We start from the raw sequence: 45,250 nt of genomic DNA, 5'->3' as shown, positions 1-45,250 counted from the left end.
GGCCTGCCGGAACGCGTCGAGCAAGGTCGCTTACACCACGAGGCGGGACACGACCGGTTCGTGCGTTCAGGCCGGGATGTGCTCGACACCGACGCGCTTGCGGAACACCCAGTAGGTCCAGCTCTGGTAGAGCAGCACCACCGGCGTCATGATCGCCGCCACCCAGGTCATGACCTTCAGCGTGTACGCCGACGAGGATGCGTTGCTCACCGTCAGACTCCATGCCGGGTCCAGGCTGGACGGCATGACGTCCGGGTAGAGCGCGAGGAAGAGCATCGCGACGGCCCCGGCGACGGTGACGCCGGAGAGAGCGAACGCCCAGCCCTCGCGGGCCCGTTGGTTCGCGGCGAGCGCGCCGAGCAGCGCGCAGACCGTGAGGACGAGCGCGACGAAGCTGCGGACGTTGCCGCCGCTGGTCTGGGTCCACAGCAGGAAGACCAGCGCGAGCCCGGCGGTGGCGAGACCTGCCCGGCCGGCCAGTGCGCGAGCGCGGTCACGGATGTCGCCGCGCGTCTTGAGCGCCGCGAACACCGCGCCGTGGAAGGTGAACAGGGCGAGGGTGACGAGGCCGCCGAGGAGGGCGTACGGGTTGAGCAGGTCGAGGACCGTGCCGGCGTACTCGCCCTCGGCGTCGATCTTCACGCCGTGGACGATGTTCGCGAAGGCCACGCCCCACAGGAACGCGGGCAGCAGGGAGGTCCAGAACAGCGCGTGCTCCCAGTTGCGCTTCCACCGGGCGTCGTCGCGCTTGCCGCGGTACTCGAAGGCGACGACACGGACGATCAGACAGGCCAGAATGGCCAGCAGCGGCAGGTAGAAGCCGCTGAACAGGGTGGCGTACCAGACCGGGAACGCGGCGAAGGTGGCGCCGCCCGCGGTGAGCAGCCACACCTCGTTGCCGTCCCAGACCGGGCCGACTGTGTTGATGAGCACCCGGCGCTCGGCCTCGCCGCGGGCGAGCAGCTTGGTGAGGATGCCGATCCCGAAGTCGAAACCCTCCAGGAAGAAGTAGCCGATCCACAGGACGGCGATCAGGGTGAACCAGACGTCGTGCAACTCCATGGCCGTGTCTCTCTCCGTGTCTCCGGCAGGTTTCGGAAGGTCCCGGTGGGGCTCAGTAGGCGAAGGTCATCGGGCGGCCGGTGTCCTCGTCGGCGGACGGGCCGCGCAGGGAGGGAACCTCCGGCGGCGGCAGTTCGTCGGCCGGGCCCGCCTTGGCGTACTTGACGAGCAGCCGCACCTCGACGACGGCCAGTACGGCGTACAGGACGGTGAAGACGCCCAGCGAGGTGATCTGCTCCCCGACGGAGACACTGGGCGAGACCGCGTCGGCGGTGGTCATCAGCCCGTACACGCTCCACGGCTGGCGGCCCATCTCCGTGAAGATCCAGCCGAAGGAGTTGGCGACGAGCGGAAAGCCCATGGTGAGAACGGCCAGCCGCCAGGCCCAGGTGTTCATGAACGGGCCCAGCTCACGGCTCGGGGTGAGCATCAGCAGCGGGACCTCGTCCTCGCCGCGCCGCCGGTCGGCGGCAAGCGAGCGCCTCTGCCGGGTCAGCCACAGGCCGGCGAGGCCGATCGCGAAGGAGGCCATACCGAAGCCGATCATCCAGCGGAACGACCAGTAGGCGGTGGGGATGCTGGGCTTGTAGTCGTCGGCGAGATCGCCGTACTGCGCCTTCTGCAGCGCCTCGACGGTGCTGATGCCCGGCACTGGCGAGGTGAAGTCGCCCTTGGCCAGATAGGACAGCAGGCCGGGTATCTCGACCTCGACCGTATTGCGGCCCTCGTCGACGTCGCCGTACGCGAAAAGCGAGAAGGGCGCCGATTCCTCCGTCTCCCAGAGGGCTTCGGCGGCTGCCATCTTCATGGGCTGCTGCTCGTACATCACCTTGGCGAGCGCGTCGCCGCTGACCGCCGTGCCGAGACCTGCGATGACGACCGTGACCAGGCCGAGCCGGAGCGATGTGCGCATGGCGGCGATCCGGCCGGGAGTATCCGGCTTCGCCGCCTTCCCGGCGCGGCGCAGCTGGTACGCGGCGATGCCGACGATGAACGCGCCGCCCGTGAGGAAGGCCGCGGTGAGGGTGTGGAAGACGACGACCAGCGTGGTCTGCTGGAACAGCACGGCCGCGATGTCGTTGAGCTCGGCGCGGCCGGTGGCCTCGTTGACCTCGTATCCGACCGGGTGCTGCATCCACGAGTTGGCGGCCAGGATGAAGTACGCCGAGAGGAACGTTCCGACGGCCACCAGCCAGATGCAGGCCAGGTGGATCTTCCGGGGCAGCTTGTCCCAGCCGAAGATCCACAGGCCGATGAAGGTGGACTCGAAGAAGAACGCGAGCAGGGCCTCCATGGCGAGCGGGGCCCCGAAGACGTCACCGACGAACTTCGAGTAGTCGGACCAGTTCATGCCGAACTGGAACTCCTGCACGATGCCGGTGGCCACGCCCATGGCGACGTTGATCAGGAAGAGCTTGCCCCAGAAGCGGGTGGCCTTGAAGTACTTGTCCTTACCCGTGCGCACCCAGGCGGTCTGCAGCCCCGCGACGAGGAAGGCCAGACTGATGGTGAGCGGGACGAACAGGAAGTGGTAGACGGTCGTGATGCCGAACTGCCATCGGGCCACGGTCTCCTGAGCCAGGGCCAGTTCCACGGCGGGCCTCCTCGTGTACGGGGTCGCGCGCACCCCGGTACGGGGGTCGGCAGGGGGAAACGGCCGGCCCGGCCACGGAAGGCGCCGGCCCGTGGACGACACCTTCGCGGTCGGGCGTACCGCCAGGGATGCGCCGTACGGTCCTGACAATGGGGCCGAACGGACCACAGTGCCCGGCCTTCCTCTGGGCCCAATGGCACTGCGGGGGCTCAGGACGCACGGTCGACAGCCACGCCTTCGCCGCTTCTTCCCGGCCCTGTGCTCCCTGCCGCGACCGAGGCCGTTCGGCCCTCCGGCAAGGGGCCGCACGGCACGTCGGCAGGTGCTCACGGCCCCTGCCCCGCGAGTCACGCGACGACGAGCATCGTCAATGGACCCACCGTGGGACCCGGTCGAGCCGGCCGGCGGCCAACTCGCCACCGTCCTCGGCCCCTTCCCGCCGAACACCAGGCACCCGAGCACGGAACAGAAGGGAATGGCATCATGACGCTCCACTACGTGGCCGTCGGAGTTGACGGCTCGCTGGTCGCCGTACGGGCGTTGGACCAGGCAGCGGAAGAGGCGGCGCGGCGTGGTGCCGCGCTCCACGTCGTGTACGCCGTGCCCGACCGCGACGAGGCCGGACCGATCCTGGCGTCGGCCGCTTCCCGGGTCCGAGCGCGTCACCCGAATCTGCCGGTCGTGGCGTCGGCCGTGGAGGGCGGCGCCGTGGACGCGCTGACGCGCGAGAGCGAGGGCGCCGCGCTCACCGTCGTCGGCACCCGCGGACTGGGCGGGCTCACCGGTCTGCTGCTCGGCTCGGTGAGCCGGCGTCTGGCCGCGCACGTGCACAGTCCGCTGCTGGTCGTACGCGGTGATCACCCGTGCGGGGACGGTGGCGAGGTGCTGCTGGGCCTGGCCGACGACACCGACGCGGACGCGGCCGCCTACGCCTTCGAGGAGGCGGAGCGTCGCGGCACCCGTCTGCGCGTCCTGCACTCCTGGACCCACCGGCACGTCACCCCCGAACTGCCCTCGCTCGTGCCCGCGACCAGCCCGGGACAGCGACAACTCGCCCAGCAGGAACGGGAGGAGGAGGCCGTGGCGCGCTTCGTCATGGCCCGGCTGAGGGAGCACCACCCCGAGATCGGAATCGAGACCCGCACGGTCCGCACCGACCCGGCGCAGGCACTCCTGGAGGCCACCCGCGAGGCCGGCATCGTCGTCATCGGTGCCCACCGCCGCACCAGTCGGAGCGGCCCGCAGCCGGGACAGGTCGCGCACACCCTGGTGAACCACTCCCACTGCCCGGTGGTCGTCGTGCCGACCGGGTGAACGGCACCACGCGCTCCGAGGGATGGCCCGGTTGGCCCTGTCGGGCACTCGGTGGAGGGGCGGAGAGTGGGCAGGTGCGGACCGGCACGTACGCCGGCCCACGCCCCGACCCGGAAGGGAACCCCCTATGTCCGTCGACACCCAGCAGGCGCCCGCCCGGCTCACGGACGACGAGCTGAGGACGCTGGACGCCCACTGGCGCGCCGCGAACTACCTGTCCGTGGGCCAGATCTACCTCATGTCCAACCCACTGTTGACCGAGCCGCTGCGCCCTGAGCACATCAAGCCGCGACTGCTCGGCCACTGGGGCACGTCCCCGGGCCTCAACCTGGTCCACACCCATCTCAACCGCGTGGTCAAGGCCCGCGGCCAGGACGCCCTGTGCATCTGGGGACCGGGACACGGCGGGCCCGCCGTGGTGGCCAACTCCTGGCTGGAGGGCTCGTACACGGAGACGTATCCGGACATCACCCGGGACGCCGCCGGTATGGCTCGCCTTTTCAAGCAGTTCTCGTTCCCCGGCGGGATCCCCAGCCACGTGGCGCCCGAGACGCCGGGCTCCATCCACGAAGGCGGCGAGCTGGGCTACTCGCTCTCGCACGCCTACGGGGCTGCCTTGGACAACCCCGGTCTCCTCGTCACCTGCGTGATCGGCGACGGTGAGGCGGAGACCGGGCCACTGGCCGCCTCCTGGCACTCCAACAAGTTCCTCGACCCGGTCCACGACGGGGCCGTACTGCCGATCCTGCACCTCAACGGCTACAAGATCGCCAATCCGGCGGTGCTGGCACGCCTGCCGGAGTCCGAACTCGACGACCTGCTGCGGGGCTACGGTCACCTTCCGATCCACGTCACCGGTGACGATCCGCTGACCGTGCACCGCGCCATGGCCGCCGCCATGGACGACGCCCTGGACCGCATCGCGCTCATCCAGAACAGCGCGCGCGAAGAGGGCGCGACGCAGCGGGCCCACTGGCCGGTGATCGTGCTGCGCACCCCGAAGGGCTGGACCGGACCCGCCGAGGTCGACGGCCTTCCCGTGGAGGGCACCTGGCGTGCCCATCAGGTCCCGCTGTCGGCCGTCCGGGACAACCCCGAGCACCTGCGGCAGCTGGAGACCTGGCTGCGCTCGTACCAGCCCGAGGAACTCTTCGACGAGCACGGCCGCCCCCGCGAACAGGTGCTGGCCTGCGTTCCCGAGGGCGCCCGGCGCCTGGGGTCCACCCCGCACGCCAACGGCGGGCTGCTGTTGCGCGAACTGCCCCTGCCGGAGCTGGACCGGTACGCCGTCGCGGTCGACAAGCCGGGCACGACACTGCACGAGCCCACCCGGGTCCTCGGCGACCTGCTGGAGCACGTCATGCGTGACACCAGCGGCCGCCGTGACTTCCGTCTCGTCGGCCCCGACGAGACCGCCTCCAACCGGCTCCAGGCCGTCTTCGACGCGAGCGGCAAGGCCTGGCAGGCCCAGACCCTCGCCGTCGACGAGCACCTGGACCGGCACGGCCGGGTGATGGAGATCCTCTCCGAACACACCTGCCAGGGCTGGCTGGAGGGCTACCTTCTCACCGGCCGGCACGGGATGTTCTCCTGCTACGAGGCCTTCGTCCACATCGTCGACTCCATGGTCAACCAGCACATCAAGTGGCTGCGCGTCACTCGCCGGCTTCCCTGGCGCGCGCCCATCGCCTCCCTCAACTACCTGCTGACCTCGCACGTCTGGCGCCAGGACCACAACGGCTTCTCCCACCAGGACCCCGGCTTCATCGACCATGTCCTCAGCAAGAGCCCCGAAGTCGTACGGGTCTATCTGCCGCCGGACGCCAACACCCTGCTGTCGGTCGCCGACCACGTGCTGCGCAGCCGCGACTACGTCAACGTCGTGGTCGCCGGCAAGCAGCCCTGCTTCGACTGGCTCACCATGGACCAGGCCCACGCCCACTGCGCCCGGGGCGCCGGGATCTGGGAGTGGGCCGGTACGGAGAGCGGCGAACGGGAGCCGGACGTCGTACTCGCCGCCGCCGGGGACGTCCCCACGCAGGAAGTGCTGGCCGCCGCACAGTTGCTGCGCACCCATCTGCCGGAGCTGGCCGTCCGGGTCGTCAACGTCGTCGACCTGGCCAGGCTGCTGCCCGCCGAGGAGCATCCGCACGGCATGCCCGGCGCCGACTACGACGCGCTGTTCACCCGCGACAAGCCGGTGATCTTCGCCTACCACGGCTACCCGTGGCTGATCCACCGGCTCGCCTACCGCCGTACCGGCCACGGGAACATGCACGTACGCGGCTACAAGGAGATCGGTACCACCACCACGCCGTTCGACATGGTCGTCAGCAACGACCTCGACCGCTACCGCCTGGTGATGGACGTCATCGACCGTGTCCCGGGCCTGGCCGTGCGGGCGGCCCCCGTACGGCAGTTGATGGAAGACACCCGGCTGCGCCACTACGACTGGATCCGTGAACACGGTGTCGATCTCCCCGAGGTCGCCGACTGGACCTGGGACGGCTGAACGCACAGGAGGAGACGGGGCGCGGCGGTGAACCGGATGCCGGTGATCGGGCCGGGGCGGATGCGGACCGAGTGTCCGGGGGTGGGCGACCGCCCAGGCACATGCCGCGGCCCGACTGTCCCAGGAGGTCGTGAGACCCCTCCGTCGTGCCGGGGACTACCGCTCGGGCAGCCAGTGGTGGGCGATCCGGCGCGACGGGTGCTTCTCGGGCGGGTGGGTGTCGTCCATCCGGAAGGTGAGGCTGTTCATCACGCCCACCACACCGTCCACCCGCCAGACCAGCTGGACGACCAGCGGGATGTCGCTGCGGCGTTCCAGACGGCCCTCCAGCGTGGCCGTACCGTCGTGGACGGAGACGATGACGGTGTGGGGCGGCAGGCACATGGCGCGCGTCAGGACCTCGTCGACGATCTCCTGACGGATCTCCTCGTCGGTGCGCAGGAAGACCCGCAGCAGGTCGCGGCGGGTGGCAATGCCGATCAGACGGTCCTCCTCATCCACCACCGGCAGCCGTTCGATGTGGTGGCGCTCCATGACCCGTGCGGCGTCCGCGACGGGCTGCTCCGGATGAACGGTGATCGCAGGGGTCGACATCAGTTGCCCCGCGGTCATGGCACGGGCCCCGGCAACCGCGAAACGCGACTTCCGGCGCAGCGCCGGCAGCCGGAAGCGGCGTGCCCGCTGGTCCTGTCCGGCCCGAGCCGCCTGCCGGCGTATCAGGTCGGTCTCGGAGACCACGCCGAGGACCTTGTCGTCGGCGTCCACCACCGGCACGCCGCTGATCCGGTGCCGGGCCAGCAGTTGCGCCACGTCCTTGAACGGAGTCTCCCGGCGTGCTCCGACGACCTCGGAGGTCATCACCTCGCCGACTCTGGAGGTCTTCATGGAAGTTCCCTTCGCCGCCGGTGCGCGCGGAGCGCAACCGGTGTCCTTCGCGTGCGGCCGCTGGGGGCCGGCGGATCCCCGCAGGGCGTCCTGCTCCTGCGGGTGGGCATCGGGGGCCGGAACTCGCGGGTGGGGGCGGCCGTTCGACCGCTGCTGTCCCGTTGGACCGTCCCGGGTGGCCGGCTCCCCGGATGCCTTTTCAGCCTCCCTCGCACCGGCTGGACGGTGCAGGGGCCAACTGGTCCCGAGTCGTCGGGCCGAACCGCCCTCACCTCGGACGACAGCTGCCACGATTCACTGTTCCGAGGGCGGCGGGGACGCGGAACGTCGCCGGGGCCGAGGTCCGTGACGGTTCGGCCCGGCCGGACCCGGGCGGTGCCCTGCCTACTGGCGACGATCGCCGTCGGCACATGAGGAGGGACAGGAAGCGGTGAACGGCAGCACCGGAGCGAGCCACAGCGGCTGCCCGTAGTGGCGCAGCATCGGGGCGTACGTTCCCGCCGTCACCAGCCACGCGTGGCCGGGGCCGAGGGCGCCGACCCTGCAAGGGCGCCGCGGTCCGGGCACCGCACGGGTTTCTGCCCGGGCGGGTCACTCCGAGCGCGTGTCCTGCTGTCCCGCGCCGCGGCCCGCGGGGCCTCCGGCCTGTTGCCTGCCCCGCCAGGGCGGGCTGACCGGCCGGGCGGCGTCGCCCCCGTGTGCCGCTCGCTCCAGCTGACGGCGCAGCCGGTCCTGCAGCCGGTCGGTGACTTCCTGGCTGGTGGCCTCCTGCGCGTGGACGACCACGACGGTGCGGCCCACGCGGAGGTCGGCCACTGCCGACCACGGGTGCCCGGCGTGATGGGCCGCCGCCTTGGCGATCCGCACCTCGCCGGTGACCGCCGGCAGTCCCGGCCGGCTCATGACAGCGTCGATCTTGGAACGGGTGTATGCGAGGGCTTCCTCACCGACCTCTCCTTCGGCCCGTACCCGGACAACAGCGGCGGTGTCGCGGATTCCAGCGTCCCTGCCGGTCATGCAGACCACTCCTTCTCGTTCTCGTCCTCTGTGGCTCCACCCTTTCGCCGAGGCCGGCCGTGGCCCCAGGGCCGATCGGCCCCGGTCGACGGGCCGTGGGTCCCGTCGTGATCACGGCCGGCCCCCTCGTGGGGCGGGCTCCCACCGACCCGGCTGCCGACGGCGATGCCGGACGGGCTGGCCCTGCCGGCCGGGGCCCGCCCGTTCCCACAGCGTTCGGCACCGACAGAGGGCGAATGACCGGTCGGCTCTGGCCCTTCGGCCCGGAATCACGCAGGATCCTTCACACAGAAGGACCGGCTCCGCGCACCAGGCGGATTCCGGTGCGGGAGACAGACGACGCAGGACAGGAGCCGTCGATGACGGACAGTGAGCAGACCGCGCCCGAGACCCCGATCCGGGTCTTCCTGCTGGACGACCACGAGGTCGTACGGCGGGGGGTGCGCGACCTGCTGGACGACCGGCCCGACATCACCGTGGTCGGCGAGGCAGCCAATGTCGAACAGGCCCTGGCGCGCGTCCCCGCCCTGCGCCCGGACGTCGCCGTCCTCGATGTACGCCTCCCCGACGGCGACGGCATCACCGTGTGCCGGGAACTGCGTTCGAGCATGCCGGACCTGGCCTGCCTGATGCTGACCTCGTTCGACGACGAGGAGGCACTTCTCGACTCGATCATGGCCGGAGCCTCCGGATACGTGCTCAAGCAGATCCAGGGATCGGACCTGGTCTCCGCCGTACGCACGGTCGCCGCGGGCCAGTCCCTGCTCGACCCGAGCGCCACCACGAAACTGCTGACCCGCCTGCGCAACGACCAGCGGAAGGAAGAGGAACCCGACGCGCTGCCCGGCCTGACCGGCAGGGAGCAGGAGATCCTCGCCCTGATCGGCGAGGGACTGACCAACCGTCAGATCGGCCAGCGGCTCTACCTCGCCGAGAAGACCGTCAAGAACCACATCTCCCGACTACTGGCCAAGCTCGGCGTGGAGCGGCGCATCCAGGCCGCCGTCATCGCCACCCAGGCCAAGGACCGGCTCAAGTACAAAGGGGCCTGACGGTCCGTTCGGCCCGGAGGTCCCGCCGGGCCGAACGTCCCTCACCTGGCCCCCGGACGGCCCAAGTCCGAACCGGTCCCCTGCGGGCAGGCTGGCAGCGCACACCGGAAACGGATCGATCGGGAGGACAACGGACATGAGCGTGCGCGTGGGCATCAACGGCTTCGGCCGCATCGGACGCAACTACCTGCGCTGTGTGCTGGAGCGCGCGGAGGCCGGGGCGGGCACGTCCGTCGAGGTGGTGGCCATCAACGACATCACCTCGCCGGAGGCCCTCGCCCACCTGCTGGCGTACGACTCGACGTACGGCCGTCTCGGCCGCGCCGTCGAACATGACGACGACTCGATCACCGTGGACGGGCATCGCATCGCCGTGACCGCCGAGCGCGACCCCGCCGCCCTGGCCTGGGGTGAGCTCGGTGTGGACGTCGTCATCGAGTCCACCGGCCGTTTCCGCAGCCGCGAGGACGCCGGCCGGCACCTGAAGGCCGGGGCGCGCAAGGTGTTGCTGTCCGTGCCGGGCAGGGGAGTCGACGCCACGATCGTCATGGGCGTCAACGAGAGCACGTACGACCCCGACCGGGACCACGTGGTGTCCAACGCCTCCTGCACCACCAACTGCGTGGCGCCGATGGTCAAGGTGCTCGACGAGCGGTTCGGCATCGACAAGGGCCTGATGACCACCATCCACGGCTACACCAACGACCAGGTGGTTCTCGACGGCCCGCACAAGGACCTGCGCCGTGGCCGCACCGCCGCCGTGAACATCATCCCGACCAGCACCGGCGCCGCCCGCGCGGTCGGACTCGTGCTGCCGGAGCTGTCCGGCACCCTGGACGGCATCGCTGTACGTGTGCCGGTCGAGGACGGTTCCCTGACCGACCTGACTCTGGTGCTCGACCGGGAGGTGACCGTCGGCGAAATCAACTCCGTCTTCCGGGAGGCGGCCGACGGGCCTCTGAAGGGCATCCTGCGAGTCTCCGACGCCCCGATCGTCTCCCGCGACGTGGTCGGCGACCCCGCCTCCTGCGTCTTCGACGCTCCGCTCACCCAGGCCCACGGAAACCTGGTGAAGGTGTTCGGCTGGTACGACAACGAGTGGGGCTACACCAACCGCCTGCTCGACCTCACCGAGTACGTCGCCGCCCGGCTTCCGCAGAGCTGACAGAACCGGTTCGATCTTCCGGCCGGGGCGGCAGGCGGGCCGAGCGGCCCCAGTCGCCCGGGTGGGGCCCTGCCGGGCCGAACGTCCCGTGCCGAGGCCGGAACCGCCCTTCCGGCCTCCCCCTCGCGGATGCCACGGTGGCGGTGAAGCCTTGTGGGTGCAGGCCTGCGCAACCCGACGAGAGGCGGTGGGGACGATGGCGCTACCCCTGGTCGCGGGGGTCGACGGATCGGATGCGAGCCTTGTGGCGGTCGACTGGGCGGCGGACGAAGCGGCCCGGCACGGTGTGCCGCTGCGGCTGGTGTACGCCTCCCTGTGGGAACGCTACGAAGACGCCGCCCCGTCCGGCAGTCCCGGACGCCTGTCGGAGCATGAGATGGCGGAGCGCGTCCTCGGCGTCGCGGTGGAGCGCGCCCGGCGGCACAATCCCGATGTGAAGGTCTTCGCGGAGGCTGTTCCCGAGGATGCCGTGTCCGCGCTCCTGCGCGAGGGTCACAACGCCTCCGCCCTGGTGACGGGATCGCGTGGCCGCGGTGGGCTGGCGGGCCTGCTCCTCGGGTCCGTTTCCCTGGTCGTGGCGGGCCGTGCCCGGTGCCCGGTGATCGTGGTGCGCGGCGACAAGGCCGGCCTGGCGGGCAGCCACGAGCGGATTCTGCTGGGCGCCGGGGAGCCCGCGGCCGGCGGTGAGGCGCTGCGGTTCGCTCTGCGCGAGGCCGGGGCGCGCGGGTGCACCCTCGATGTCGTACGCGCATGGCGCTGTCCCGCACACGAGACCGCCGGTCACGAGGAACGTGCGTCGGCGCTGCTCGACACCCTGCTCCACGACGCCATGGCGGACCGTCCCAAGGCCCATGTGCGCCGTGCCGTGGTGGAAGGACCGGCCCGCAGAGTGCTGCTGAACCGGTCGGCCGCCGCGGACCTCGTGATCGTCGGGGCCCGGCGCCGGTCCGGCCCCCTCGGTCTCCAGCTCGGCCGCGTGGGGCACACACTGCTGCATCACGCGCAGTGTCCGGTCGCGATCGTGCCGCAGGAGGTGTGAGGCATGAAGTCCCCTCGCACCCCTGTGACCTCCCGCGACGCGCTCGCCCCGGTTCTGCGCAACGTTCGGGCCGTCGTCTTCGACACCGACGGAGTGATCACCGACTCCGCCCGGGTGCACGCTGCGGCGTGGAAGACGGCGTTCGACGCCTATTTGCGCGCCCACCCGTCCGAGGACGCCGACCGGAGCCGCCCGTTCGACGTACGGGACGACTATGTGCGCCATGTCGACGGAAAATCCCGCCTCGACGGCGCCGCCGCCTTCTTCGCCGCTCGCGGCATCGAGACGTCGCCCGAGACCGTGCATGCCGTCGCGGAGCAGAAGGAGCGCCTGTTCGTGCAGCGGCTGCACGAGCACGGCGTCGACGCGTATCCGGGCACCGTACGGTTGGTGCGTGCCCTGCGCCGGGCGGGGGTTCCCCGGGCCGCGGCCTCCGCCTCCCGCCACGCCGGTGAGCTGTTGAGCCGGGCCGGGGTCCTCGACCTCTTCGACATCCTGGTGGACGGCGGCGAGGCGGCCCGGCTGGGCCTGGCGGGCAAGCCGGAGCCCGATCTGTTCCTGGAGGCGGTCCGCCGACTCGGTGTCCCCGCCGACAGGGCCGTCGTCGTGGAGGACGCCCTGGCGGGTGTGGAGGCGGGGCGGCGAGGCGGGTTCGCGCTGGTGGTCGGCGTGGACCGCCTCGCGGGTGAGGACACCGGGGCGCGACTGCTGCGGCACGGTGCCGACATCGTCGTGCGCGACCTCGGAGAGCTGGTCGCGGAAGGAGCGCCGAAGTGACGGGCTTCAGCTGGGAGTACGAGGGCTACCGGCCCGCCGACGAGCGGCTGCGTGAGTCCCTGTGCACCCTGGGCAACGGCTACTTCGCCACGCGTGGAGCACTGCCGGAGTGTGCCGCCGACGAGGTGCACTACCCCGGCACCTATGTGGCCGGCTGCTACAACCGGCTCACCTCCGACGTGGCGGGCCGTCAGGTCGAGAACGAGGACATGGTCAACGTCCCGAACTGGCTACCCCTGCGCTACCGCCGGAGCGGCGGTCCGTGGCTCACTCCCGACACCGCGACCGTGCTCGACCATCGCGAGATCCTGCATCTGTCCGCAGGGCTGTTGGAGCGCCGGACATGCTACGACTTCGGCGGTGCACAGAAACTGACGATTCGTCAGCAACGGCTCGTGCACATGGCCGACCCTCATCTCGCCGCCCTGCGAACCGAGTTCACCGCCGAGGGTTTCTCCGGCCCGCTCGACGTGGAGGCGGCCCTCGACGGCAGCGTCACCAACTCAGGCGTGGCGCGCTACCGCGATCTGGACGGCGACCACCTGACCCACCTGCACACCGGCACCGCGGACCCCGACACGGTGTGGCTGCGCTGCCGCACCCGGACCTCGGACATCCGCATCGGCATGGCAGCCCGCGTCACCGCCGACGCAGCCGTCACCATCCGCCACGAAATCCCTTACGCCATCCAGGAGATGACCCTCGACCTGGCCCCGGGCCGCACCGTCACCGTGGACAAGACCGTCGCCCTGCACACCTCCCGCGACCCCGCGATCAGTGACCCGCTGTACGCCGCCGTCGACCGGGTGGGTCAGGCGCCCGGCTTCGACGAACTGCTCGAGTCGCACCTGACCGCCTGGGACCAGCTCTGGCGCAGGGCCGACCTCGAAGTTCCCGGGGAATCGGGCCGCGTCCTGCGCCTGCACCTCTTCCACGTACTGCAGACCCTCTCCCCGCACACCGCCGACCTCGACGTCGGCGTGCCTGCCCGGGGCCTGCACGGCGAGGCCTACCGCGGACACGTCTTCTGGGACGAGCTGTTCGTCCTGCCCTACCTCAACCTGCACTTCCCGGAGGTCTCGCGCGGCCTGCTCCGCTACCGCCACCGACGCCTCGAACAGGCCTGTACGGCCGCCCGGTCGGCGGGCCGCAGGGGTGCGATGTACCCGTGGCAGTCCGGCAGCGACGGACGGGAGGAGACCCAGCAGCTTCATCTCAACCCCCGTTCGGGGCGCTGGCTGCCCGACCACTCCCGGCTCCAGCACCACGTCGGCTCGGCGATCGCCTACAACGTGTGGCAGTACTGCGAGGCCAGCGGCGACACCGAGTTCCTGCACACCAAGGGCGCGGAGATGCTGCTGCAGATCGCCCGCTTCTGGGCGGACTCGGCCACCTACGACGAGTCCCTCGGCCGGCACCGTATCAAGGGCGTGGTCGGCCCCGACGAGTACCACGAGGCGTACCCCGGAGCGCCGGAACCAGGCCTCGACGACAACACGTACACCAACGTCACCGCCGCCTGGGTGCTCGCCCGTGCCCTGGAACTGCTGGAGACCCTGCCCGAGCCGCGACGCCGCGAACTCGTCGAACGCGCGGGGCTGGACGGGGGCGAACTCGAACTCTGGGAGGACGTCTCCCGCACCCTTCACGTGCCCTTCCACGACGACGTCATCAGCCAGTTCGAGGGCTACGGCGAGCTCGCCGAACTCGACTGGGACGGCTACCGGCAGCGGTACGGCGACATCCGGCGCCTCGACCGGATCCTGGAGGCGGAGGGCGACAGCGTCAACCGCTTCCAGGCCTCCAAGCAGGCCGACGTCCTGATGCTCGGCTACCTCTTCTCCCCGGCCGAACTGCAGGGCCTGTTCCGTCGGTTGGGCGTACCTCTCGACGAGGACACCTGGCGCCGTACCGTCGACCACTACCTGCACCGCACCAGCCACGGCTCCACCCTCAGCGGTCTGGTCCACGGCTGGGTACTGGCCCGTGCCCGGCGGGCAGAGGCGTGGAAGTTCTGCCAGGAAGCCCTCCAGGGCGACATCGCCGACGTGCAGGGGGGTACCACCGGCGAGGGCATCCACCTGGGTGCCATGGCCGGCACCCTCGACCTCGTCCAGCGCGGCCTCACCGGCCTGGAGACGAGGAGCGGGGCTCTGTGGCTCGACCCGGTGCCGCTGCCGGAGCTGTCCTCGTACGGCTTCGCCGTGCGCTACCAGGGTCACTGGGGCGTGCGGCTGCGGCTGGAGCGCGGGCTGATGGAGATCGCGGTGCCGTCCTCCGACGGCTCGCCGATCGACGTGCGGCTGCCGGACCACGCGGTGCGCCTCCAGCCGGGGGAGACGGGGCGACTGGCGCTCCCGGAGTGACGGTCACGTTCGGTCGCCCGCACCGCGGGCACACGTGCGGGGCGTGGTTCGGTCAACCCGGGCCGCGCGTGGGCCGGATGGCCCCACGCCAAGACCTGGAGGCCCATACCCGCCGGCCCTGCGTGGTGTGACGCTGGCAGTGACAGTCTGCTCGTCGTGGGACACCGGCTCGCCGAGCGCCCGCTGGGCCCGCGAACCGGCCCTGTCACCCACGCCGCCATCCGTCACGTCGGCTGCCCCGTGGCGGTCGTACCCCACGACTGAGCCGTATCCCACGAGTGACCGGAATGCCGCGGTGCGTGGCCCGGTCCACGGCGCGAGGGAGAAGCGGTTCTCTTCCTCGTGGCGAAGCGCGGGCGCAGGACGGTGTGCAGCCCGTGGGACAGACACGCAGGTCGTCGAGTCGTTCCGCCGGCGGACCGCCGAGCGTGCCGGCGAGGGCAGGGGAGAGCAGGTGTTCCGCGGCCCACTCGTGCGGCTGGAGTTGTCCGGTGACCCACCGATGCACCTCGCGCACCACCCGGGTCGGATGGTGCGCCGCTGCAGGCCGTACGGCCCTGTGCGGGTGCCGGAGGGCGGAGCGGCCGTGGGCCTCCCACCGCCCTGGCGACGGGGTGATCGACTTCGCGTTGGACGCGGCCGCCCGACGCATGCCGTTCTGCGGGGCCTCAACGGCTGGAACCTGCCGCCGTACTCCGGCCACGGCATCTTCGCGGCCCCGGAGCCGCACGACGGGACCGCCCGGCAGCAGTCCGCCCCGCGGGCTGGGACTGGACCTGCGACGCCGGGAACCCGGGCTCTTTTCGAGGGCCGATCGGCCCACTTTCCGCCCCCGGACAGCCCATGGGGCTTCGTCCCGTTCCGTTGGACCCTCTGAGTGTCAGGAGACCCGGAGGAGCCCGCGATGACGGACGACGCGTTCAGCAGGCCCACGTTCGATGCCGCGCTCGCGGACAGCATCACGAGCCGGCCGTCGACCGGGCCTGCGCCCCGAAGCATCCCCGCTACCGGGCCCCTCGTCCCGACCGCCCGTGTCGAGAGCCTCTCCACTCCTGCTGCGCCTGTCCGCACGGCGAGCGCAATGCCGCAGCCGGCCGAGGCGTACGCCTGCTGCCCCGCAGGCCCCAGGACCCCTGTCCGTCCACGCAGGTCCCCCGCCGAGGAGAAACAGCCATGAAGCACAACAAGGTCGGCTCCGTGATGACCACCGAGGTCGTCCGCGCCACGTACAGCACTACGTTCAAGGAAGTGGCCCGGCTGCTCGCCGACCACCGGATCAGCGGACTGCCCGTGGTCGACGAGGACGAGAAGGTCATCGGCGTCATCTCCGAGACGGACCTGATGCTCCGGCAGGCGGCGACCCCCGATCCCTACGAGCCGAAGCGCCGCTTCCGCCTGGCCGGCCTGACGCGCAGCGCCCGGAGGCGGGCAGTGAAGGCCGAAGCCCGCACGGCGGGCCGGCTCATGACCGCGCCGCCTGTCACGGTCAATGCCGACGACACCATCGTCGAGGCCGCCCGGACCATGGCCCAGCGCCGCGTCGAACGGCTTCCCGTCCTCGACGAGGAACAGCGGCTCGTCGGTATCGTCAGCCGGCGCGACGTGCTTCAGGTCTTCCTGCGGCCGGACGCCGAGATCCGTGACACGGTCATCAACGAGGTCCTCGTCCGGACGTTGTGGCTGCCACCGCGTGGCACAGATGTCTTCGTCGCGGAGGGTGTGGTCACGCTCTCGGGCCAAATGGAACGCAAGAGCGAGACGGAGATCGCCGTCTCCATGACACGTCAGACCGACGGCGTGGTCGCTGTGGTCGACGAACTCACCTACCGGCTGGACGACACGCAGCTCAAGCCCGCCGAGCAGGCGCTGCACGGTGTCGCGGACGACTGGCTGCGCAGGATCTGACCCGCACAACAGGAGAGGGAGGCGGACCGCCATGCCCAGCAGCGTGTTGGTCGCCCACGGGACGACGAACGGGTCGACCGCCGAGATCGCCGAGGCTGTGGCCAAGGTACTGCGCAAGGACGGGCTGAGTGTCGATGTACTGCCCGCCCGGTCCGTGGCGAGCGTGGCGTCGTACGAGGCCGTAGTGGTCGGAGGCGGCTTGTACGCCGGGCGCTGGCACAAGGACGCCCGCCGCTTCGTCCGCCACCACCGCCTCGCACTGGCCGGACGCCCGCTGTGGATGTTCAGCAGCGGCCCGCTCGACCCCTCGGCCACGGAACGGGACATCCCGCCCGTTCCCGGTGTGAAGCGGGCCATGATCCGGCTCGGCGCCAGGGAGCACATCACCTTCGGCGGCTGCCTCGAAGAGGGCACGAAGGGATGGATCGCAGGGGGGATCCTCCGCAACGGAAAGGGGGGCGACTTCCGGGACTTCCCCCGGATCGAGGAGTGGGCGAGGCACATCGCCGACGAACTGGCGGGGGAGAAGGGCTGATCCCCTCCGGAGGCTGCCGAGGAAAGCCCGGCGAGCCAGGAGGTTTCACGAAGGGTGGATGCATCATGTCCCTGACGTACGAGAGCCCCGGCCGGGCGGCTCTCCACCTGGCCCGCGCCGCTTCCCTGGCGCCCTCGCTGCACAACAGCCAGCCGTGGTTCTTCGCCGAGGAGGGCCACGACCACGGCTTCGAGGTGCACACGAGCGACCGGCAGCGGATGATGCTGACCGACCCGGGCGGCCGAGAGGCGGTCATCGCCTGCGGGGCGGCTCTGTTCAACGTGCGGATCGCGGTCGGCCGGCTCGGGTTCCGGCCCGTGGTCGACCTCCTGCCGGAGCCCGGGAACTCCGCGTTTCTCGCCCATGTGGGTTACGCCGCCCACGTCCCGGCGACCCCCGACGAGGCACTGATGGCCCGCGCGATGCCCCGGCGGCGCACCCACCGCGGGCCCTTCGGACCCGACCCGGTGCCGGACACACTCCTGGACGAACTGCGCGACCACGCCCGGGCCGAGGGTGCCGTGCTCCAGGTCGTCGACGAGCCGGAGAAGCTCCGGCTGGTCACGGACCTGGTGCGCATCGCCGAGAACGCACACCGCGCGGATCCCGACCGCAACGCCGAGCTGACGCGATGCGTGGGTCCGTACGGAATACCCGCCGAGGCCTGCCGTCATCACCCCGACCACACGCTGCTGGCCGGCCGCGACTACCTGGGCGTCGCCCGGCCGTCCGCCCGCCGGCCTCGGAGATGGACCCGGCGGACGGGCACCGTGGCCGTGCTGTCCACGCACTGCGACGGCCGCCAGGACTGGCTGCGGTCGGGTCAGGCGCTCCAGCGTGTCCTGCTGTATGCGGCCGCCCATCACGTGATGGCGGCCTTTCACACCCAGCCCCTCGAACTGCCCGTGCTGCGGGCGGAGCTGCGAACGCATCTGACCGGGGGCCGGTTCCCGCAGGTGATCCTGTGCCTCGGCCGTACCACTCGGACGTGGTCCACCCCGCGGCGCCCGCCCGTCGAGTTGCTGGTCCGCGACGGCGATCCGGCCCGGTGACGACGATGACCGGGACCACACGCGGAAAGCCGGTCGGACGGCTGGGATGGCGGCTGCGCCGCAGCCCGCTCAGGCGCCGCAGCTATCTCGTCGAGGCCTGGCTGCTGGTTGTGACGTGGGCGCTCGCGATACTGGCGGCCGTCGTCTCGGGTGTCATGACCGCCCACGCCGTCGAGCGGAACATGAACGGCCTGCGGGCCCAACGGCAACCCGTGCCCGCCGTGCTCACCGAGGACGTGGCGCGGTCCCCGACCGCGGCTGAGGGCGCCGGCGGCGACCGGGCGTGGGCGACCGTCACGTGGTCAGGTCCGGACGGAACGGCCCGGAGGGGCGTGACCCGGGTCGAGCCCGGCAGCGGGGCCGGGAGCACGACCACGGTATGGCTGGACGACGAGGGCCGTCTGATGCCCGCGCCTCCGAGTGCCGACCAGGCCGAACTCGAGGGCGTCGTCATGGGCTCCGTGGCCGCCGCGGGTGCCGGTGCAGCGGTGGTGCTCGTCGGCTGGGGCGGATGCGCGCGGCTGGACCGGCGACGGCTGGCGCAGTGGGACACGGAGTGGGCCGACGTGGGCCCGCAGTGGGGACGGAGGACCGGCTGACACGGTCGGGACGACACCGGACCCCATCCCCAGGGCCCGACCGGGTCAGAGGTTCGCACTGGTCGGCACTCGGCGCGTCCGGGCCGGAGCAGAAGGCTCGATGAGGAACCAGAGGGCACCCCGGCGCCGGAGCGGGCCACGACCGGCGTGATCGAACGGCTGCCGGGCCGGCCGGCGCTGCCCGACCTGTTCGGCGGGGCCGAGTCCGGCTTTCCCGGGACGCACGCGGTTCCGGGGCTCCACGGCATACACGTCGAGGAACACCTGACGGAGGGGACGTACGTGCTGCGGGCCGGGCCTCCAGCCCTCGACACCGCCAAGGACGCCGAGAGCACCGTGGAGGGGAGTGCGCTGAGGCTGCGATCCGAGCGCGGTGCGGAGACCGAGGGGAAGCACCGCACCGGTTTCCGCCACGGCACCCACGCCCGCTCCGTCCGGCTGCCCGCGGGCGTGAAGGGCGACGGGCGACGGGCGACCGCCGAGTGCAAGGACGGCGTCCTGACCATCACGGTCCCGGTGCCCGAGAGGAGGACGGGCGCCACGTCCATCAAGGTGCGGCACGGCCGAACAGGGCACGTGCCGCGACACGTCCGAGCGTCCGGGGCTCTGGGGAGGACCGGGCGCGCGGACGCCGTCGTGCGCCTGTGCTCAGCAGATACGGGGCAACTGTTCCCCGAGCGGCATGTCCACGATCCGCCGGGCCCCCACCAGCGTCCGCAGGGTCACCCGTCCCTCCGGCCCGCCCGGCAGCACCTCACCGATCCGCACCGCCCGCGCACCCTCGTCCACGGACCGCATCGCGGCCAGCGCGTCCCCTGCCGCGTCGGCGGCGACGAAGGCGACCAGACAGCCCTCGTTGGCGACGACCAGCGGGTCGAGGCCGAGCAGATCGCAGGCAGAGGCGACAGCCTCGGGCACGGGCACGGCGCTCTCCTCGATCTCGACGGCGACGGACGAGTCGTGGGCGATCTCGTTGAGGGTGGCGGCGAGTCCGCCCCGGGTGGGGTCACGCAGTACGTGGACGTCGGCGCCGATCGGCGCCAGGGTGCGCACTAGCCGGTGCAGCGGCCGGCTGTCCGAGGCGATGTCGCTCTCGAAGCCGAGGCCCTCACGCGTGCTGAGCACGGTCGTCCCGTGCAGCCCGACCGGCCCGGAGAGCAGCACCGCGTCACCGGGGCGGGCGAGAGCGGCGGAGGGCCGCAGGGAGCCGTGCCGCTGCCCGACACCGGTGGTGTTGATGAAGAGCTTGTCGGCCGCGCCGCGCCCCACGACCTTGGTGTCCCCGGTGACGACGGGGACTCCGGCAGCCTGCGCGGCCTTGCCCAACGAGCCGAGGACGGCGCGGAGTTCGGCCAGCGGCAACCCCTCCTCCACGATGAGGGAGACGGACAGGGCGAGTGGCCATGCGCCCCGCATGGCGAGGTCGTTGACCGTGCCGTGGACGGCGAGGGAACCGATGTCCCCGCCGGGGAAGAACAGCGGGCTGACCACGAAGCTGTCGGTGCTCATCACCAGTTCCCGGTAGCCGGGCAGCAGTGCCGCGTCCTCCAGCGGGCCCGGGGCGCCGTCGAGGGCGGGCAGGACCAGCTCGTCGAGCAGCTCGGCGGTGAGACGGCCACCGGCGCCATGGCCGAGGAGCACGACCTCTTCCTCGTGCTTCGGGGTGGGGCACTGGATGGTCATGCCGTGCTCCTCGTGGGAGTGCGTCCGGCCGCGTGGAAAGCGGCACAGGTGCCCTCGGACGACACCATGGGCGCGCCGAGGGGATGGCGGGGCGTGCAACGCGTGCCGTACGCGGCGCAGTCGGTGGGCAGCCTGGCCCCGGTGAGAATGGCACCGGCAATGCACTCCGGGTCCTCGACGGGGCACAGCCCGCTGACGTGGAAGCGCCGGACCGCGTCGAACTCCCGGTATTCCTCGGCGAGTTCGAGCCCGCTGTCGGGCAGCGCCCCGATGCCGCGCCAGGCCCGGTCGGTGACCCGGAAGACCTCGCGGACCGCTTCCTGAGCCCCGGTGTTGCCGGACCGCTGCACGGCCCGCACGTACTGGTTCTCCACCTCGTACCGGCCGGACTCCAGCTGCCGCACTACCATGAGGATGCCCTCCAGCAGGTCCAGCGGCTCGAAGCCGGTGACCACGATGGGCACCCGGTAGCGGGCGGCGATCGGCTCGTACTCGCGCCAGCCCATCACCGCGCACACATGGCCGGCCGCGAGAAAGGCCTGCACCTCGCAGTCGGGGTCGTCGAGCAGGGCCGTCATGGCGGGCGGCACGAGGACGTGGCTGACCAGCACCGAGAAGTTCTTGAGCCCGAGACGGGCCGCCTGCAGCACCGCCGTCGCGTTGGCGGGGGCCGTCGTCTCGAACCCGACGGCGAGGAACACCACCTCGCGGTCGGGGTGCCCGGCGGCCAGGCGGACGGCGTCCATCGGCGCGTACACCACGCGGACGTCCGCGCCCCGCGCCCGCAGCGACAACAGGTCGGTGTCCGTGCCGGGCACACGCAGCATGTCACCGAAGCTGGTCAGGATCACTCCGGGGCGGGCGGCGATGGCCATGGCCCGGTCCAGGGTCTCCAGCGGGGTCACGCAGACCGGGCAGCCCGGGCCGTGGATCATCCGCATGCCGGCGGGCAGCAACTCGTCGATGCCCTGGCGGACCAGGGTGTGGGTCTGGCCGCCGCACACCTCCATGATCCGCCAGGGGCGGGTGGCGGTCTCCCGCAGTTCGCCCAGCAGCCGCCGGGCCAGTACGGGATCGCGGTACTCGTCCAGGTACTTCATCGGTGCGTGAGTTCGATCTTGATGTCGACGACCCCCTCCACCGCCCGTACCGCTCGCGCCACGATGGGAACGAGTGTGCGGTCGGGCAAGGGGCCGCCCAGAGTGACCACGCCCTCGGTCACACCGACCGTCAGGACGGTGGTGACCGGGAGGTGGCCCAGGACGCTGTGCCGGATCTCCTCGGCGATCTCCTCGTCGGAGCGGAGGAACACCTTCAGCAGATCGCCGCGGCTGACCACGCCCTGCAGCATGCCCACCCCGTTCACGACCGGCAGCCGCTTGACGTGGCGGCGGGCCATGATGCGAGCGGCCTCGGCGACCGAGGCGTCCGCGTGCACGGTTGCGGCCGGACTGGTCATCAGCTCGCCCGCGGTCAGCGCGGCCGCCTTGGTCCGCTCCGCGAGTTCACCCTCGTCGGTGTCCCGGAACTCCTCCTTGGGCAGCAGATCCGCCTCGGAGACCACACCGACGACCCGGCCCTCACCGGCCAGCACCGGCAGGGCGCTGATCTTCCACTGGTCGAGCAGCCCGACGATCTCCTTGAAGGAGGCCTCGCTGCCGACGGCGACGGCGGTGTGCGTCATCACGTCGCTCACGGTGTACGGAGATTCAGGCATCGCATCCTCCCTGGGTGCGGACGACCGTCAGGTCGAGGAAGTGGGTGGAACAGGAGATGCACGGGTCGTGGTTGCGGATCGCCCGCTCGCACAGTGCCGTCAACTCGTCGTCGTCCGGGTCGTGTTCGGTGATGGCCCGCTGGGCCAGGCGCCGCAGGTCGTCCTCGATGGCGCCCTGGTTCTGCGCGGTGGGCGGCACCAGCAGCGCGCTGGTGACGATGCCGTCGGCGTCGAGTTCGTAGCGGTGGTAGAGCAGCCCGCGCGGTGCCTCGGTCGCGCCGTGTCCGGTGCCCGCGACCGGCGGCACCTCCGCATACGGGTGCGCGGGCGGCTCGTACGCCTCGATGATCCGCAGCGCCTCGCCGACGGCGTACACGGTCTCCACCGCCCGCACCAGGATCGACCGGAACGGATTGCGGCACACGGCGCCCTCCCGCGGGTCACCCAGCCCGGCCGCCACGGCCGCCTGCAGCGCCACCGTCGACAGCCGCGCGCCGCTGACCGCGAACCGCGCGAGGGAGCCGGTGAGATGCAGCCGCCCGTCGAGCCGCGAGTGCAGCGCGGTGGAGTGCGCGACGTGCGTCTCGGTGACGTGCCCGGTGAAGTCCCGCACGGGGAAGGACTCCCGGGTCCCGTCGGTGCGAAGGACGGTCGGTGTCCCGCCCTCGATGGCGTACGTGTCCGGCTCGGCCAGCGCCAGCAGATCGGCCTCGACCCGTGCGTCCGGGAACTCGAAGCCCGCGACCCAGCGCACGGTGTCCCAGGCGTCATCGAGTGCCTGCTTCAACTCCTCTTCCAGGGGCCGCAGTTCGGCGCGCGTCGGCACCCGGTGGAAGCCACCGAGGCGGACGTTCACGGGATGCACGGCCCGCCCGCCGAGCAGCTCCATCAGCGAGTTGCCCGCCTTCTTCAGCCGCAGTCCCCGTTCGACCTCGGCCCGGTGCGTGCGCGCCAGGTCGATCGCGCTCGCGCGGCCCAGGAAGTCGGGGGCGTGCAGCAGGTAGATGTGCAGGGCCTGGCTCTCGATCCACTCGCCGCAGTACAGCAGCCGGCGCAGATCACGGATCACCGGACCGACACTCACCCCGCACGCGTCCTCGATCGCCGCGCAGGCACTCATCTGGTACGCCACCGGGCAGATCCCGCACACCCGGGCCGTGATGTCCGGGGGCTCGGTGTGAGAACGGCCGCGCAGGAACGCCTCGAAGAAGCGCGGCGGCTCGTAGATCTCCAGCCGTGCCTCGGTGACCGTGCCGTCGTGCACACGCAGGCGCAGCGCGCCCTCGCCCTCGACCCGTGACAACGAGCCGACGTGCAGCACACGGGATCCGCGATGTGTCACTTGCGAACCTCCTTGCCGATCTCGTCGAACGCGGGGGCGTTGAAGGTGTGCAGGAACCGTTCCACGGCGTCGTCGTCGAGGCCGTCGCGGCGCAGCAGCGGGATCAGCGCGGGCAGGTTCACCGACCCGGACGGACCGAAGCAGCCGAAGCAGCCCCGGTGGTACGCCGGGCACAGTGCCCCGCACCCGGCGTGCGTGACCGGTCCCAGGCAGGGGGTGCCGTGGGCGACGGTGACGCAGACCGTGCCGCGCCGCTTGCACTCGAAGCACACGCTGTGGTCGGGGACGTCGGGCTTGCGGCCGGCGAGGAACGCGGTGATCACCTCGATGAGCTGACGCCGGTCGATCGGGCAGCCGCGCAGTTCGAAGTCGACGTCCACGTGGGCGGAGACGGGTGTGGAGGTGGCGAGCGTGGCGACGTACTCCGGGTGGGCGTAGACCACACGCCGGTACTCGTCGACGTCCGCGTAGTTCCGCAGGGCCTGGATGCCTCCGGCGGTCGCGCAGGCGCCGATGGTCACCAGGTGGCGCGAGGCGGCCCGGATCGCGCGGATCCGCTCGGCATCCGCGGCCGTGGTCACCGAGCCCTCGACCAGGGACAGGTCGTAGGGCCCGGGCGCGACAGCGCTGGACGCCTCCAGGAAGTGGCTGATGTCCACCTCGCTCGCGAGCGCGAGCAGTTCGTCCTCGCAGTCGAGCAGGGTGAGCTGGCAGCCGTCGCAGGAGGCCAGCTTGAACACGGCGAGGGTGGGTGCCATCACAACTCCCTTGTTGAGAGCAGGGGTTGGGCGAGTTCCCAGTCCACGACCGGCCCCGCCCGGCACAGCAGCAGCGGTCCGAGCTGGCAGTGCCCGCAGTGCCCGGTCGCGCAGCGCATGTTCCGTTCCAGCGAGACCCGGATGCGGTCGCCGGGCACACCGCGGTGGGTGAGTTCGCGGGCGGTGGCGCGGATCATCGGCTCGGGCCCGCAGACGAACGCCCACGTGTCCTCCGGGTCGAAGTGCGCCCGGCCCAGCAACTGGGTGACCACGCCGACGTCCCCGCGCCAGTCCGCGGCGGGCTGGTCGACCGTCACTCCGGTGTACGCCGTGGCCCAGCTCCCCACTTCCTTGCGGGCGATCAGGTCGCCCGGGGTACGAGCCCCGACCAGGACGTTGACGCGGCGATACTTCTCCGGCTCGGCCAGCGCGCCGAGGATCAGTGGCCGCAGCGGGGCGAGCCCGATGCCGCCGGCCACGACCAGGACGTCGCGGCCGCGCGCCCGCTCCAGCTCCCAGCTCGTGCCGTACGGGCCGCGGATGCCGACGACGTCGCCGACCCGGGCGGCGCACAGCCCGTCGGAGACCGCGCCCACCGAGCGGACCGTGTGCGCGAGGCCCCCCGTGGCCCGCACGGAACTCACCGAGACGGGGATCTCACCGCGGCCGAAACAGTGCACCATCGCGAACTGTCCCGGCAGGAAGTCGGGCAGCGCCGCGCCGACCGGTTCGAGTCGCAGCGTGACCGTGTCCGCGGTCTCCGGCCGACGGGCGACCACGCGATGGGGGACCGGTACGGCGGTCATCGCGCTTCCTTCGTCTCGTAGGTCCCGTACAGGTCGACCAGCCGGGCGCGGGCCGCGTTCAGCCGGTGGGCCAGCACCCGGCCGACCCAGTGCTCGACGGAGCGGCCGAACTCGGCGTTGTCCAGGCACATCAGACGTACGGCCACGGCGTCGAACTCGTAGGCCCGCACCGGGGTCAGGGTCCTGGCGCCCAACTGCCAGACGTACGGCTCGTACAGCCAGGACCAGCCGGCCAGGTCACCGACCCCCAGTGTCTCGATCACGGGCGGGCGGTGGCCGGGCACATGCATGTCCAGGGCGACCGTGCCGTCGCGGACGATCCAGAAGTGGTCGGCGCGTCCGCCCTCCTCGAAGAGCCGGGCGTCCTGCCGGAAGTCCGCCTCGCGGGCCGCGCGCAGGAGCTGGTCCCGGTGTTCGGGCGGCAGTGCGTGCGACATGCGCAGGGTGATCGAGGGTGTCATCGCTCCGGCTCCGTCTCGTGTTCGGCGTGCAGCGCGGCGACTTCCTCGGTGATGTCGATGCCGGCCGGGCACCAGGCGATGCAGCGCCCGCAGCCGACACATCCGGACGTGCCGAACTGGTCGTGCCAGGTGGAGAGCTTGTGGGTGAGCCACTGCCGGTAGCGGCTGCGGGCCGAGGTTCGGACCGGGCCTCCGTGCAGATACGAGAAGTCCAGGTCGAAGCACGAGTCCCAGTGCTGCCAGCGCTCGGTGTGGTCACCGGTCAGGTCGGTGACCTCCTCCGTGGTGGTGCAGAAGCAGGTGGGGCAGACCATCGTGCAGTTGCTGCAGGTCAGACAGCGGGCGGCGACGTCGTCCCAGCGCTCGGCGTCGAGGCTCGCGCCCATCAGGGTGCGCAGGTCGACCGGGGGAAGCGAGCGGCCCATGCGGTCGCGGGCCGCGTCCACGACAGTGCGTGCGCCGGCCTCCGTGGCCGTGTCGGCCGTGCGGTGCGGCACCTGGTCCAGCAGGCGGGCGCCGTCCTCGCTGCCGACGCGCACGAGGAACCGGTGCCCGTCCCCGTCCACCACCTCGGTCAGGGCGAGGTCGTACCCGGGGTCCGCCGCGGGCCCGCCACCCGTGGAGACGCAGAAGCAGGTCGCGCCGGGCTCGGTGCACTCGGCGGCGATCAGGAACGCCTTGGACCGGCGCTGCCCGTAGCCGGTGTCCTCGTACCGTCCGCCGGTCAGGACCCGGTCCTGGATCGCGATGGCCCGCAGGTCGCAGGGGCGGACGCCGAGGAAGGCGTACGACGGGACGTCCGGCTCGTGGGTGGCGAAGGTGACCTCACCCTCCGGTGTGCGGTCGGCGCTCCACAACCGCTCCCGCGCCGGGTGCAGGTAGGACTTCCAGGACTGCGGGCCCGCGCTGTGCGCGAAGGCGGCGCCGTCCTCGCGGGGGACGAGCCGGTAGCGTCCGGCGTCCAGTTCGACGCCCCAGCCGTAGGGGAGCGCGTCCGCGGAGGTCAGCTCGTCGAGCACGATGGCGCCGTCACGGACGGTCGGTCCCACCACGGTCCGTCCCCGCGCCACCAGAGCCGCGACCAGCGCGTTCAGACCGTCCCGGTCGAGTACGGCCGGGGCTGTGGTGGCGGTCATGACGGTCCTCCTTGTTCCGAGGCGGTTCCGTGCTTCCTCCATCATCAGGTTCGGCCCTCGACCGGTGCCCGAGGCAGGGGCTGACCGGCCCTACTCGACGGGCCGACGGGACCCTTCACGCGGCGCCGGCCTCTTGCGGGTGCGCCACGGCGGCGCGCCCAGCCGCATGCGGCCCGCAGTGTCACGACGGTCCTTTCGGCTCCCCCGGCGGAGCGCTACGGAAGAGCCTCGCCCAGCTCGCCCTCGACCGCGCCCGACATCGCCCGCAGCACGTCGAGCGTGCGGTGTGCCTCCGCCTCGTCCACCAGGGTGATGGCGAAGCCGACGTGCACGATGACGTACGACCCGATGCCCGCTTCCGGCGTGCAGCTGAGGCAGGCCTCGCGCCGTATCCCGCCGAAGTCGACGGTCGCCATGCGCAGGCCGGCGTCGTCGTGGATCTCGACGACCCGTCCCGGGATGCCCAGGCACATACGCGTTCACCTCTCCCCGGCCAGGCGCGCGGCCGCGACCGCCGCCTGGCCGTAGCTGATGCCGCCGTCCCCGACCGGGACCTGACCGCCGACCAGCACCCGCAGTCCCTGGGCGTGCAGCCGGCGCTTCACCTCGGTCAGCAGCCGGCGGTTGACGAAGCAGCCGCCGCCCAGGCACACGGTGCGAGGCGCGCCCTCGGACACGGCCCGTTCGACGAGATCCGCGGTGACGATCGCGAGGGTCAGATGGAAGGCCGCGGCCAGCCGGGCCACCGGCTCCCCGCTCAGCTGCCGCTCCAGGAGATCGGTCAGGGTCGGCGCGGGGTCGTACACCCACAGGCCCCGCACCCGCACGACGCGGTGGGTGAGCGGTACGGCGTGCGCGTCGCCCGCCGCCGTTTCGAGCAGGACGGCCGCCTCGCCCTCGTAGCTGATCCGGTCTGCGAGGCCGAGGAGCGCGGCGACCGTGTCGAAGAGCCGCCCGGCACTGGATGCCCGTGGGCAGTTGACCTGCCGGGCGATCATGGCGCGCACGGCGGAGACCTCGGCCGGGTCCAGGCGGTCCGTGTAGGACCGGGCGAGCCAGGGATACGGGCGTGGTGAGCCCAGCATCTCGCCGCCCAGCAGATGACCGAGGGCGGTGCGGGACGGGCGGCGTACCGCCGCGTCACCGCCGGGCAGGGGCGCGGTCGCGAACCTGCCCACGCGCCGGTAGCCGGCCAGATCGGCGACGAGGATCTCGCCGCCCCACAGGGTGCCGTCGTCGCCCAGCCCCAGCCCGTCGTAGGCCACGCCGAGGAACGGGCCCCGCACCCCGTGCTCGGCCGCGCAGGCCGCCACATGCGCGTGGTGGTGCTGGACCGGGATCCGGCGCAGCGGCTGCGTCTCGGCCCACTGCGTGGACAGACAGCCGGGGTGCAGATCGTGGGCCAGGGCCACCGGTTCGATGCCGGTGAGCCGCTTGAGGTGTTCGTACGACGTCACGAACGCGTCGTACGTCGGCAGGTCGGCCAGGTCCCCGGTGTGCGGCCCGATGTGGGCCCGGCCGTCGGCGGCAAGGGTGAACGTGTGCTTCAGCTGGGCGCCGGCCCCGGCGACCGGCTCCCGTACGGGAAGCGGCAGCGGGGCGGGGGCCAGCCCGCGGGCCCGGCGGACCGTGATCCGGGTGCGCCCGGTGAACTGCACCACGGAGTCGTCGTACCGGGACCGGATCGGCCGGTCGTGCGTGAGGAAGCCGTCGGCCACGGAGACCAGGGTGCGAGCGGCCTCCGCGTCGTCGGTGGCGATCGGCTCGTCGCTCAGGTTGCCGCTGGTGACCACGAGCGGCCGGGCCAGGTCGTCGAGAAGGAGGTGGTGCAGGCCGGTGGTGGGCAGGAAAAGGCCGACCCGGGTCAGGCCGGGGTGCACCCCGGGTGCGAGCGGGGCCACCGCTCCGCGCCTCCGGCGCCGGGCGAGCAGCACCACCGGGCGCTCCGGAGACGTCAGGGCCTCGCGTTCCGTGGCGCCGATCCGCGCCAGCCGGGCCGCCGTCCCGATGTCCCGCACCATGACGGCGAACGGTTTCGCCGGGCGGCGCTTGCGGCGCCGCAGCTCCGCCACGGCCCGCGGATCGCCCGCGTCGCACACCAGCTGGTAGCCGCCGAGGCCCTTCAGTGCGACGATCCCGCCCTCGGTGACGGTCTTGACCGCTTTTCGCAGCGCGTCCTCGCCACGCAGGTCCTCCCAGGCCAACCGTGGTCCACAGGAGGCGCAGGCGACGGGTTCGGCGTGGAAGCGCCGGTCGCCGGGGTCGGCGTACTCGGCCGCACACCGCGCGCACAGCGGGAAGCGGCGCATGGTCGTGCGGATCCGGTCGTACGGCAGATCCTCGATGATCGTGGCACGCGGCCCGCAGTCCGTGCAGTTGATGAACGGGTAACGGTGGCGGCGGTCGCGCGGATCCCGCAGTTCGCGCAGACAGGCGTCGCAGATCGCCGCGTCGGGCGGGATCTCGCGTGGTGCCGGGTCCGTGGGACCGGGTGCGCTGCCACGTACCTGGAAGCCCGGGTCGTACGCCGACTGCCGTGCGCTGCCTGTCAGTTGGACGCGGCGGACCCGGGCGAGCGCCGGTGCGCCGGTGCGCAGGCGGGACGCGAACTCCTCGATCGCGCGGGGCGGTCCGGCGATCTCGCCCTCCACATGGCCGTTGACGTTGGCCACCCAGCCGGCCAGGCCGAGCTCCGCCGCCGTGCGGTACACGAACGGACGGAAGCCGACGCCCTGGACGATCCCCTCCACACGGAAGCGACGCACGTTCATGTCCCCCTCCTGGCTGTCATGCCCCGGTGCCGCGTGATCTCGTCCTCGACGGCCTCCGCGAGGGGATCGACGGCGGCGGCGACGACGGACGAGAGGCCGGTGCCGAGCTCACTCTCGGCGCCCTCCACGGCGTAGACGACCAGACGGTCCGGCAGCAGATCCAGCGCCCGTGCGAGCTCCACCGCCTCGCCGAGGCCCAGCCCGTGCGAGCTGGTGGCCGACGGCTGTTCGAGGAGTCCGGCGTCGAGTGTGAGGCGGTGGACGCGGCCGGGGGAGCCCGGGTGCCCGTGGGCAGCGTCCACGACCACGGCCAGGTGGGCGCCCTCCCACAGTCCGATCAACCGCCCGGGGTCGCCGTCGCAGGTGGCCAGGACGGTGTCCGGCGGCAGCGGTCGTCCCTCGGCCCGCTCCCGCAGCCGGGCGAGCACGGCCCAGCCCACGCCGTCGTCGCGCCGGAAGTCGTTCCCGACGCCGATGACGGCGATCCGCGTGCGTGTCGGCATGTCTCCCACGGTGCACCGTGGGCACCGGACACGCGAGGGGCCGAACGGCCTGTCCGGGAGGGGCGACCCGCCCTTCCCACAGCCTGGCGGTCGTGGACGACCCGGCGCGGGCCGAGAGTGCCCGTGCCGCCGCCTGCCGGTCGGCCGGCAGGGCCGTTCGACCCTAGTCAGACGCCGGACGTACTGGCTTCACTGACGAACCGAAGGTGTCGTGCGGCTGGAAGGAGTGGGGAGATGATCGCTGCGGTGGGGCACGCAGACTTGGCGTCGGACACGCTGAAGCTGGTGGAGCCCGGGCTGCGGGCGGTGCTGGAGCGGCTGTCCGGGGGAGTGCCGGGTCTGGTGCGCGCGGGCGCCGGGGCGTCGCTGGCGTTCGGCCGGGCGATGCGGGCGGCGGACCGGGAACTGGTCGTGGTGATCCCCACGCAGGCGATGGTGCCCGCGCTGCTGCCGGAGCGGGACCGGTTGGCGGTCGGCGAGTTGCTGTGTCTGGCCCGGCAGGTGCGTCTGCTGGCGTACGACCCCGGTCATCGCGACGCGTGCGTCGGCGCGGACGAGGTGCTGATCGAGGGGTGTGAACGCATGGTGGCCGTCTGGGACGGTTCGCCGTCCAACGGCCGTGACGCCACCGCACATCTCGTGGCGGAATCGTCCGCGGCGGCACTCGGCACTGTGCCTTCCCCTTTCCGGCAGTTCGGGCCGCTCTCGGAGGGGCCCGTGGGTCACACCGGAGGCCGCCTGGCCCTGCTCGGCCGGGCCATGGGGACCGAGCGGCCCATGCGGGCGGCTTCTGTCCGGGTCAGTATGGAGTCGACGAACTGTTCCGGCCGCAAGGAGATCACCCTGCGGCGCACCCGCCGTGACGGGAGCCGCGGCTGGTAGAGCAGGGAAGGGGGATCGTCATGCAGGTACTGGTCCTTCGCGGCGTACTCGACACGTCATCCACGCCCACCCTGCTGCGCTTGATGGCCGCAGGTCACCTGCCGACGTCGACGATGGTCACGCACACTTTTCCGCTGGACCAGATGGAGGAGGCGTACGAGGTCTTCTCCCGGGCAGCCGACACCGGGGCGCTCCAGGTCGTCCTCGGCGGGCAGCCCCACGACACCGTGGCCGTCAGGGCGGCCGCCCCAGGGAAGTGAGCGAGCATGTCCGACCAGAAAACCCCGACCGGTGAGGCCCCGCCGCCGGTGTCCGCACACGGCGACATCGGCAGGCGCATCGAACGGCGACGCGAGGAACTGGGCCTCTCCCTGAGGGAGACGGCCGAACGGGCGGGCACGGCCCCGGGATACATCCAGTATCTGGAGGAACAGCCGACCGCCGCGCCGGGCATCGGCCTCCTCATCAGGCTGGCAGACGCTCTGCAGACCACGGTCTCGGCCCTGCGCGGAGGTGACGCAGATCTGCCGCCCGGCATCGGCCGCGCGGCATTCCACCCTCAGTGGACAAAGCTGACCACCGAGGAATGCCGGGCGCGGCTGGGGACGCACGGCGTGGGACGCCTCGCGGTGTCCCTGCCCGAGGGCCCGGTCGTCGTCCCTGTCAACTACAGCGTGATCGACGGCGCGGTCGCCTTCCGCACCGAGCCCCGTACGACGCTCGCGGCGGCCGCGGGAACCCAGGTCGCCTTCGAGGTCGACCGTATTGACGACGCGCTCAGCCAGGGCTGGAGCGTGCTGGTCCGTGGACGCGCCCAGGCGGTGACGGACCCCGATGCCGTACGTCGGCTGGAGGAGCTGGCATACAGCGCTCCCTGGGCGGGCGGCGAACGCAACCTATGGGTGCGAATCGACCCTGTGGGTGTCACCGGGCGCGAGATCACCGTGCCTTGATTCCCTGCCCGGTGGACCCGTTGGCCGGCAGTGGACTCCACGCAGGACGAGGACGGCGCACAGCCGCGATGGCCGGAAGCCGGGAGCGGGGCCGGCCGCAGAAGGGCCCGCGATGAGGCCGGCAGGGCGAGGTCGCGGCGGCGGAGCGACACCGTGCGGTCGCGGGCGCGGTGCGCCGCGGCATCACTCCCGGGTGGGGAACGGTGGATTCGCGGTCGGGCTGTTGCGGGGTGGTCCCAGACGCGCGGGTGCAACAGCTCGTGCAGATCAGGAACGCCGCCACCGGGAGAGTGGTCATGACGGCACCTCCGGTCCGTCCGGTCCGTCCGGCACCTCCGGCACCTCCGGTCCGTCCGGTCCGTCCGGTCCGTCCGGTCCGTCCGGAGTGGCCGCCGACCGGCGACCGCCGGGAGGCCATGCGGATCCCTCCCGGCGGCCGTCGGCCCCGGCCGCACCGGTCAGGTCCCGTAAGGTCGTGACCGTGTCGAGTTCGCCATGAACGAGTCAGACGGTTACCACGGAAACCGTTGGACGTTCTGCCCCTTCCCCGACCCTCAGTCGATCACCGCGGCCCGTACGCACAGCACGTCCGGCAGATGGGACGCCAACTGCTGCCAGCTGTCGCCGTCGTCCGCCGACGCGTACACCTCGCCGTTGCGGTTGCCGAAGTAGACGCCCGCCGGGTCCGCGCCGTCCGTGCACAGCGCGTCGCGCAGCACCGTGCCGTAGTGGTCCTCCTGGGGCAGGCCCGCCGACAGGGGTTCCCAGCTCTTGCCCGCGTCCGCCGTACGGAAGACCCGGCAACGGTGGTCGGCGGGGACGCGGTCTTCGTCGGCGTTGATCGGGAAGACGTACGCCGTGTCGCCACGATGCGGGTGCGTCGCCGCCGCGAAACCGAACGTAGAGGGGAGTCCGGCGCCGATGTCCGTCCAGTGCCCGCCCGCGTCGTCACTCCGGTAGACACCCCAGTGGTTCTGGAGGTAGAGCCGGTCCGGGTTGGCCGAGTCCTTCGCGATCTTGTGCACGCACTGGCCGAACTCCGGGTTCGGATCCGGCATGAACACCGCGGAGACACCGGAGTTGGACGGGGCCCAGCTCGCGCCGCCGTCGGCCGTGCGGAACACCCCGGCCGCAGAGACGGCGATCGTCATCGCGTGGGGGTCCCGCTGATCGGTGACGATCGTGTGCAGGCCCTCACCGCCGCCGCCCGGTGCCCACTGGGAGCGGGTGGGGTGCTCCCACAGAGGGCGGACCAGCTCGAAGGACACACCGCGGTCCTCGGAGCGGTACAGCGCCGCCGGTTCCGTGCCCGCGTACACCACGTCCGGCTCCGCCGTCGACGCGTGGAGCTGCCAGACGCGCTCCAGCGAGGCGCCCGTGTCCTTGGGGAACTTCACGGCGGGCCGCTCCGGTTCGGTCCAGGTCCGGCCCAGGTCGTCGGAGTGGAAGACCGACGGCCCCCAGTGGGCGCTGTCGCCGCCCACCAGCAGCCTCGGGATGTCGCGCCTGGTGTCGATCGCGACCGAGTACACGGCCTGCGCGTTGAAGGAAGGGGCGTCGTCGAACTCCCACGTGCCACCGCGCCGGTGCCCGATGAACAGGCCTTTTCGCGTGCCGACCGTGAGCAGTACCTCGGTCATGCCGATCACCTCCGGGACGTCGTTGTCCAGTCATCGGCCAGTCTGCACCCCACCACTGACAGTCACCCCTGGAGACGCCGTTGTCGCAGGTCAGGGCGGTCTGGCGGCGGGATGTGACGGAGACCTCGGGGGAGCCGTGAGCAGGGGCGGGACATCGTGCGTATGGGAGGACGGCAGGGCATGTCCGTGTGCGCGTGAGGAGGATGCCTTCAATGACGGCATTCCGTGGTCCAAGGGTGTGGCTGTGGCGTTGGCGGCGCAATCCGCTGAAGCGCCGCGTGGATGCCGTGGAGGGGTGGGCCGTACTGGCCACCTGGGCGCTCACCGTGTTCACCGGAGTCCTCGTCGGCCTGATGGCGACCCACTCCGTCGAACAGGGGCTGGCCAGAGAGCGCGCCGAGTGGCGACCCGTGGCGGCGTTGGTCGTCGAGGACGCGCCCGGCACCGTCGGCAGCGAGAAGGTGTGGGCGAAGGTCCGCTGGACCACCGCCGACGGCACCCCGCACACGGGTCAGGCCCGGGTCGACTCGGGCAGCACCGCAGGCAGCCCGGCGACCATCTGGACGGACCCGCAGGGCCGCCTGGTGACGAAGCCCGCGACCGAGTCCGAGGCCCGTCTCAGGGCCGCGATGGTCGGCGCCCTGGCGGGCGCGAGCGGTGCGACCGTGCCCTATGTCGGCTGGCGTCTCCTGCGTGGACGTCTGGAGCGACGGCGGATGGCGGAGTGGGAGGAGGCGTGGGAGCGGTTCGACCCGATGTGGGGACGCAACACGCGCTGACACGTGTCGGGGGAGGCGAGGGAGTGAGGACTGGAGACGTCCTGCCTCTCCCCGGGCCGCTCCGGCCGCAGGCCGCGTGGGCACCGCCGTGTGTGGCGGCGGCTGTCGTCCCTGCGGCCGGGCCGCCAACCCCAGAGGTCCACCGAGGCGAGGTTCCGCGTGGTACGGGCACGTCCCGCGTGCTGCCGTACGGATGGCGCTGGCGTATCGAAGCCCGGTCGACTTCGTCGATTTCCCTGAACACGGTGCCCCTCCCGGACGAAGTACCACCTGATCGGGAGTCTGCGCCACGGCACTGACAGCCAAGCGGAATCGCGGGAGCGAGTGTGCGCGCACCGCCGACGCGGTGATCCGGAGGCGGTCGGTGAGGAACGGCGGCCGTACGAAGCGCCGTGCGGGGACGCTTCGGACGGCCGCCTCACCTGCCGTGGGGGGATCGCCGGGACTACCTGTAGGTGATGTCCGAGGTGCTGTAGAGGCAGTTCGTGCTGTCGGGGCCCGTCCCGGCCGCAGTCGTGTTGTTGTACTTCTGGCAGGGCACGACCTTGCGGCTCGCGTCGTTGAGGATCGTGATGCCACGCAGGGTCGCCACGTCGTTGCGGTTGACGTTGATGCCGACGAGCCGAGCGGTGGAGCCCGTTCCGGTCACCTCGATGTTGCTGAGGTTGACCTTGCGTGTGTACTGCGTGGAGCAGTCGCCGCAGGAGCGGTACAGCGTCTTGAACTCGCTGACGGCGAAGTTCGAGATGTTCACGGTGCCGGGCCCGTTGTGCTGGAAGACCTTGTCTGCGGCCTTCTTGGCGCCACCGCCGGTGACGGTGTAGGTCGAGCCGCCGCGGAAGGTCGCGGCGTCCTCGCCGACGTCCTCCCACCACACGTTCTGCAGGGTGCAGTTGCCCTCGCAGTGGATGCCGTCGGCGCCGGGCGCGCCGATGATGACGTTCTTCAGCGTCGCGCCGGCCGCGAGCTTGAAGATCGGGTCCTGGCCCTCTTCCTGGCCGTCGCCGGCCAGGGCGCCGCTGCCGTAGTACCGCACCATGCCGCCGTCCCTGACGCCGGACACGTTGATGGTCGAGCTCACTCCCTGGCTACTGGAGGGCGTCGGCCAGGTCGCCGCGCTCGCCGTGGGTACATTGAATGTCATGATCATGACACCCGAGAGGCCGAGTGCGGTCAGAGAGCCGGTGAGTGCGCGCCCGCGGGCGCGCGGGGGTGCTGCAGAGGTCATGTCCCGATCCTTCTGTGTCGTGAGGGGCTGGTCAGGGCTTTCCGGTGCCCGCGCCGCCGGTCACCGAGGCGACGACGGTCGAGGCCGGCTTCGCCGTGCAGCTGTACGGAGCGGTGGTGAACGTGCCGACCCGCGGGACCTCCGTGGCGGCTCCGCCGAGGTCGTTGCCGCGCGGGTCGGCGTATCCGTCGACGTCGCTGCTGCGGTTCGTGGTGACCGCGACCTTCGTCGTACGGAAGGCGTTGTTCTCGACGAGCGTCCGGGCGCCCGTCCGGGAGCGCACGGCGGTCCCGGCGCCCTCGACGAAGTTGTCGTAGAAGTGACCGGTGCCGAAGCGCAGGCTGGGGATGCGCGAGTAGATGTTGCTGAAGTGGTTGTGGTGGTGGTAGGTCACCTTCAGGTGGCCGGTGTCCTCGGACGCGTTGTTGTCGCTGTGGCCGACGAGCGAGCCCTTGAAGTGGTCCTTGAAGGTGTTCCAGGGCACCGTCACGTTGTCCGAACCGTGATTGATGTCCAGCGGGCCGTCGTAGTAGTCCTTGTCGTGAGTGCGGTCCGCCGAGAAGGAGTTGTGGTCGATCCACACCTTCGTGGACTCCTGGACGGACACGCCGTCGGACGGTGCGAGCGGCTTGCTGATGTCGAGGTTGCGGACGACGGCGTTCGTCTCCTCCTTGATCCTCAGGCCGCCCCCGGTGAACCCGGAGGACGAACCGACGCCCGGAACCGTGGTGTTGGAGCCGATGCCGACCTGGCCGCCCAGCGTGATCAGGCCACTCACCCGTACGACCTTGGCCGCGTTGCCCGTCACGGCCGTGGTGAAGGCGGCGGGCGTCGTCACGGTGACCGGGGTGGCGCTGCCGCCGCCGGTCGTTCCGGCGCCGAATCCGATGGGCGTTCTCGGCCGCCCCGGCCGGCTGGGGGACGGCCGGAACGGCGACGGCCGCGAGGGCGGTGGTCACGGCCGCTGCTGCCGCGGATCTTTGCGTCTGTGTATGTGGGGGGCGGGTGCGCATGCGGGTGCGTCCCTTCAGGAGGGCTGACCGATCGAGCAGGCGATCGGGTATATGAACATCATTCGCTGGGTTGATTGTCAGTTGTGTGCCGTACGCAAGCTGGTGTCGCGGCGACGGGGAGCCCGGAGTGGGGGACGGTAACGCTCCAGGGCGTGCACTGTCCCTGGTGGTACGCGCTTCCGGGGCCGCCTCGTCGAATGCGGATCGACATCGATGGGTCACATCGATGAACGGAAGGTAGGGGGTAAGCGCTTTCTGGTCAACGCTTTGCGCGCAATGTGTACCGGTCGGGTCTGCAACCGCTGGTCAGCGAATCTTTTCGACGTGTGGGAGCGCTTCCATGGAGGCCATGCTCATGTCACGATGCGGGCGGGCAGCCCCGCAGAGCGGGACTTCGACTTCCGCCACGCGTTACCCCACGAGCCGTGATCAGGAAGGGACAAGGACGTGTCCACCACTGTCGGCACCATCGCGAGGAGACCGCTGCGTTCGGTGCTCGTCGCACTTCTCGGAGGCCTGCTGCCGCTGCTCGCGGCGACATTCCTCACCGCGCCCGCGGCGTCGGCCCGAACGGAGACGCCCGCCGCGGCGCCCGTCGAGGCAGCCGCAACGCTCACCGAGATAACGGACTTCGGGACCAACCCGAGCAACCTGCAGATGTACGTGTACGTGCCGGACACCGTCACCACGCGCCCCGCGGTCCTGGTGGCCGTGCACTGGTGCACCGGCTCCGGCCCGGTGTTCTACTCCAACACCGAGTACGCCTCGCTGGCCGACCGCTACGGATTCATCGTGATCTACCCGTCCGTCACCCGCGACAGCAAGTGCTTCGACGTCTCCTCGCCGCAGGCGCTGACCCGGGGCGGCGGCAGCGACCCGGTGGGCATCAAGTCCATGGTCGACTGGGTGACCCGTACCTACGACGCCGACACCAGCAGGGTCTACGCCACCGGGGTCTCCTCCGGCGCGATGATGACCAACGTGCTGCTCGGCGACTACCCGGACGTGTTCGCGGCCGGATCGGCCTTCGCGGGCGTACCGTTCGGCTGCTTCGCCACCACCAACGGCTCGGAGTGGAACAGTGAGTGCGCCCAGGGGACGGTGACCCACACCCCGCAGGAGTGGGGCAACCTGGTCCGCAACGCCTACCCCGGCTACACCGGACCCCGGCCGCGCATGCAGCTCTGGCACGGCACCGAGGACGACGTGCTGCGCTACCCCAACTTCGGGGAGATGATCAAGCAGTGGACCAATGTGCAGGGTCTCGGCCAGACGCCGACCACGACCGACTCGCCCCAGTCGGGCTGGACCCGCACCCGCTACGGCGCCACCGGTGACAGGGCTCCCGTCGAGGGCATCAGCCTCCAGGGTGTCGGACACAACCTGATCACCACCGGCATGGCCGCCCGCGTGATCACCTTCTTCGGCCTGGACAGCGGCGGCACCGTGCCCCAACCGCCGGCCGGCCCCTGCAAGGTGACGGTCACGACCAACGCCTGGAACACCGGGCTGACCTCGTCCGTGACCATCACCAACACCAGCACGACGGCGGTGAACGGCTGGAAACTGGGCTTCACCCTGCCCTCCGGCCAGGCCATCACCTCCGGCTGGAGCGCCACCTACGCACCGGCCTCCGGGGCGGTGACCGCCACCAACGTCACCTACAACGCGGCCATCGCGCCCGGCGCGAGTGTCGGCATCGGCTACCAGGCGAGCCATACCGGCAACAGTGCGGCACCGTCAGGCTTCACGCTCAACGGAACGGCCTGCACGGCCGGTTGAGCCCCGCCCCGCCGGGTGCGCGCCACGAGCGCGCACCCGGTCTCCCCGCCTCGAAGAGATGCAGACGTCCGGACAGAGGAAGGCGCCCGCCCCGTGAAGTCGCCCCGCCTCACGCAGTCACCCCGGCTCCTACAGCCGTCCGCCAGAGCAGCGCTCGCCCACCTGGCCGCCACCTGCGTGTTCGTGCTGGCCCTCGCCGTGGCGTTTTCCGCAGTGGTGGCCCTCGTCAGAAGCCCGCAGCCGGCGGTCACCGACCCGGGCCGGTCCGCCCCGAGATGGGTCAACACCTGGACGTCGATGCCGCAACTCACCGAGCCCGGCAACATGCCCCCGGCGCCCTTCACCGGGGAGCGTGCCACCCTCGTCGACACCACCCTGCGCCAGACCGTGCGCGTCTCCACCGGCGGCGAGCGCGTCCGGCTGCGTTTCTCCAACGCCTTCGGCACCACCCCGCTGCCGTTGACCGCCGTGACGGTGGCCCTCCCGCTGGACGGCCGGGCCGGGGTCAGTGCCGTCGAACCCGGCACCCTGCGCGAGGTGACGTTCGCCGGACGCAGGTCCACCACCGTCCCCGCCGGGGCCCAGGTCGTCTCCGACCCGCTGGACTTCGGGCTGCGCCCCGCCACCAACCTGACCGTGACGACGTACCTCGCGACCGGCCAGGCCTCGCTCGCGCTCACCTCGCACCCGGGCTCGCGCACCACCTCGTACCTCCGCAACGGCGACGGCGCGGGCGAGCCGGATCTGCCCGGGGCCACCCCGGTCAACCACTGGTACCTGCTCAGCGACGTCGAGGTGCTCTCCGGGCGGGACACGCGTGCCGTCGCCGTGCTGGGCGACTCGCTGTCCGACGGCCGGGGCTCCACGACCAACGGCAACAACCGCTGGCCCGACCAGCTCCTGGACCGGCTCCGGGCCCGCCCGGGCGGCGACCGGATCGCCGTACTGAACCAGGCGGCGGGCGGCAACCGGGTGCTCAACGACGGCCTGGGGCCCAACGCCCTCGCCCGGCTCGACCGGGACATCCTGGTGCACAGCGGGGTCTCCTGGCTGATCGTCTTCGAGGGCGTCAACGACATCGGCACCGCCGAGGCCACCCCGGCCGCCCAGCAGCGTGTCACCGACGACCTCGTCGCCGCCTACCAGCAGATCGTCGTCCGCGCGCACGCCCAGGGCATCCGTGTCTACGGCGCCACCCTCACACCCTTCCGCGGCAGCACGCCGTACGACGATCCGGCCGGCCTGCGTGAGAGGACCCGGCAGACAGTGAACGACTGGATCCGCACCGGTGGCGCCTTCGACGCCGTCGTCGACTTCGACCGGGCGGTCCGCGACCCGGCCGCTCCGGGGCGGCTGCGCGCGGACCTCCATGACGGGGACTGGCTGCATCTGAACCCCGAGGGGTACCGGATGCTGGCCGCCGCCGTTCCCGCGCTCTGGTTCAGGAAGAACTGATCCCGGGTTGATGACCGTCACAAATGCCCTCATTCTTGGGCATATGGTGAATGGGCCGCGCGAGGAAGAGCGGGTGGTCCCGGCCGGTGACGCCGTGGCGGTGATCGACGCTCACGGCACCGTCACGGGCTGGAGCGACGGCGCCCGACGGCTCACCGGGTACACCACCGCCGAGGCCACCGGCCGTCCGGCGGCGGACCTGGTGGCCGGTGACCCGCGTGCGGCCTGGCGGGAGCTGCGTGCGTCCGGAACCGCAGTCGTGGCCGTACGGCACCGGGACGGACGGCGTCCGGAGCTGGCGCTGCGCCTGTGTCCGGTGCGGGGGGAGCGGCGGGCGTACGTCGTCACCGCGGTGCCCGCCGACCCTGGGCGGACCCTGGCCGAACTGGTGTTCCGGCAGGCCTCCATGTCGATGTCCGTCTTCGACACCGGGCAGCGCTACCTGCGGATGAACGACGCGGCCTGTGCCGTCATGGGCCGGCCCGAGGCCGAGTTCCTGCACCGCTATTACCCCGACACCGTCGAGGACGCCGAGCACAGCCGTGGCTTCCTGCGCCATCTGGAGATCGTCGCGGAGACCGGGCGGCCGGTCCACTACGAGAGCTGGACCCGATCACCCTCGGGGCGCCGCATGCACGCCTGGACCACCGAGATGTGGCCGCTGCGGGATCGGGCGGACGAGGTGCTCGGCGTCGCGCTCGCCGCCTTCGACAGCAGCGAGCAGTTCTGGGCGAGGCAGCGGCTGGCCATGCTGAACGAGGCCGCCGCGGGCATCGGCACCCGGCTCGACGTCGTCCGCACCGCCCGGGAACTCGCCGAACTGGTGGTGCCCAGGCTCGCCGACTTCGCCAGCGTGGACCTGCTCGATTCGGTGCTCCAGGGCGACGAACCGACGGTGGGGCAGGTGGAGGCCGACGTCGAGCTGCGCCGGGTCGCCCACCACTCGCTCACGGCCGGGGTGCCGGAGGCGGCGATCGGCCTCGGCGCGGCGGACGTCTACCCGCCGTACTCGCCGCCCGCCCGCGCGCTCGCCACCGGCCTGCCCGTCCTGGCCCGCACCGGCGACCCCGACCTCGACCGGTGGTTCGGCCGGCACACGGCCCGCTCCGCCAAGCTGCGCGACTCGGAGACCCATGACCTCGGGCTGATGGCCGTACCGCTGACCGCGCGCGGTACGACGCTGGGCGTGGCCGTGTTCGTGCGGCTGCTGACACCCGAGAAGCCCGACGTGTTCGACGAGGACGATGTGTCGCTGGCCCGGGAACTGGTCAGCCGCGCCGCCGTGTGTGTGGACAACGCCCGCCGCTACACCCGCGAACGCACCACCGCCCTGGCCCTCCAGCGCAGCCTGCTGCCCCAGACGGTGGCCGGCCAGGCGGCCGTCGAGTTCGCCTCGCGCTATCTGCCCGCGCTGTCCCGGGCGGGCGTGGGCGGCGACTGGTTCGATGTGATCCCGCTGTCCGGGACCCGGGTGGCGCTGGTCGTCGGGGACGTCGTCGGCCACGGTCTGCACGCCTCGGTGACCATGGGCAGACTCCGTACGGCGGTCTGGACGCTGGCGGACGTCGATCTGCCGCCCGACGAGCTGCTCACCCACCTGGACGACCTGGTCGGCCATCTGGGGACCGACGAGTCCGGCGAGTCCGGCGAGATCGGCGCGACCTGTCTGTACGCGGTGTACGACCCGGTGTCCCGGCGCTGCACGCTCGCCGCCGCCGGGCACCCGCCGCCGGTCGTCCTGTACCCGGACGGCAGGGTCGAGGTCGTGGAGGTGAACGCGGGTCCCATGCTCGGCGTCGGCGGGCTGCCCTTCGAGGCGATCGAGCTGGAGCTGCCCGAGGGCGCCGTGCTCGCGCTCTACACGGACGGTCTGGTCGAGGCCCGCGATCGCGACCTGGACGCCGGAACCGCCGCGCTGTGTACGGCACTCGCCGCACCGGCCGACAGTCTGGAGTACGTCTGCGACACGGTGCTCGGCTCCCTGCTCCCGGAGACACCGGGCGACGACGTCGCCCTGCTGGTCGCCCGCACCCGCGCCCTGGACGCCGAACAGGTCGCGGTCTGGGACCTGCCCGCCGACCCGGCCGTGGTCGCCACCGCCCGCAAACACGTCACGGACCAGCTGACCCGCTGGGGCATCGACGAGGCCGCCTTCGTCACAGAGCTGGTGGTGAGCGAACTGGTCACCAACGCGATCCGCTACGGCGGCGACCCCATCCAGCTCCGGCTGATCCGCGACCGCACCCTCATCTGCGAGGTCTCCGACGGCAGCAGCACCTCGCCACATCTGCGCCGGGCCCGCACCTTCGACGAGGGCGGTCGCGGCCTCCTCCTCGTCGCCCAGCTCACCGACCGCTGGGGCACCCGCCCCACGGGCACGGGCAAGACCATCTGGGCGGAACAGGCCTTGCCGCCGTCCCTGTGAGTCCTCAGACGGACCGGTGGTACTGGTCCGGCACACGCACCTCGCCGCCCAGCTCGCGGGCCGCGTGCCGGGCCCACGACGGGTTGCGCAGCAGTTCACGGCCGAGGAGCACCGCGTCGGCCTCGCCGTTGGCCAGGATCTTCTCGGCCTGCCCGGCGTCGGTGATCATGCCCACGGCGGCGACGGGCAGCGAGGTCTCGGCCTTCACCCGCGCGGCGAAGGGGACCTGATATCCGGGGCCCGTCGGGATGCGTACGCCGGAGGCGTTGCCGCCGGTGGAGACGTCGAGCAGGTCGACACCGTGGGCGTGGAGCTCGGCGGCGAAGCGCACGGTGTCGTCGGGGCTCCAGCCCCCGTCCGCCAGCCAGTCGGTCGCCGAGACACGGAAGAACAGCGGCTTGTCGTCGGGCCACACCTCCCGTACGGCGTCGACGGCTTCGAGCGCGAAACGAACACGGTTCTCGTAGGAGCCGCCGTAGGCGTCGGTGCGGTGGTTGGAGTGCGGGGACAGGAAACCGTTGATCAGATAGCCGTGCGCGCCGTGGATCTCGGCGACCTCGAAGCCCGCGTCGAGGGCGCGACGGGCCGCGTCCGCGAACTGGCGGACGACCTCACGAATCTGATCGACCGTCAACTCGGCCGGGACCGGGTGTTCCTGGTCGAACGGCAGTGGGCTCGCGCCGAGCGGCTGCCAGCCGAGGGTGTCCGGTCCGAGCGGGGCGCCACCCTTCCAGGGCAGGCCGGTGGAGGCCTTGCGGCCGGCGTGGGCCAGCTGGATGGCGGGCACGGTGCCCTGGGAGACGAGGAAACGGGTGATCCGGCGGAACGCCTCGACCTGGGTGTCGTTCCAGATGCCGAGGTCGTACGGGGTGATCCGGCCCTCCGGGCCGACGGCGGTGGCCTCGACGACGATCAAACCGGTGCCGCCGGCGGCGCGAGCCGCGTAGTGCGCGAAGTGCCAGTCGTTCGGGGCGCCGGTCTCCGGGCCTTCGGGTGCCGCCGAGTACTGGCACATCGGGGGCATCCACACGCGGTTGGGGATGGTCAGGTCGCGGAGGCGGTAGGGCTCGAAGAGCGCGCTCACGGCGGACTCCATTCGTCTCTCGTCGTTCGTCAGCGGGTCACTGGACGACTCATACGATAGACATCGTAGTACGGCGAGTGTCAAACTACGAGAGTTCTCGTACAATGGGATTCCCGACGAAGTGGAGAGTCGCCGTGGCCACCGCAGCCCCCGCCCCCAGCAGTCGCGATCTTCCGCACCCGGTGCGGGAGGAGATCCGGCTGGAGGGCGTGCTGCACGCGCTCTCCGACCCGATGCGCCTCCAGGTCGTACGAGAGCTCGCCGCCACCGGCGACGAGCTCTCCTGTTCGCACTTCGTGCTCCCGGTCACCAAGTCCACGACCACCCACCACTTCCGGGTGCTGCGCGAGAGCGGGATGATCCGGCAGGTCTACCGGGGCACGGCCAAGATGAACGGCCTGCGCCGGGACGACCTAGACGGCCTCTTTCCGGGACTTCTCGACAGCGTCCTGTCCGCCGCCGCCCGCCAGGCCGACCGCCTCGGCGGTGTTGCCGCCGACTGAACCGCTTTTCCCCGCAAGGTGGTTGAAGAGCAGGTTCAGTACGATCGCCGTCAGGCAGCCCGCGCTGATGCCGCTGTTCATCACCGTCTGGAACCAGTCCGGGAACTTCGCGTACACCGTCGGCACACCGACGGGCAGCATGCCCACGGCCACCGAGACCGCCACGACCGTCAGGTTGTGGTTGTCCCCGAACTCGACCCGGGCCAGCGTGCGCAGCCCGCTCGCGGCGACCGTCCCGAACATCACCAGACCCGCGCCGCCCAGTACCGGCGCCGGAACGGCCGCGACCACCGCGCCCAGCTTGGGCAGTAGACCGAGCAGCACGAGGATGCCGCCGGCGACCGCCACGACCCAGCGGCTGCGCACCCGGGTCATCCCGACGAGGCCGACGTTCTGGGCGTAGGCCGTGTACGGAAACGTGTTGAAGACGCCGCCGAGGACGGTGGAGAAGCCGTCGGCGCGCAGCCCGTCGGCCAGGGAGCGCGGCTCGACCTTCCGGCCGGTCATCTCGCCCACCGCGATCAGGTCACCGGTCGTCTCGGTCATCGTCACCAGCGCCACCACCAGCATGGAGACGATCGCCGACACCTCGAAGGCGGGCGCCCCGAAGTGGAACGGCGCGCTGACGCCGACCCAGTTCGCGTCCCCGACCCCGTCGAAGTCCGTGAAGCCGAAGGGAACGGCCACGGCCAGCCCCACGACGATCCCGGTCAGCACCGCGATCCGGCTCAGGAACACCGGCGCGAACCGCTGCACCCCGAGCACCACGGCCAGCACGAAGGCGGCCAGAGCCAGGTTCTTCGGTTCGCCGAACTCCGGCGAACCCACCCCTCCTGCCGCCCAGTTGCCCGCCACCGGCAGCAGTGACAGACCGATGATCAGAATCACCGTGCCGGTCACCAGCGGGGGGAAGAAGCGCAGCAGCCGCCCGAAGACCGGCGCGAGCAGCACGATCGCGAGCCCCGCGACGATCACCGAGCCGTAGATCGCGGGCAGCCCGCCGCCCGTCGTACCGATGAGGACCATCGGCGACACGGCCGCGAAGGTGCACCCCTGCATGATCGGCAGCCGGACGCCGAAGCGCCAGAAACCCACGCACTGGATGAGTGTCGCGATCCCGCACACCAACAGGTCCGCGGTGATCAGATACGCCAGATCGGCGGGCGACAGCTTCATCGCACCGCCGACGATCAGGGGCACCGCCACGGCTCCCGCGTACATCGCGAGCACGTGCTGCAGGCCGAAGACGGCCAGCTGGCGTACGGGTGGGACCTCGTCCACGGGATGCACGGGTGGGGGCGCGGTGGTGGCCATGGGTACTCCAGGGGCGGCGGGGACGAGTGGGGCGTCCTGGCGCGGTGGGGGAGCGCCCGGACAGGAGGAGACCGTAAGGCGCTTAACCTTGATCCACCGAGGTGGTTCGAGAGTGATCTTCTGATCGTTTTCTGCGTCCGC

The 45,250-nt window shown here is 71.6% G+C and carries 37 protein-coding genes and 4 pseudogenes; 21 read left to right on the top strand and 20 right to left on the bottom strand.

What is annotated here, in order from left to right; all coding sequences use genetic code 11:
- Nucleotides 1-66: 66 nt before the first annotated feature.
- Both cydB and RB628_RS25710 read right to left on the bottom strand, forming a co-directional pair.
- Nucleotides 67-1,062: a cytochrome d ubiquinol oxidase subunit II gene (gene cydB, locus RB628_RS25715; RefSeq protein ID WP_318322879.1), complete on the bottom strand. Its 996-nt coding sequence runs from the start codon at nucleotides 1,060-1,062 to the stop codon at nucleotides 67-69.
- Between the two features lie 52 nt (nucleotides 1,063-1,114).
- Complete coding sequence (locus RB628_RS25710; protein ID WP_318322878.1) at nucleotides 1,115-2,656, bottom strand: cytochrome ubiquinol oxidase subunit I; 1,542 nt, start codon at nucleotides 2,654-2,656, stop codon at nucleotides 1,115-1,117.
- Between the two features lie 483 nt (nucleotides 2,657-3,139).
- Between RB628_RS25710 and RB628_RS25705 the strand changes: the two genes are divergently transcribed.
- A complete protein-coding gene (locus RB628_RS25705) occupies nucleotides 3,140-3,970 on the top strand; it encodes a universal stress protein (protein ID WP_318322877.1) in 831 nt (276 codons plus the stop codon).
- 127 nt (nucleotides 3,971-4,097) lie between these two features.
- Nucleotides 4,098-6,482, top strand: a complete 2,385-nt coding sequence (locus tag RB628_RS25700) for a phosphoketolase family protein (protein ID WP_318322876.1) — start codon at nucleotides 4,098-4,100, stop codon at nucleotides 6,480-6,482.
- A 156-nt stretch (nucleotides 6,483-6,638) separates the two neighbouring features.
- Here RB628_RS25700 and RB628_RS25695 read toward each other — a convergent pair whose 3' ends face one another.
- Together RB628_RS25695 and RB628_RS25690 are read right to left on the bottom strand one after the other, a co-directional pair.
- Nucleotides 6,639-7,367 carry a CBS domain-containing protein gene (locus RB628_RS25695; RefSeq protein ID WP_318322875.1) on the bottom strand — a complete coding sequence of 243 codons (729 nt, stop codon included), beginning with the start codon at nucleotides 7,365-7,367 and terminating at the stop codon, nucleotides 6,639-6,641.
- Between the two features lie 591 nt (nucleotides 7,368-7,958).
- Nucleotides 7,959-8,384, bottom strand: a complete 426-nt coding sequence (locus tag RB628_RS25690; protein ID WP_318322874.1) for a hypothetical protein — start codon at nucleotides 8,382-8,384, stop codon at nucleotides 7,959-7,961.
- A 359-nt stretch (nucleotides 8,385-8,743) separates the two neighbouring features.
- On the opposite strand from RB628_RS25690, the gene RB628_RS25685 reads away from it, so the two are divergent.
- The 11 genes and pseudogenes from RB628_RS25685 to RB628_RS25635 form a co-directional block, all read left to right on the top strand.
- Nucleotides 8,744-9,436, top strand: a complete 693-nt coding sequence (locus RB628_RS25685; protein WP_318322873.1) for a response regulator transcription factor — start codon at nucleotides 8,744-8,746, stop codon at nucleotides 9,434-9,436.
- A 136-nt stretch (nucleotides 9,437-9,572) separates the two neighbouring features.
- Entirely contained in the window at nucleotides 9,573-10,601 is a 1,029-nt protein-coding gene (gap, locus tag RB628_RS25680; protein WP_318322872.1) for a type I glyceraldehyde-3-phosphate dehydrogenase, read from the top strand.
- 196 nt (nucleotides 10,602-10,797) lie between these two features.
- Nucleotides 10,798-11,640, top strand: coding sequence for a universal stress protein (locus RB628_RS25675; RefSeq protein WP_318322871.1), 843 nt, complete (start codon nucleotides 10,798-10,800; stop codon nucleotides 11,638-11,640).
- Between the two features lie 3 nt (nucleotides 11,641-11,643).
- Nucleotides 11,644-12,417, top strand: coding sequence for a beta-phosphoglucomutase family hydrolase (locus tag RB628_RS25670; RefSeq protein ID WP_318322870.1), 774 nt, complete (start codon nucleotides 11,644-11,646; stop codon nucleotides 12,415-12,417).
- Nucleotides 12,414-14,783, top strand: a complete 2,370-nt coding sequence (locus tag RB628_RS25665) for a glycoside hydrolase family 65 protein (protein ID WP_318322869.1) — start codon at nucleotides 12,414-12,416, stop codon at nucleotides 14,781-14,783. The genes RB628_RS25670 and RB628_RS25665 overlap by 4 nt, the downstream gene beginning before the upstream one ends.
- Nucleotides 14,784-14,915: 132 nt before the next feature.
- Nucleotides 14,916-15,047 (top strand): annotated as a pseudogene (locus RB628_RS25660) (universal stress protein); the annotation flags it as partial.
- Between the two features lie 909 nt (nucleotides 15,048-15,956).
- Complete coding sequence (locus RB628_RS25655; protein ID WP_318322868.1) at nucleotides 15,957-16,688, top strand: CBS domain-containing protein; 732 nt, start codon at nucleotides 15,957-15,959, stop codon at nucleotides 16,686-16,688.
- A gap of 31 nt (nucleotides 16,689-16,719) precedes the next feature.
- Nucleotides 16,720-17,223 (top strand): flavodoxin domain-containing protein, encoded by a 504-nt coding sequence (locus RB628_RS25650; protein WP_318322867.1) that lies wholly within the window; start codon nucleotides 16,720-16,722, stop codon nucleotides 17,221-17,223.
- Between the two features lie 65 nt (nucleotides 17,224-17,288).
- On the top strand, nucleotides 17,289-18,275 hold the full coding sequence (locus RB628_RS25645; protein WP_318322866.1) for an Acg family FMN-binding oxidoreductase: 987 nt from the start codon (nucleotides 17,289-17,291) through the stop codon (nucleotides 18,273-18,275).
- 5 nt (nucleotides 18,276-18,280) lie between these two features.
- Nucleotides 18,281-18,874, top strand: a complete 594-nt coding sequence (locus RB628_RS25640) for a hypothetical protein (RefSeq protein WP_318322865.1) — start codon at nucleotides 18,281-18,283, stop codon at nucleotides 18,872-18,874.
- Nucleotides 18,875-19,021: 147 nt separating this feature from the next.
- Nucleotides 19,022-19,414 (top strand): annotated as a pseudogene (locus RB628_RS25635) (Hsp20/alpha crystallin family protein); the annotation flags it as partial.
- Nucleotides 19,415-19,522: 108 nt separating this feature from the next.
- Here RB628_RS25635 and hypE read toward each other — a convergent pair.
- The 11 genes from hypE to RB628_RS25580 form a co-directional block, all read right to left on the bottom strand.
- Nucleotides 19,523-20,557 (bottom strand): hydrogenase expression/formation protein HypE, encoded by a 1,035-nt coding sequence (gene hypE / locus RB628_RS25630; RefSeq protein ID WP_318322864.1) that lies wholly within the window; start codon nucleotides 20,555-20,557, stop codon nucleotides 19,523-19,525.
- On the bottom strand, nucleotides 20,554-21,657 hold the full coding sequence (gene hypD, locus RB628_RS25625; protein WP_318322863.1) for a hydrogenase formation protein HypD: 1,104 nt from the start codon (nucleotides 21,655-21,657) through the stop codon (nucleotides 20,554-20,556). The genes hypE and hypD overlap by 4 nt, the downstream gene beginning before the upstream one ends.
- Nucleotides 21,654-22,274 carry a CBS domain-containing protein gene (locus RB628_RS25620; RefSeq protein WP_318322862.1) on the bottom strand — a complete coding sequence of 207 codons (621 nt, stop codon included), beginning with the start codon at nucleotides 22,272-22,274 and terminating at the stop codon, nucleotides 21,654-21,656. The genes hypD and RB628_RS25620 overlap by 4 nt, the downstream gene beginning before the upstream one ends.
- A complete protein-coding gene (locus RB628_RS25615) occupies nucleotides 22,267-23,616 on the bottom strand; it encodes a Ni/Fe hydrogenase subunit alpha (protein WP_318322861.1) in 1,350 nt (449 codons plus the stop codon). Before RB628_RS25615 ends, RB628_RS25620 begins: the two co-directional genes overlap by 8 nt.
- Nucleotides 23,613-24,374, bottom strand: coding sequence for an oxidoreductase (locus tag RB628_RS25610; RefSeq protein WP_318322860.1), 762 nt, complete (start codon nucleotides 24,372-24,374; stop codon nucleotides 23,613-23,615). Before RB628_RS25610 ends, RB628_RS25615 begins: the two co-directional genes overlap by 4 nt.
- Entirely contained in the window at nucleotides 24,374-25,180 is an 807-nt protein-coding gene (locus tag RB628_RS25605) for an FAD/NAD(P)-binding protein (RefSeq protein ID WP_318322859.1), read from the bottom strand. The genes RB628_RS25610 and RB628_RS25605 overlap by 1 nt, the downstream gene beginning before the upstream one ends.
- On the bottom strand, nucleotides 25,177-25,641 hold the full coding sequence (locus tag RB628_RS25600; protein WP_318322858.1) for a cyclic nucleotide-binding domain-containing protein: 465 nt from the start codon (nucleotides 25,639-25,641) through the stop codon (nucleotides 25,177-25,179). The genes RB628_RS25605 and RB628_RS25600 overlap by 4 nt, the downstream gene beginning before the upstream one ends.
- Nucleotides 25,638-26,777 carry a 4Fe-4S dicluster domain-containing protein gene (locus RB628_RS25595; RefSeq protein WP_318322857.1) on the bottom strand — a complete coding sequence of 380 codons (1,140 nt, stop codon included), beginning with the start codon at nucleotides 26,775-26,777 and terminating at the stop codon, nucleotides 25,638-25,640. Before RB628_RS25595 ends, RB628_RS25600 begins: the two co-directional genes overlap by 4 nt.
- 215 nt (nucleotides 26,778-26,992) lie before the next feature.
- The gene (locus RB628_RS25590) at nucleotides 26,993-27,250 is read right to left on the bottom strand and encodes a HypC/HybG/HupF family hydrogenase formation chaperone (RefSeq protein WP_318322856.1); all 258 of its coding nucleotides are present in this window, start codon (nucleotides 27,248-27,250) and stop codon (nucleotides 26,993-26,995) included.
- A 6-nt stretch (nucleotides 27,251-27,256) separates the two neighbouring features.
- Entirely contained in the window at nucleotides 27,257-29,548 is a 2,292-nt protein-coding gene (hypF, locus tag RB628_RS25585) for a carbamoyltransferase HypF (RefSeq protein WP_318322855.1), read from the bottom strand.
- A complete protein-coding gene (locus tag RB628_RS25580; RefSeq protein WP_318322854.1) occupies nucleotides 29,545-30,051 on the bottom strand; it encodes a hydrogenase maturation protease in 507 nt (168 codons plus the stop codon). Before RB628_RS25580 ends, hypF begins: the two co-directional genes overlap by 4 nt.
- A gap of 234 nt (nucleotides 30,052-30,285) precedes the next feature.
- Here RB628_RS25580 and RB628_RS25575 point away from each other — a divergent pair, with 234 nt between their 5' ends.
- The 3 genes and pseudogenes from RB628_RS25575 (at nucleotide 30,286) to RB628_RS25565 (ending at nucleotide 31,886) form a co-directional block, all read left to right on the top strand.
- Nucleotides 30,286-30,933: a hypothetical protein gene (locus tag RB628_RS25575; RefSeq protein ID WP_318322853.1), complete on the top strand. Its 648-nt coding sequence runs from the start codon at nucleotides 30,286-30,288 to the stop codon at nucleotides 30,931-30,933.
- A gap of 41 nt (nucleotides 30,934-30,974) precedes the next feature.
- Nucleotides 30,975-31,193, top strand: a pseudogene (locus RB628_RS25570) (alcohol dehydrogenase); the annotation flags it as partial.
- A 6-nt stretch (nucleotides 31,194-31,199) separates the two neighbouring features.
- Entirely contained in the window at nucleotides 31,200-31,886 is a 687-nt protein-coding gene (locus RB628_RS25565) for a helix-turn-helix domain-containing protein (protein WP_318322852.1), read from the top strand.
- Between the two features lie 554 nt (nucleotides 31,887-32,440).
- Here RB628_RS25565 and RB628_RS25560 read toward each other — a convergent pair.
- Entirely contained in the window at nucleotides 32,441-33,526 is a 1,086-nt protein-coding gene (locus tag RB628_RS25560; RefSeq protein WP_318322851.1) for an exo-alpha-sialidase, read from the bottom strand.
- 212 nt (nucleotides 33,527-33,738) lie between these two features.
- Between RB628_RS25560 and RB628_RS25555 the strand changes: the two genes are divergently transcribed.
- The gene (locus RB628_RS25555; RefSeq protein ID WP_318322850.1) at nucleotides 33,739-34,305 is read left to right on the top strand and encodes a hypothetical protein; all 567 of its coding nucleotides are present in this window, start codon (nucleotides 33,739-33,741) and stop codon (nucleotides 34,303-34,305) included.
- A 445-nt stretch (nucleotides 34,306-34,750) separates the two neighbouring features.
- Here RB628_RS25555 and RB628_RS25550 read toward each other — a convergent pair whose 3' ends face one another.
- Nucleotides 34,751-35,533, bottom strand: coding sequence for a pectate lyase (locus RB628_RS25550; RefSeq protein WP_318322849.1), 783 nt, complete (start codon nucleotides 35,531-35,533; stop codon nucleotides 34,751-34,753).
- A gap of 31 nt (nucleotides 35,534-35,564) precedes the next feature.
- Nucleotides 35,565-36,546, bottom strand: a pseudogene (locus tag RB628_RS25545) (polysaccharide lyase family 1 protein).
- A 447-nt stretch (nucleotides 36,547-36,993) separates the two neighbouring features.
- Here RB628_RS25545 and RB628_RS25540 point away from each other — a divergent pair.
- The 3 genes from RB628_RS25540 (at nucleotide 36,994) to RB628_RS25530 (ending at nucleotide 42,208) form a co-directional block, all read left to right on the top strand.
- On the top strand, nucleotides 36,994-38,328 hold the full coding sequence (locus RB628_RS25540; protein ID WP_318322848.1) for a PHB depolymerase family esterase: 1,335 nt from the start codon (nucleotides 36,994-36,996) through the stop codon (nucleotides 38,326-38,328).
- A gap of 162 nt (nucleotides 38,329-38,490) precedes the next feature.
- Nucleotides 38,491-39,783: an SGNH/GDSL hydrolase family protein gene (locus RB628_RS25535; protein WP_318322880.1), complete on the top strand. Its 1,293-nt coding sequence runs from the start codon at nucleotides 38,491-38,493 to the stop codon at nucleotides 39,781-39,783.
- A 43-nt stretch (nucleotides 39,784-39,826) separates the two neighbouring features.
- The gene (locus tag RB628_RS25530) at nucleotides 39,827-42,208 is read left to right on the top strand and encodes a SpoIIE family protein phosphatase (RefSeq protein WP_318322847.1); all 2,382 of its coding nucleotides are present in this window, start codon (nucleotides 39,827-39,829) and stop codon (nucleotides 42,206-42,208) included.
- 4 nt (nucleotides 42,209-42,212) lie between these two features.
- Here RB628_RS25530 and RB628_RS25525 read toward each other — a convergent pair whose 3' ends face one another.
- Nucleotides 42,213-43,292 carry an NADH:flavin oxidoreductase/NADH oxidase gene (locus tag RB628_RS25525; RefSeq protein ID WP_318322846.1) on the bottom strand — a complete coding sequence of 360 codons (1,080 nt, stop codon included), beginning with the start codon at nucleotides 43,290-43,292 and terminating at the stop codon, nucleotides 42,213-42,215.
- A gap of 134 nt (nucleotides 43,293-43,426) precedes the next feature.
- Between RB628_RS25525 and RB628_RS25520 the strand changes: the two genes are divergently transcribed.
- Nucleotides 43,427-43,795 (top strand): helix-turn-helix transcriptional regulator, encoded by a 369-nt coding sequence (locus tag RB628_RS25520; RefSeq protein WP_318322845.1) that lies wholly within the window; start codon nucleotides 43,427-43,429, stop codon nucleotides 43,793-43,795.
- Here RB628_RS25520 and RB628_RS25515 read toward each other — a convergent pair.
- Nucleotides 43,706-45,109, bottom strand: a complete 1,404-nt coding sequence (locus tag RB628_RS25515) for a nucleobase:cation symporter-2 family protein (protein WP_318322844.1) — start codon at nucleotides 45,107-45,109, stop codon at nucleotides 43,706-43,708. The genes RB628_RS25520 and RB628_RS25515 overlap by 90 nt on opposite strands.
- Nucleotides 45,110-45,250: the final 141 nt, after the last annotated feature.

Source organism: Streptomyces sp. ADMS, assembly GCF_033441795.1.
In the GTDB taxonomy this organism is placed as follows: Bacteria; Actinomycetota; Actinomycetes; order Streptomycetales; family Streptomycetaceae; genus Streptomyces.
The sequence above is the reverse complement of the archived record's forward strand: the minus strand, read 5'-3'. Positions and strand labels throughout refer to the sequence as shown.

What these genes read in the sequence shown, in the direction of transcription:
- cydB (WP_318322879.1), bottom strand. Translation starts at nt 1,062, where the DNA reads ATGGAGTTGCACGACGTCTGGTTCACCCTGATCGCCGTCCTGTGGATC.
- RB628_RS25705 (WP_318322877.1), top strand. Translation starts at nt 3,140, where the DNA reads ATGACGCTCCACTACGTGGCCGTCGGAGTTGACGGCTCGCTGGTCGCC.
- RB628_RS25700 (WP_318322876.1), top strand. Translation starts at nt 4,098, where the DNA reads ATGTCCGTCGACACCCAGCAGGCGCCCGCCCGGCTCACGGACGACGAG.
- RB628_RS25695 (WP_318322875.1), bottom strand. Translation starts at nt 7,367, where the DNA reads ATGAAGACCTCCAGAGTCGGCGAGGTGATGACCTCCGAGGTCGTCGGA.
- RB628_RS25690 (WP_318322874.1), bottom strand. Translation starts at nt 8,384, where the DNA reads ATGACCGGCAGGGACGCTGGAATCCGCGACACCGCCGCTGTTGTCCGG.
- RB628_RS25685 (WP_318322873.1), top strand. Translation starts at nt 8,744, where the DNA reads ATGACGGACAGTGAGCAGACCGCGCCCGAGACCCCGATCCGGGTCTTC.
- gap (WP_318322872.1), top strand. Translation starts at nt 9,573, where the DNA reads ATGAGCGTGCGCGTGGGCATCAACGGCTTCGGCCGCATCGGACGCAAC.
- RB628_RS25675 (WP_318322871.1), top strand. Translation starts at nt 10,798, where the DNA reads ATGGCGCTACCCCTGGTCGCGGGGGTCGACGGATCGGATGCGAGCCTT.
- RB628_RS25670 (WP_318322870.1), top strand. Translation starts at nt 11,644, where the DNA reads ATGAAGTCCCCTCGCACCCCTGTGACCTCCCGCGACGCGCTCGCCCCG.
- RB628_RS25655 (WP_318322868.1), top strand. Translation starts at nt 15,957, where the DNA reads ATGAAGCACAACAAGGTCGGCTCCGTGATGACCACCGAGGTCGTCCGC.
- RB628_RS25650 (WP_318322867.1), top strand. Translation starts at nt 16,720, where the DNA reads ATGCCCAGCAGCGTGTTGGTCGCCCACGGGACGACGAACGGGTCGACC.
- RB628_RS25645 (WP_318322866.1), top strand. Translation starts at nt 17,289, where the DNA reads ATGTCCCTGACGTACGAGAGCCCCGGCCGGGCGGCTCTCCACCTGGCC.
- RB628_RS25640 (WP_318322865.1), top strand. Translation starts at nt 18,281, where the DNA reads ATGACCGGGACCACACGCGGAAAGCCGGTCGGACGGCTGGGATGGCGG.
- hypE (WP_318322864.1), bottom strand. Translation starts at nt 20,557, where the DNA reads ATGACCATCCAGTGCCCCACCCCGAAGCACGAGGAAGAGGTCGTGCTC.
- hypD (WP_318322863.1), bottom strand. Translation starts at nt 21,657, where the DNA reads ATGAAGTACCTGGACGAGTACCGCGATCCCGTACTGGCCCGGCGGCTG.
- RB628_RS25620 (WP_318322862.1), bottom strand. Translation starts at nt 22,274, where the DNA reads ATGCCTGAATCTCCGTACACCGTGAGCGACGTGATGACGCACACCGCC.
- RB628_RS25610 (WP_318322860.1), bottom strand. Translation starts at nt 24,374, where the DNA reads ATGGCACCCACCCTCGCCGTGTTCAAGCTGGCCTCCTGCGACGGCTGC.
- RB628_RS25605 (WP_318322859.1), bottom strand. Translation starts at nt 25,180, where the DNA reads ATGACCGCCGTACCGGTCCCCCATCGCGTGGTCGCCCGTCGGCCGGAG.
- RB628_RS25600 (WP_318322858.1), bottom strand. Translation starts at nt 25,641, where the DNA reads ATGACACCCTCGATCACCCTGCGCATGTCGCACGCACTGCCGCCCGAA.
- RB628_RS25595 (WP_318322857.1), bottom strand. Translation starts at nt 26,777, where the DNA reads ATGACCGCCACCACAGCCCCGGCCGTACTCGACCGGGACGGTCTGAAC.
- RB628_RS25590 (WP_318322856.1), bottom strand. Translation starts at nt 27,250, where the DNA reads ATGTGCCTGGGCATCCCGGGACGGGTCGTCGAGATCCACGACGACGCC.
- hypF (WP_318322855.1), bottom strand. Translation starts at nt 29,548, where the DNA reads ATGAACGTGCGTCGCTTCCGTGTGGAGGGGATCGTCCAGGGCGTCGGC.
- RB628_RS25580 (WP_318322854.1), bottom strand. Translation starts at nt 30,051, where the DNA reads ATGCCGACACGCACGCGGATCGCCGTCATCGGCGTCGGGAACGACTTC.
- RB628_RS25575 (WP_318322853.1), top strand. Translation starts at nt 30,286, where the DNA reads ATGATCGCTGCGGTGGGGCACGCAGACTTGGCGTCGGACACGCTGAAG.
- RB628_RS25565 (WP_318322852.1), top strand. Translation starts at nt 31,200, where the DNA reads ATGTCCGACCAGAAAACCCCGACCGGTGAGGCCCCGCCGCCGGTGTCC.
- RB628_RS25560 (WP_318322851.1), bottom strand. Translation starts at nt 33,526, where the DNA reads ATGACCGAGGTACTGCTCACGGTCGGCACGCGAAAAGGCCTGTTCATC.
- RB628_RS25555 (WP_318322850.1), top strand. Translation starts at nt 33,739, where the DNA reads ATGACGGCATTCCGTGGTCCAAGGGTGTGGCTGTGGCGTTGGCGGCGC.
- RB628_RS25550 (WP_318322849.1), bottom strand. Translation starts at nt 35,533, where the DNA reads ATGACCTCTGCAGCACCCCCGCGCGCCCGCGGGCGCGCACTCACCGGC.
- RB628_RS25530 (WP_318322847.1), top strand. Translation starts at nt 39,827, where the DNA reads ATGGTGAATGGGCCGCGCGAGGAAGAGCGGGTGGTCCCGGCCGGTGAC.
- RB628_RS25515 (WP_318322844.1), bottom strand. Translation starts at nt 45,109, where the DNA reads ATGGCCACCACCGCGCCCCCACCCGTGCATCCCGTGGACGAGGTCCCA.